Origin of the sequence: Rahnella inusitata (assembly GCF_003263515.1) — a bacterium.
Lineage (GTDB): Bacteria > Pseudomonadota > Gammaproteobacteria > Enterobacterales > Enterobacteriaceae > Rahnella > Rahnella inusitata.
The window spans coordinates 115,344-156,611 of the sequence record NZ_JYDE01000014.1; the positions used below are offsets into that span (position 1 = coordinate 115,344).

At 53.7% G+C, this 41,268-nt stretch carries 36 protein-coding genes and 5 pseudogenes (1 of these 41 cut by a window edge); 32 read left to right on the forward strand and 9 right to left on the reverse strand.

What is annotated here, in order from left to right; all coding sequences use genetic code 11:
- The 6 genes and pseudogenes from TU92_RS08495 to TU92_RS08520 form a co-directional block, all read left to right on the forward strand.
- Positions 1–203 (forward strand): annotated as a pseudogene (locus tag TU92_RS08495) (LacI family DNA-binding transcriptional regulator); it begins 747 nt to the left of the window's first position.
- A 367-nt stretch (positions 204–570) separates the two neighbouring features.
- The gene (locus tag TU92_RS08500; RefSeq protein ID WP_167457496.1) at positions 571–1,317 is read left to right on the forward strand and encodes an ATP-binding cassette domain-containing protein; all 747 of its coding nucleotides are present in this window, start codon (positions 571–573) and stop codon (positions 1,315–1,317) included.
- Positions 1,318–1,337: 20 nt separating this feature from the next.
- Complete coding sequence (locus TU92_RS08505) at positions 1,338–2,339, forward strand: ABC transporter permease (protein WP_167457495.1); 1,002 nt, start codon at positions 1,338–1,340, stop codon at positions 2,337–2,339.
- Positions 2,340–2,342: 3 nt separating this feature from the next.
- The gene (locus TU92_RS08510) at positions 2,343–3,425 is read left to right on the forward strand and encodes a phosphotriesterase family protein (protein ID WP_112166182.1); all 1,083 of its coding nucleotides are present in this window, start codon (positions 2,343–2,345) and stop codon (positions 3,423–3,425) included.
- A 10-nt stretch (positions 3,426–3,435) separates the two neighbouring features.
- Positions 3,436–4,191: a glutamine amidotransferase gene (locus TU92_RS08515; protein WP_112166185.1), complete on the forward strand. Its 756-nt coding sequence runs from the start codon at positions 3,436–3,438 to the stop codon at positions 4,189–4,191.
- A complete protein-coding gene (locus TU92_RS08520; RefSeq protein ID WP_112166187.1) occupies positions 4,191–5,309 on the forward strand; it encodes a M20 family metallopeptidase in 1,119 nt (372 codons plus the stop codon). Before TU92_RS08515 ends, TU92_RS08520 begins: the two co-directional genes overlap by 1 nt.
- Positions 5,310–5,374: 65 nt before the next feature.
- Here the strand turns inward: TU92_RS08520 and fhuE are convergent, their stop codons facing one another.
- The gene (fhuE, locus tag TU92_RS08525; RefSeq protein WP_112166189.1) at positions 5,375–7,591 is read right to left on the reverse strand and encodes a ferric-rhodotorulic acid/ferric-coprogen receptor FhuE; all 2,217 of its coding nucleotides are present in this window, start codon (positions 7,589–7,591) and stop codon (positions 5,375–5,377) included.
- 490 nt (positions 7,592–8,081) lie between these two features.
- On the opposite strand from fhuE, the gene TU92_RS08530 reads away from it, so the two are divergent.
- The 7 genes and pseudogenes from TU92_RS08530 (at position 8,082) to TU92_RS08560 (ending at position 16,592) form a co-directional block, all read left to right on the forward strand.
- Positions 8,082–8,984 carry a homocysteine S-methyltransferase family protein gene (locus TU92_RS08530; RefSeq protein ID WP_112166191.1) on the forward strand — a complete coding sequence of 301 codons (903 nt, stop codon included), beginning with the start codon at positions 8,082–8,084 and terminating at the stop codon, positions 8,982–8,984.
- 72 nt (positions 8,985–9,056) lie between these two features.
- Entirely contained in the window at positions 9,057–10,598 is a 1,542-nt protein-coding gene (locus TU92_RS08535) for an ABC transporter substrate-binding protein (protein ID WP_208640463.1), read from the forward strand.
- Positions 10,599–10,611: 13 nt separating this feature from the next.
- Positions 10,612–11,628 carry an ABC transporter permease gene (locus TU92_RS08540; protein ID WP_414060356.1) on the forward strand — a complete coding sequence of 339 codons (1,017 nt, stop codon included), beginning with the start codon at positions 10,612–10,614 and terminating at the stop codon, positions 11,626–11,628.
- Between the two features lie 18 nt (positions 11,629–11,646).
- Positions 11,647–12,462 (forward strand): ABC transporter permease, encoded by an 816-nt coding sequence (locus TU92_RS08545; RefSeq protein ID WP_112166195.1) that lies wholly within the window; start codon positions 11,647–11,649, stop codon positions 12,460–12,462.
- Positions 12,459–14,042, forward strand: coding sequence for an ABC transporter ATP-binding protein (locus TU92_RS08550; protein WP_112166197.1), 1,584 nt, complete (start codon positions 12,459–12,461; stop codon positions 14,040–14,042). Before TU92_RS08545 ends, TU92_RS08550 begins: the two co-directional genes overlap by 4 nt.
- Positions 14,043–14,057: 15 nt before the next feature.
- A pseudogene (locus TU92_RS08555) lies at positions 14,058–14,702 on the forward strand (hypothetical protein).
- A 219-nt stretch (positions 14,703–14,921) separates the two neighbouring features.
- A complete protein-coding gene (locus TU92_RS08560; RefSeq protein ID WP_112166199.1) occupies positions 14,922–16,592 on the forward strand; it encodes a methyl-accepting chemotaxis protein in 1,671 nt (556 codons plus the stop codon).
- A 72-nt stretch (positions 16,593–16,664) separates the two neighbouring features.
- Here the strand turns inward: TU92_RS08560 and TU92_RS08565 are convergent.
- Positions 16,665–17,115 (reverse strand): annotated as a pseudogene (locus tag TU92_RS08565) (GNAT family N-acetyltransferase).
- A 116-nt stretch (positions 17,116–17,231) separates the two neighbouring features.
- Between TU92_RS08565 and TU92_RS08570 the strand changes: the two are divergent.
- Positions 17,232–17,603 (forward strand): YebG family protein, encoded by a 372-nt coding sequence (locus TU92_RS08570; protein ID WP_112166203.1) that lies wholly within the window; start codon positions 17,232–17,234, stop codon positions 17,601–17,603.
- A gap of 66 nt (positions 17,604–17,669) precedes the next feature.
- On the opposite strand, the pseudogene TU92_RS08575 reads toward TU92_RS08570, so the two are convergent.
- Positions 17,670–19,525 (reverse strand): annotated as a pseudogene (locus TU92_RS08575) (M48 family metallopeptidase).
- Between the two features lie 279 nt (positions 19,526–19,804).
- On the reverse strand, positions 19,805–20,164 hold the full coding sequence (locus TU92_RS08580) for a hypothetical protein (protein ID WP_208640460.1): 360 nt from the start codon (positions 20,162–20,164) through the stop codon (positions 19,805–19,807).
- A gap of 87 nt (positions 20,165–20,251) precedes the next feature.
- Between TU92_RS08580 and TU92_RS08585 the strand changes: the two genes are divergently transcribed.
- Complete coding sequence (locus TU92_RS08585; RefSeq protein ID WP_112166205.1) at positions 20,252–20,593, forward strand: hypothetical protein; 342 nt, start codon at positions 20,252–20,254, stop codon at positions 20,591–20,593.
- Between the two features lie 82 nt (positions 20,594–20,675).
- A complete protein-coding gene (locus TU92_RS08590; RefSeq protein ID WP_112166207.1) occupies positions 20,676–21,230 on the forward strand; it encodes a hypothetical protein in 555 nt (184 codons plus the stop codon).
- Positions 21,231–21,303: 73 nt separating this feature from the next.
- Here the strand turns inward: TU92_RS08590 and TU92_RS22445 are convergent.
- Positions 21,304–21,464: pseudogene (locus TU92_RS22445) on the reverse strand (hypothetical protein); the annotation flags it as partial.
- A 39-nt stretch (positions 21,465–21,503) separates the two neighbouring features.
- On the opposite strand from TU92_RS22445, the gene TU92_RS08595 reads away from it, so the two are divergent.
- From TU92_RS08595 to TU92_RS08610, 4 genes are all read left to right on the forward strand, one after another.
- Positions 21,504–22,388 (forward strand): serine hydrolase domain-containing protein, encoded by an 885-nt coding sequence (locus TU92_RS08595; RefSeq protein WP_112166209.1) that lies wholly within the window; start codon positions 21,504–21,506, stop codon positions 22,386–22,388.
- 56 nt (positions 22,389–22,444) lie between these two features.
- The gene (locus TU92_RS08600) at positions 22,445–23,443 is read left to right on the forward strand and encodes an ROK family protein (RefSeq protein WP_112166211.1); all 999 of its coding nucleotides are present in this window, start codon (positions 22,445–22,447) and stop codon (positions 23,441–23,443) included.
- Positions 23,444–23,538: 95 nt separating this feature from the next.
- Positions 23,539–24,711, forward strand: coding sequence for an MFS transporter (locus TU92_RS08605; protein ID WP_112166213.1), 1,173 nt, complete (start codon positions 23,539–23,541; stop codon positions 24,709–24,711).
- Between the two features lie 102 nt (positions 24,712–24,813).
- Positions 24,814–25,632, forward strand: coding sequence for a Cof-type HAD-IIB family hydrolase (locus TU92_RS08610; RefSeq protein WP_112166215.1), 819 nt, complete (start codon positions 24,814–24,816; stop codon positions 25,630–25,632).
- A 141-nt stretch (positions 25,633–25,773) separates the two neighbouring features.
- Here the strand turns inward: TU92_RS08610 and TU92_RS08615 are convergent, their stop codons facing one another.
- Positions 25,774–26,739: a LysR family transcriptional regulator gene (locus TU92_RS08615; protein ID WP_112166217.1), complete on the reverse strand. Its 966-nt coding sequence runs from the start codon at positions 26,737–26,739 to the stop codon at positions 25,774–25,776.
- A gap of 421 nt (positions 26,740–27,160) precedes the next feature.
- Between TU92_RS08615 and TU92_RS08620 the strand changes: the two genes are divergently transcribed.
- From TU92_RS08620 to TU92_RS08645, 6 genes are all read left to right on the forward strand, one after another.
- Positions 27,161–27,826, forward strand: coding sequence for a helix-turn-helix domain-containing protein (locus TU92_RS08620; protein ID WP_112166219.1), 666 nt, complete (start codon positions 27,161–27,163; stop codon positions 27,824–27,826).
- Positions 27,827–28,055: 229 nt separating this feature from the next.
- Positions 28,056–28,730 (forward strand): helix-turn-helix domain-containing protein, encoded by a 675-nt coding sequence (locus TU92_RS08625; RefSeq protein WP_112166221.1) that lies wholly within the window; start codon positions 28,056–28,058, stop codon positions 28,728–28,730.
- A gap of 312 nt (positions 28,731–29,042) precedes the next feature.
- Entirely contained in the window at positions 29,043–29,681 is a 639-nt protein-coding gene (locus tag TU92_RS08630) for a response regulator transcription factor (protein ID WP_112166223.1), read from the forward strand.
- A 12-nt stretch (positions 29,682–29,693) separates the two neighbouring features.
- Entirely contained in the window at positions 29,694–33,359 is a 3,666-nt protein-coding gene (locus TU92_RS08635) for a transporter substrate-binding domain-containing protein (protein WP_167457492.1), read from the forward strand.
- A gap of 123 nt (positions 33,360–33,482) precedes the next feature.
- Entirely contained in the window at positions 33,483–33,878 is a 396-nt protein-coding gene (locus TU92_RS08640; protein ID WP_112166226.1) for a response regulator, read from the forward strand.
- Between the two features lie 23 nt (positions 33,879–33,901).
- Positions 33,902–34,567: a response regulator transcription factor gene (locus TU92_RS08645; protein ID WP_167457491.1), complete on the forward strand. Its 666-nt coding sequence runs from the start codon at positions 33,902–33,904 to the stop codon at positions 34,565–34,567.
- A 20-nt stretch (positions 34,568–34,587) separates the two neighbouring features.
- Here TU92_RS08645 and mntR read toward each other — a convergent pair whose 3' ends face one another.
- A complete protein-coding gene (mntR, locus tag TU92_RS08650; RefSeq protein ID WP_112166259.1) occupies positions 34,588–35,034 on the reverse strand; it encodes a manganese-binding transcriptional regulator MntR in 447 nt (148 codons plus the stop codon).
- 188 nt (positions 35,035–35,222) lie between these two features.
- Here mntR and TU92_RS08655 point away from each other — a divergent pair, with 188 nt between their 5' ends.
- Genes TU92_RS08655 through TU92_RS08675 form a run of 5 tightly spaced genes read left to right on the forward strand, consistent with a single transcriptional unit; the run spans position 35,223 to position 39,310 of the window.
- On the forward strand, positions 35,223–36,164 hold the full coding sequence (locus tag TU92_RS08655; RefSeq protein WP_112166230.1) for a metal ABC transporter substrate-binding protein: 942 nt from the start codon (positions 35,223–35,225) through the stop codon (positions 36,162–36,164).
- A complete protein-coding gene (locus tag TU92_RS08660) occupies positions 36,161–36,961 on the forward strand; it encodes a metal ABC transporter ATP-binding protein (protein ID WP_112166232.1) in 801 nt (266 codons plus the stop codon). The genes TU92_RS08655 and TU92_RS08660 overlap by 4 nt, the downstream gene beginning before the upstream one ends.
- A complete protein-coding gene (locus TU92_RS08665; protein WP_112166234.1) occupies positions 36,958–37,815 on the forward strand; it encodes a metal ABC transporter permease in 858 nt (285 codons plus the stop codon). Before TU92_RS08660 ends, TU92_RS08665 begins: the two co-directional genes overlap by 4 nt.
- Positions 37,812–38,666 (forward strand): metal ABC transporter permease, encoded by an 855-nt coding sequence (locus TU92_RS08670; RefSeq protein ID WP_208640459.1) that lies wholly within the window; start codon positions 37,812–37,814, stop codon positions 38,664–38,666. The genes TU92_RS08665 and TU92_RS08670 overlap by 4 nt, the downstream gene beginning before the upstream one ends.
- Positions 38,667–38,722: 56 nt before the next feature.
- Positions 38,723–39,310 (forward strand): flavin reductase family protein, encoded by a 588-nt coding sequence (locus TU92_RS08675; RefSeq protein WP_112166236.1) that lies wholly within the window; start codon positions 38,723–38,725, stop codon positions 39,308–39,310.
- Between the two features lie 195 nt (positions 39,311–39,505).
- Here the strand turns inward: TU92_RS08675 and TU92_RS08680 are convergent, their stop codons facing one another.
- Together TU92_RS08680 and TU92_RS08685 are read right to left on the reverse strand one after the other, a co-directional pair.
- Positions 39,506–40,300, reverse strand: coding sequence for a PhzF family phenazine biosynthesis protein (locus TU92_RS08680; protein ID WP_112166238.1), 795 nt, complete (start codon positions 40,298–40,300; stop codon positions 39,506–39,508).
- Positions 40,301–40,352: 52 nt separating this feature from the next.
- Entirely contained in the window at positions 40,353–41,039 is a 687-nt protein-coding gene (locus tag TU92_RS08685; protein WP_112166240.1) for a B3/B4 domain-containing protein, read from the reverse strand.
- 43 nt (positions 41,040–41,082) lie between these two features.
- On the opposite strand from TU92_RS08685, the gene TU92_RS08690 reads away from it, so the two are divergent.
- A partial coding sequence (locus TU92_RS08690) for a helix-turn-helix domain-containing protein (protein ID WP_136627584.1) occupies positions 41,083–41,268 on the forward strand: 186 nt, incomplete at its 3' end.

The following is a 41,268-nucleotide window of genomic DNA, read 5'->3' on the forward strand; positions in this document are numbered from 1 at the left end:
GGTTCGATGATGCCAGCTATGCCGATTTCACCCAGCCGCGCATCTCCACCATCCGCCAGCCCGCACGGGAACTGGGGCGGACGGCGGTCAGTCTGATGCTGCGCCTGCTCAACGGTGAGGAAAATGTTCCCGCAGAAACGCGCCTGCCGGTCAGCTGGGTAGGGCGAGATTCCATTCAAAACCTGTTACCTGATCCAAAATAGCGCAAAATGCGCACAGTTTTAGCGCAATCCTTGTTCTCCCCGCTTTAAAAACCTCTGAGTCAGTAAACCGGTTTACTGGCCTGATAAAAATTATTCAACGCAATTACAGCCAGTTAGAAAACCCGGATCCTCTTGCCCCTGCGCTCTGGCACGGAAGCTGCTTAGTCTACTTCGGCTGGTAAGTAGTAAAGCGTTTTGTCCCACGGGCACTGGAGACAGTTCTGCTATTCAGGTAAACCGGTTTACAAGGGTGTAAGCCGTGAACAGCAGAACTTTTTTTCTCCCCGCCTTCAAACCCCTTACAACCGAAATCGGGTGACAGGAGTTCCAGATGCAACAGGCTAAACCCGGCGTACCGCGGGTAGAAATGGTCAATATCACCAAGACCTACGGGTCAATTCGTTCACTGCGCGGCGTGAATCTCAAGCTGGAACCGGGCGAAGTGCTGGGGCTGGTGGGGGATAACGGTGCGGGGAAATCGACGCTGACCAAAGTGCTGTCCGGCGCGGTGGTGCCGACCAGCGGAGCCATCCGCGTGGACGGCGAAGAGATGCACTTTACCAATCCGGCGGATGCCCGCCGTTGCCATATCGAAATGGTGTATCAGGATCTCTCGCTGTGCGACACCGTCGATGTCGCGGGAAATCTGTTTATGGGACGTGAGCCAATGAAACATCTGCTCGGGATCCCCTTTTTGGATCAAACCAAAATGCACGCCGATGCGCGGGAAATGCTCAAAGGACTGGGGATTTCGATTCCTGACACTCATCTGCTGGTACGCAATCTCTCCGGCGGTCAGCGACAGGCGATTGCCATTGCCCGCGCGGCGGCGTTCGATCCGAAAGTGCTGATCATGGATGAACCCACGGCCGCACTGGCGGTGGCCGAAGTCGAAGCGGTGCTGGAATTGATCCGCCGGGTCAGCGCCCGTGGCGTTAGCGTCATTTTAATCACCCACCGTTTACAGGATTTATTCCTGGTTTGTGACCGCATCATGGTGATGTACGAAGGCACCAACGTCGCGGATCGCAAGGTGGCTGAAACCAGTCTGGGTGACATTGTGAATCTGATTGTCGGCGAGAAATTCACCGCACAATCTGCCGCCGCGCATTGAGGTAAAACAGGATGAGTATGATCAACTTAAGTGGTTCACGGGTTATCCGGCACTCGCTGCCGCGGCGCATATTGCATAACCACTCGGGCGTAGTGAGCATTGCGCTGTTTTTTATCTTCTGTTGCGTGGTCTTTTCGCTTATCACCAACAACTTTCTCAGCAGCACTAACTGGCTGAACATCGTCCGCCAGAGTGCGCCGCTGCTGATCGTCGCCACCGCCATGACACTGGTGATCACGACCGGTGGTATCGATCTCTCGGTCGGCTCCACGCTGGCGCTGGTCGGTGCGCTGTCGGCGATTGCGCTTAATTACTGGGGATTGCCGTGGCCGGTGGTGCTGGTTGGCGGGTTAGTGCTCGGCGGTCTGGTCGGTGCCATCAACGGATTCTTTATCGCCTACGAAGGCATTCCGGCGTTTATCGTCACCCTCGCCATGCTGGCGGTGGTACGCGGCGTTGCGCTACTGATTACCCAGGGATATTCGATTCCGATCCCGGAAGACAGCCTTTTTGCCTTTATGGGGCGCGCCTGGGTTATTGGCATTCCAATGCCTGCCCTGATCGCCATCATTGCGCTGGCCGTCGGACATATCGTGTTGAATCACATGCGCTTTGGCCGCTATGTGACCGCCATTGGTGCGAATGCTGAAGGCGCGCGCCGCAGCGGAATCAACACCAAAGCCGTCACGCTTCGTGTCTATGTCATCAGCGGCATGGCCGCCGCACTGGCGGGGATGATTATCACCGCGCGGCTCGGCAGCGGGTCGTCGAATCAGGGTGAAGGCTTTGAATTGCAGGTCATCGCCGCCGTGGTGCTCGGCAGCACCAGCCTGTTTGGCGGTTTCGGCACCATCATCGGCACGTTGCTGGGCGCGATGTCGATTGCGATTATTCAGAACGGCCTGATTCTCTCGCACATTTCCCCGTTCTACACCCAGATTGCTACCGGCACCATCATCCTGCTGGCCATCTGGCTGAACACCCGCATTCTCAATCCGGCGCGATCGCCGTCGAAAGGATAGCCGATGAAAGGATCAATTTTTCGTCACGCCGATCCGCTGCCGGTGGGCGTGGGCAGCGGTCAGGTGATGACCGTGCTTGGGCCGATGCCGTTAGCCGAAATGGGCGTAACGCTGATGCATGAACACATTCTGCTGGATGCCTCCGGTAAGTGGGTCGCGCCGTGCTGTTGCAGCGATCGTCACGTCGCCGAAATGCCGGTCTCAATCGAAAATCTGGGCGAGCTGTCACTCAATCCGCTGATGAGCCGCGACAACTGCCAGCTGTTCGATGTGGACGTGGCGATTGAGGAGCTGCTGAAGTACCGCGCGCTGGGCGGGCAAACAGTGGTCGATCCGACCAATATCGGTATTGGCCGCGATCCTAAAGCGTTGCAACGGATTTCACGCCTCACCGGCCTGAACATTGTGATGGGCACCGGTTTGTATCTCGAGCCGTCGCACCCGGAATGGGTGAAAAGTATCTCGCTGGAACAGCTGACCGAAAAGCTGATTTATGACGTCGGCGGTGCGGAGAATAAGCCGGAGGTGATTGCCGGGCTTATTGGCGAAATCGGTGTTTCCAGCCGTTTTACGCCGGATGAGGAAAAATCGCTGCGCGCGGCGGGCAGGGCGAGCGCCGCTACCGGCGTACCGATCGAGGTACATCTGCCGGGCTGGGAACGGCTTGGCCACAAAGTGCTGGATATCCTCGAACACGAAGGGGCAGATCTGCGCCACACCGTGTTGTGCCACATGAATCCAAGCTTTGCGGATAAACGCTATCAGCGCGAACTGGCGCAACGCGGCGCGTTCCTCGAATACGACATGATCGGCATGAGCTACTACTACGCCGATGAATCTGCTCAATCTCCGTCTGACGAAGAGAATGCGCGGGCGATTCGCGAGCTGATTGATGACGGTTTCATCGGGCAGATTCTGCTGTCGCAGGACGTATTTTTAAAAACCATGTTAACCCGCTACGGCGGGCACGGTTACGGCTACATCCTGAAGCATTTTGTTCCCCGTCTGCGTCGGCATGGCGTCAGCGGCGAGCAGTTGGAAAACCTCATGATTAAAAACCCGCAGCGCGTCTTTGGCGGGGAATAAGGAGAAAGTGATGAAGAAGAAAATCCTGCTGGTGGGCGAATCCTGGACCAGCACATCCACGCACATCAAAGGTTTTGATCAGTTTGCCACAGCGACCTGGCACAACGGCGCGACCGGTTTTCTTGCCGCGCTGGCGGACAGCGAGTATGAGATCACCCACATGACCGCCCACGACGCGCCGGTCAGTTTTCCACTCACACTCGCCCGGCTTCAGGAGTGGGACGCCATCATTCTTTCCGATATCGGCGCCAATACGCTGCTGCTGCACCCGGATACCTGGTTGAAAAGTCAGCGCACTGCCAACCGCCTGACGCTTATTCATGATTACGTGGCGGCAGGCGGCAGCCTGATGATGATCGGCGGGTATTACAGTTTTCAGGGGATCAACGGCGGCGCGCGTTATCGCAATACCGCCGTGGAAAAAGTGCTGCCGGTGCGCTGTCTGGCGTGGGATGACCGCATCGAAACCCCGGAAGGTATTTATCCTGACATCAAAGAGCCGCACGCCGTGTTTACCGATATCACCGGTGACTGGCCGTGGCTGCTCGGCTACAACGAAGTTGAGATGCATCCGGAAGGCAAACTGCTGGCAACGGTGGCCGGAACGCAGCATCCGCTGGTCGCGGTGCGGGAATATCAGCAGGGGCGATCGCTGGTGTGGACCAGTGATATGTCCGCGCACTGGCTGCCGGAAGAGTTCGCCGCATGGCCGGGCTACCGCCAGCTGTGGGTGAACTGTCTGGACTGGCTGACGGGTAAAGCCTGATGACCGGCCACACGTTAGCGCTGGCACAGCAACTGCTCGGCTTTGACACCATCAATCCGCCCGGCGACGAAGCGGCCTGCATGGCGTTTTTTGCCGGCTGGCTGGAGACGCAGGGTTTTGACGTCACGCTCAGCGGCTTTGGCGAAAAGCGTGTCAATCTGATCGCGAAAATGCCGGGCAGCCAGCCCGGCAAACCGCTGGCCTTCACCGGCCATCTGGACACCGTGCCGCTGGGGAATCAGACCTGGCAGCACGATCCCTTTGGGTCAGACGTCACTGCCGAAAAGTTGTACGGACGGGGGGCGAGCGATATGAAAGCGGCGGTCGCGGCGTTTGCCGTAGCCTGCGTGACGCATCAGACCGCCATTCGCGCCGGAAAGGGCGTCGTCATGATCATTACCGGTGGGGAAGAAACCGGCTGCGACGGGGCGAAAGCGCTGATCGACGAAGGGATGCTGCCACCGGTCGGGGCGCTGATCGTCGGTGAACCGACCGCTAACTATCCGGTTATTGGCCATAAAGGCGCGTTATGGCTGCGCTGCGAAACGCGCGGTAAAACCGCCCACGGCGCGATGCCGGAGCTGGGGGTTAACGCTATTTATCTCGCCACTGAAGCGCTGGGAAAAATTCAGCATTTCGAACCGGGCGCGTCGCACCCGCTGATGAAAAAGCCGACGCTGAACGTCGGACGTATTCATGGCGGGCTGAACATCAATTCGGTGCCCGATCATACCGAATTTGACGTGGATATCCGCACCGCGCCAAACCTGCAACATGCGACCATTCGCCAGAATCTCACCACTGCACTCGGTGACAACGTCACGATTTCCACGCTGGTCGATTTGCCTGCGGTGCTCAGTGCGCAAGATAACAGTTGGATAAGCAACGTCTACCGGCGATGTCAGTCGCTGCACGCCGCCACGCTTGAGGCGAAAATCATGCCGTATTTCACCGATGCGTCGTTGCTGTTACCGGCACTGAATCATCCGCCGTGCATTATTCTCGGGCCGGGTGAGCCGGGTATGGCGCATCAGACAGATGAATATTGTCTGCTGAGCCGTCTGGCGGAAGCGGAATATCTGTATGGCGAGCTGATTGTCGACTGGCAGGAACACTAGGGCGGGAAAAGCCGCGACCGGCAGAGTGATCATGCCGGTCGCGGTGTTTATATAAAGAAGAAAAATCAGAAGCTGTAGTTTGCCGTCACCGACACGTTACGCGGTTCGCCGTACACCACATACTGGTTCACGCTGGTGTCGTATTCCTTATCGAACAGGTTATTGATGTTCGCCTGCACGGAAAGCTGTCTGGTCACCTGGTAACGGCTGAACAGGTTAACCAGCGCGTAGCTGCCCTGTTCGGCATGACGGGTGCCATCGCCATCAGGACCGGCAACATCACTCCAGACGTGAGTCTGCCAGTTCACACCGCCGCCGATGGTCAGATCCTGCAACTGCGGTAAACGGTAACTGGTGAACAGGCGCAACTGAGTACGCGGTTGTTCCGGATTCACGGCATCGTCATTTTCATCTTCGGCCACGTAACGCGTGCCGCCGAAGGTCATCTGCCAGTTGTCCGTCACTGCGCCATTCACTTCAAACTCAACGCCACGGCTCACGGTGCCGTTTTTACCTTCATACGCATAATCCTGCGTGCCCGGAATAACGCGGCCGGTGGATTGCGCGACGTTATCTAGCTCTGCACGGAAGACCGACACCGAGGTGGTGAGACGGCTGTTAAACCAGTCGGATTTCACGCCCGCTTCGTAGTTTTTGCCGATGACCGGTGACAGGTAAGCACCGTTGATGTCGCGGTAGGTCTGTGGCTGGAACACCGAGGTATAGCTGGCGTACGTTGACCAGTTGTCGTTGATGTCGAACACCAGGCCGGCGTACGGCGTGATGTTGTTCTTCTCAATCTGATCCGTCAGCGTGTGTGAATTCCAGTTGGTATAACGCGCGCCCAAAATCATGTGCAGCGGATCTGCCAGAGAAAGACGGGTGGCGATATAGCCAGATTTCTGGCGGATCACGTCTTCCTGTGCCAGCGAGCGCGGGCCCCAGTCGGTTTCAGGGAACTGGCTGTTGTAATTGTTAAAGTTACCCAGCTCTTCGGAGGAGATATTGGCGAAGGCACTGTAGTAAGTGTTTTGTTGTTTGCTGTAGCTGACACCGGTCATCAGCTCATGCTCGCGGCCAAACAGTTCGAAGGGGCCGCTGGCGAAGGTATCGACGGAATCCACTTTGCGCTTGCCGGTGTTGTAGCCGGTGCCGCCGACAACCGGATAACCGGCGTAAGAAGAGACGCCCGCGCCGGTGTTTTTATCGAAGTAACCGTCGATGTACAGCATTTTACTGTCGATCATCGTTTCGTTATGCGTGCCGTTCAGGGTCAGCGTCCAGCCGTTATCGAATGACTGTTTGATCGTAGTGAAGAGTTTTTTAGTCTCTTTATTACTGTATGCCCAGTCCGGCGCAGAGTTGAAACCACGGCGATAACTGGTTTTGCTGCCGTCGATGTACCAGCGCGGCATTCCACCCCAGGTCGGGCTGTCGGTGTCGTTTTGCTGGAATTCATAACCGGCGGAGAGCAAGGTCGAATCGGTCAGATCCGCATCCACGGCGGCGTAGACGAATTTTTTTGTTGCGCCGTAGCGTTCGACGTAGCTGTTTTTGTCCTCATAGCCGGTGACCAGACGGCCACGCACGTTGCCGGATTCACTCAGCGGCGTAGAGAGATCGGCGACATAACGCTGTTTGTTCCAGCTGCCGTAGGTGGCGGATACATTGCCGGTAAACTCTTTGCTGTCGGCGTGTTTACGTACCATGTTCACCGACGCGGAAGGGTTACCAGGGCCGGTCATCAGGCCGGTCGCGCCGCGCACCACTTCAATACGTTCATACAACGCGGTATCTGATTCGGCGTCGCCCAGATTCCAACGCGGTTCGAAGACCGTCGGAATGCCGTCAGTCATATAGTTGTCGATCAGGAACCCGCGTGAGTAATAGGTCCGGCGATCCATATCGGCCACGCTTTGTGAAATGCCGGTGGTGTTATTGAGCACGTCACCGAGGGACAGCAGTTGCTGATCCTGCATACGCTGTTTGCTGATAATGGTGACCGACTGAGGAATATCACGCTGCGTCAGCAGCATCTTGGTGCCTGCGGTGGTAACCGGCACGCTGTAATCCTGCGCGGTGCTGCCGGTGTCGTTGCCGCCGGTCTGACCGGTCACAACCACCGTATCGTCGGCGGCTTTGGGTGCCGTGGTTTCTGCCGCATGAACGGAATGAAGGGAAGAAGAAACAAAGAGAGCAATCACGGAAAGTGAAAGTTTCCGGCCTGCATTATTTCTCTTCTGCGCTGACTGAACTGGATGGATCCCTGAAACGGACAACATTGTGATTCTCCAAACGATTATTTTATTTTTGGATACTGCTTTTACTTCGCCACTGTTTTTTAGTTTTTTATCGCGTGATTGCCCTGCTAAACACATCCGCCAGACCCGCAAAAACACAGGCCGGAAGGGGGATTCGAGCGTGCAGTCAATAAAACGAATGAGAATAATACGCATTGAGCTTTAAGGTGTAAATAAATATAACAAAGGTAAATTTCATGACGGAATTGGGAAAAAGTGCAGAAAAGACGAAGGGTTTATATTAGCGAGACTTAAGCGAAATAATTGTCACAAAAGCCCGTGGAATGTGTTTCGGGTATCGTGTTTATTTATATTTTCATTGCATCCAATAAACACAATGAATGAATTTCGCTTAGTTTAGCCATTAAGAAATCTAGACATCTAAACGTTCGTTTTGTAGAGTGGTGCCAACTTTCGGGAAACGCTGGGGCGGACGTTGATTCGCTTACGAAAAACACCAGGTGACGACACAATGATCAATAACATTCAAATCCTCGATGGCGGCATGGGTCGCGAACTGGCCCGCATGGGCGCGCCGTTTCGTCAGCCTGAGTGGTCGGCGCTGGCGCTCATTGAAGCCCCGCATTTTGTCCGCACCGCCCATGATGCTTTTATTGCCGCCGGTTCTCAGGTGATTACAACCAATAGCTACGCTGTGGTGCCTTTTCATATCAGCGACGCCGTATTTGCTGAGCAGGGTGCGGCGCTGATTGCGCTTTCCGGCAAGCTGGCGCGTGAAGCCGCCGATGCCGCGCAGACGCCGGTAAAAGTGGCCGGTTCTCTTCCTCCGGTGCTGGGCTCTTACCGCCCGGATCTGTTCGAGCCGGTAGCGGCGAAAAAATTACTCAAGGTGCTGGTGGAAAATCTGACCAGTACTGTGGATATCTGGCTGGCAGAAACCCAGAGTTCGGTGGCGGAAGTGGAAGCCGTGCGCGACGTGCTGGGCGATGACCCGCGTCCGCTGTGGTTTTCGTTTACCTTGCAGGATCAGCTGGATGAACAGGGCCGCGCGCATCTGCGCTCCGGTGAATCCATCGAAGAGGCGGTTGCGGCAGTATTGCGTTTATCCGCCAGCGCGATTTTATTCAACTGTAGCCGCCCGGAAGTGATGGCTGCCGCGGTGCAGGCCGCACGCGCTGCGCTTAACGCAGAAAATTCTGCACTGGATATCGGCGTGTACGCCAACGCCTTCGAGCCTTCAGATAACCAACGCGGTGCCAATGAAGGGCTGAGCAAAATGCGTCAGGATACGGATCCTGCTGGTTATCTGGATTTCGCCGAGGACTGGGTGGCGCAGGGCGCGACGCTGGTTGGCGGCTGCTGTGGTATCGGACCGGAACACATTGCCGCGCTGAAACAGGCGTTCAGTAAATAGCATCATTAAAAATAAAAATTATTGAATCAGAGCTTGAGGGCGAATGCCCTCAGTGACAGGGGATAAAACATGATCGATCGTCGTTCGTTTATTAAAAGCGCGGGGGCACTTTCCATCGCCGCCGCCACCAGTTCCACCTGGCTGGGCAAAGCCTTTGCCGCCGAAGCGGAAAAACCAAAGAAGGGCGGTCACCTGGTGGTGGGCGTCGATAACGCCTCCAGCACCGACCGTCTGGATCCGGCGTTCTGGTTCGAAACCTACATGTACTTTGTCGGCTCGCAGCTGTTCAACAATCTGGTCGAAATCGACGAGAGCGCCAAACTTGCGCCTTCGCTGGCCGAATCCTGGGCATCGACCGATGGCAGCAAAACCTGGGTGCTGAAAATCCGTCAGGGCGTGCAGTTCCACGATGGCCGCTCGCTTGGCGCAAAAGACGTGGTGTACTCCCTGAATCACCACCGTGGCGAGAAATCCACCTCACCGGTGAAAGGCTATCTGGAAACCGCCAGCTCGATTGAAGCGACCGGCGAATATGAAGTCACCATCAAACTGACCGCGCCGGACGTCGAATTCGTCTGGTTGCTGAGCGCCGTGCATTTTGCGATCACCGCCGAAAACGAAAGTTTCGATAAAGGCATCGGCACCGGGGCGTTCATTCTGGAGAAATTCCAGCCGGGCGTGACCACCCTGACCAAACGCAATCCGAACTACTGGAACAGCGAACGCGGCCACGTGGATTCGGTAGAAACGCTGGCGATGAACGATTCCACCGCACGCGTTGCGGCGCTGGTCAGCGGCTCCGCGCAGCTCATTAACCGCGTGAACCCGCGCATTGTCAGCCGTATCGAACGCATGCCAAATCTGAAACTGGTGCGCGCCAAAGACAGCATGATTTATACCTTCCCAGGGCTGTCGAATCTGGCGCCGTTCGATAATGTCGATGGCCGTCTGGCGCTGAAATACGCGATCGACCGCCAGCAAATTATTGATACTGTGCTTGGCGGTTACGCCAGCGTGGCCAACGACAATCCGATCTTCCCGTCGAACCGTTACTTCGCCAAAGATATTCCGCAGCGTCCGTATGACCCTGAAAAAGCGCAGTTCCACTGGAAGAAATCTGGCTTCAGCGGCCCGCTGACGCTTAACGTCGCCGACGCCGGTTTTCCGGGCGCGGTCGATGCCGGTCAGCTTTATCAGCAATCTGCCGCGAAAGCCGGGATCAATCTTAACGTGGTGCGCGTGCCGGACGATGCGTTCTGGAATGACATCTGGCAGAAGAAAGCCTTTGTGTCGTCAAACTGGGCGAACCGTCCGACCGCCGATGCGCTGCTTTCTTTAGTGTTCACCAGCCAGTCTTCGTGGAATGAGTCCGCCTGGCACGTTCCGGCCTTTGATGCGATGGTGAAAGCCGCGCGCGGTGAGCCGGACGAAGCCCGCCGTAAGCAGATTTACCATGATATTCAGGTGATGCTGGTCGACCAGGGCAGTGAAATCATTCCGCTGTATGCCGATGCGCTCGATGGCTGTTCAACAAAAATTAAAGGGTTCACCTCCGTTCCGGGAATGCCGCTCAGTGGCAACCGTGCGGCAGAGAAAGTCTGGATCGAAGGCTGAGCCGGGTAAAATAATGTCTGATTTGTCCTCACCAAATACAACTCAACGGCCTGCGGGCCGTTTTTCGCTCCTCCGTTCGTCGCTTTTCGGCATGGTGCTGGTGCGCCTGTTTTACGGCGTGCTGATCGTGCTGGCGGTCTCCGTGCTGATTTTCGCCGGGGTGCAACTGTTACCGGGTAATGCCGCGACGGCGATCCTCGGTCAGAGCGCCACGCCTGACGCTATCCGCGAACTGAACCTGCAACTCGGTCTGGATAAACCGGCGGTCAGCCGCTATCTGGGCTGGCTGTTTGGCATTCTGCACGGCGATTTCGGCACCAGTTTCTCTACCCGTGAAGCCATCAGCGGCCCGTTGTTTACCCGTCTGGGTAACACGCTGTTTCTGGCCGGATGCACCGCCGCCATCGCCGTTCCGCTGGCGCTTTTAATCGGCTTTATCTCCGTGCGCTATCACGGCAGCTGGGTCGATACGCTGCTCAACGCCGTCACCCGTGCCACCGTGGCGCTGCCGGAATTTTTCTCCGGCTATCTGCTGATCCTGATTTTTGCCATCACGCTGGCGTGGGCGCCGAGCAACAGCAGCATCACGGCAGACATGCCGCTGGGCGCTAAACTCTCGGCGATTTCACTGCCGTGTGCCACGCTGGTGCTGGCGATCCTCGGACACATGAGCAACATGACCCGCGCGGCGCTGATTGCCGCGCAAAGCTCAGCCTACGTAGACACCGCGCTGCTGAAAGGGCTTGCGCCGTCGCGCATTCTCTGGCGTCACGTGCTGCCGAACGCCATCGGTCCGATTATCAACGTGGTGGCCATCAATCTGGCCTATCTGATGGTCGGTGTGGTGATTGTCGAGAACGTCTTTGTGTATCCGGGGCTCGGGCAATACATGGTCGACAGCATCAGCAAACGTGACATTCCTGTGATGCAGGACTGTGCGCTGTTGCTGGCCGGGATTTATATCCTGCTGAATTTGCTGGCAGATGTGATGGCGCTGGTCGCCAATCCGCGTTTACGCCACAACCGCTGACTTTTAGGAATTGCTGCAATGCCTGCTTTAAAACCTTCCTCGATACTCGGCCTGCTGGTGCTGAGTCTCTTTATTCTTATCGCGATTTTCGCGCCGTGGCTGGCACCGCACGCGCCAGATCAGACGCTCGGCATGTCCTGGGATTTACCGGGGCTAAACGCTATTTTGGGCACCGATAATCTCGGTCGCGACCTGCTCTCAAGGCTGATCTGGGGCACGCGCGTCTCGCTCGGCGTCACCGCGCTTGCAGCGCTGGTGGCGTTTGCGGTCGGCTGTACGCTGGGCTTTATCGCGGGTCTGCGCGGCGGCTGGCTGGATCAGGTGATTTCTCGCTGTAACGACATTGTGATGGCGATCCCGACGCTGATTCTGGCGCTGATCGTCCTCGCCGTGCTGCCAAAAACGATTCCGGTGCTGACGCTGGTGCTGGGTCTGCTGGAATCCACCCGCGTCCTGCGCGTGGCAAGATCGCTGGCGGTGGATATCGGCGTGATGGAATTTGTGGATGTGGCGCGTCTGCGAGGCGAAAGCCTCGGCTGGATCCTCTGGCATGTCATTTTACCCAACGCGCTACAGACGCTGATCGCCGAATTCGGCCTGCGTTTTATCTTTATTCTGCTGTTCCTGTCGGCGCTGTCTTTCCTCGGATTAGGCATTCAGCCGCCGACCGCCGACTGGGGCGGGCTGGCGCGTGACAACAAAGACGGCATTCTGTTTGGCGTCTGGGCGGCGCTGGTGCCCGGCGGCGCGATTGCCGTGCTGGCGCTGGCGGTGAACGCCGTGGCGGACTGGCTGATGAGTGGTACCACCCGCGTGTGGGGGAGAAAAGGATGAGCCTGTTAACCGTAACAAAACTGTCTGTGGTTTCCGCCGGTAAAAACCCGCGCACGTTAGTCGATAATGTCTCTTTCACGGTCAAACGCGGCGAAGTGCTGGGGCTGATTGGTGAATCCGGTGCGGGGAAATCCACCATCGGGCTGGCGATCCTCGGGCATTGCCGTCAGGGGATGCGCATTGAAACCGGCAGTATTCTGTTCAACGGGCAGGAGCTGACCACGCTGTCCGACCGCCGCTTACGGCAGGTGCGCGGACGGCATATCGCCTATGTGGCGCAGTCCGCTGGCGCGGCCTTTAATCCGGCGATCACCTTGGGCGAACAGGTGATTGAAGCGTCGCTGAGGCATAAAGTGTATGACCGCCAGCAGGCGCAGGCGAAGGCCATTGAGTTGTTTGAACTGCTCGGTTTGCCGCAGCCTCAGCAGTTTTATCAGCGCTATCCGCATCAGGTTTCCGGTGGGCAGTTACAGCGCGCGATGATCGCTATGGCGCTGTGCGCAGGACCCGAACTGCTGATTTTCGATGAGCCGACTACCGCGCTGGATGTCACCACGCAGCTCGGCGTACTGAAAGCCATCAGTGATGTGATCCGCATTTTCGGCGTGGCGGCGATTTATATCAGTCACGATCTGGCGGTTGTCGCGCAAATCAGCGATCAGATTATGGTATTGCAGCAGGGCAAAACCGTGGAACAGGCACCGGTAGAACAGCTTCTGACCCAGCCGCAGCAGGATTACACCCGCCGCCTTCTGCATGCGCAGGGCGAGGTAAAAAAGCCACAAACCGGCGAGGCACCGGTCGCGCTGTTTATCGACAACATCAGTGCCCGCTACCATGCGCAGGCGGTTTTGCAGAATGTCTCACTGACCCTGCCTCGCGGTCGCACACTGGCGGTGATCGGTGAATCCGGCTCGGGGAAATCGACGCTCGGCAAAGTCATTTGCGGGCTGCTCAGCCCGGAAGCCGGAGAAGTGAGTCTGGAAAGGCAAACACTGCCCGCCAGTTTGCGGCAGCGCAGCCGTACGCAACTGCGCGACGTGCAGCTAATCCATCAGATCCCGGATACCGCCCTGAACCCGAAAGAACGCGTCGGCAGCCAGATCGCCCGCGTGCTGGCCTGTTTCTCCGATCTCAGCCGCAGCCAGCGCGACACACGCGTCAGTGAGTTGCTGGCGCAGGTCGGACTGCACGCTGAACTGGCGGAACGATTTCCTTCTGCGCTTTCCGGCGGCCAGAAGCAGCGCGTCTGTATTGCGCGGGCGCTGGCGGCGCAGCCGAAACTGATTGTGTGTGATGAACCGACGTCGGCACTCGATCCGCTGGTCGCCCGCGACGTGCTGGCGTTGCTGCGTAAAATCCAGCAGGACACCGGCATTTCCTATCTGTTTATCACCCATGATTTGCAGGTGGTGCGCGAAATTGCAGACGACGTTGCGGTACTGAAAGCAGGCAGGATTGTGCGTCAGGGGCCGGTTGCTTCTACACTGGTGGAACCGCTGGATGATTACACCCGCGAACTGCTGCGTTCGGTGCCAGAAATGCGCGTCGGCTGGCTGGAAGAAACCCTGACTGCCTGATCACAAGGAAGAATGATGTTACGCAAAGTGCACTTTTTCACCCTCCCGGCGCTGGTGGCGTCGGTATTTCTGCTCACCGGTTGCCCGCCACCTTATGAGAATGAGCAATGACAACGGCCTTCAACGACACAGGAAGGCGTACGGGCGGCGATGGTCAAATGTGGCTATCAGTTCAGAACCGTGACCTACGAACCGGATAATTTCACCGCACTGCGCTTTCAGTGTATGCATAAGCAGGGATTTACCTATAAAGGCGGTTTCGATTTTTGCGACGTCAGAACACAGCTTCCGGCCTGTGTAGCGCAAAAGCGCGGGCATGAACTCAGCCTGAAAGAACTTGAGGCGCTGCCGTTTGACGCTGACAGAGGTTTTTATGACATCAAACCTGAAAGCGGAATGAAGGAATACGATCAGGTCAGCTGGCGCAGAAAAGGCGCATCACAACATTTCTCGCATGTCAGTGAAAATCAACGAGAGGCAATACCCGTTATGTACGCCTGTGGTTATCCACATCCGCTGGGATCGAACCCGGTTTCACCTTCCATTGGTCGCGCTGCACAGGCGCAAAAATGTATGGATGAAAAGGGCTTTGAACCGGTCAACAAACTGCAATTAGTGTGTACTGCCTATCCGCAGGTGACTGGCTGCCCTAAAGCGTAATTTCCGTTTATAACGTTACTTTGTTCAGTAACGTTATAAATTCATTCACCTCTCTTTACACTTTCCCGTAAATATCCCGCCTAAAGTTCCCCTTATTCATACCGATAACTCATTTGAATTTAATAATCATTAGAAAGTAGTCCCGCTATGTAATCATCAATATTTTGAATTATTTTTCATTGTATTTGTTTTTATTGGCCCGGAAATAAGGGAAATAACATGTTTAAACTGATCAACAATATGCGCGTGGGCAGCCGCTTAGGTGCCGCATTCGGCCTCATCATCCTGCTTTTAATCATCGTCAGTGCCACCGCCGTCATAAAAATTAGCAGTATTAACAGCAGTATTGAGCAAATTGTAAACGACCGTTATGTGAAAGTCCGTCTGGCATTTGATGTTCGCGACGGGGTGAATGACCAGATAAAGTTTTTGCGCGGAATAGTCATTGATACTAAAAATCCGGAGCAAAATAAAAAACGTTATTTACAGCTCGACGACACCATCAAACAAACCAATCTCGCGATGGATAAAATTGCCGCTATTCAGTCCACCCCGACCGGTAAACAAAAAATTAAAGCACTGCAGGATGCCAGTGATGTCTTTGAAGCGGGTAAAGAAGAACTGATACGTTTAGCCCAGGCCGGTGATGTGGAGGGCGCGACAGAATATGTGCTGCGTAAACTCACCACTTCTCAGAATGCCTATCTGGGGCTGGCGACCGCCTTTGCTGATTCTCAGGATGCGCAGTTACAAGCCGAAGGTAAAAAAGCCGTCGCCGATGGACAAACCGCGATTGAGCTGACGCTGGTCTTCTCCCTGATTGCCGTGCTGCTGGCAATGATCATGGGGTATTTCCTGACCCGCTCGATCATCCGTCCGCTCGGTACCGCCGTGCAGGTGGCTGAAAGCGTGGCCGCCGGAGACCTGACCACAGAAATCCGCGTGACCTCCTCCGATGAAACCGGCCAGCTCATGCAGGGGCTGAAAAATATGAACGAAAATCTGCTGCGCATCGTGACTGAGGTCCGTTCAGGCACGCAGGCGATCAGCAGCGCGTCCAGCCAGATCGCCGCCGGTAATCTGGATTTGTCCTCGCGTACCGAAGAGCAGGCCAGTTCACTGGAAGAAACCGCCTCGGCGATGGAACAGATAACCGCCACCGTAAAACAGAATGCCGAAAACGCGCGTCAGGCTAATCAGCTGGCGGCACAGGCATCACGCGTGGCCGTCGAAGGGGGCGAAGTGGTCGGGCAGGTGGTCAGCACCATGGAGGGAATCAACGTTTCTTCACGCAAAATTGTCGATATCATTTCTGTGATTGACGGCATCGCCTTCCAGACCAACATTCTGGCGCTGAATGCCGCGGTAGAAGCTGCCCGTGCTGGTGAACAGGGGCGTGGTTTTGCGGTTGTGGCCTCTGAAGTCCGCAATCTGGCGCAACGTTCTGCTTCTGCGGCGAAAGAAATCAAAGTACTGATCGACGATTCGGTATCGAAAGTCGATAACGGCACGCAACTGGTCGCCAAAGCCGGTGCCACCATGGCAGAAGTGGTGTCCAGCGTGAAGAACGTGACGGATATCGTCGGCGAGATTTCTATCGCCAGCCATGAGCAAAGCACCGGAATCGAAGAGATCAACAAAGCCATTACACAAATGGATGAAGTGACGCAGCAGAACGCCGCGCTGGTGCAGGAAGCCTCGTCGGCAGCGTACTCGCTGAACGAGCAGGCCGAGCGTCTGGCGGAATCGATCAGCATCTTTAAAGTCAGCGCCGCGGCGGTAAATACTGCGCTACGCCAGCCGTCGCCGCTGAAAAGACCTGCACTGTTGTCTGGCCGCGCGCGTTTACCGGCTGATAAAACTGACGAAGGCTCCTGGGAGACGTTCTAAAATCCGGGAAATATTTTCAGGTAAAACGTGAAACTTCTGACGCCTGCGGTTCGGGCGTCAGAGGTGCAGCAACTAGTGTTTGTTGAGATAGATGTCCGGACGCGATCGCCCACGCGTAATCCGGCGTATTGACTGGCTCATAGCCAAACTTCTTGTAAAGCCACGGCGCCGTGGTGGTAAACAGCATCATGCGACGCAATCGCGCGGTAACCGGGTGTGACTGACAGCATTCCACTAACCATCCCCCCAGATTTTTGCCCTGATAATCCTCGAGAACATACACATCGCACAGGTAGGCAAAGGTGGCATAATCGGTGATAAATCTGGCAAAACCAATCTGTTTGTCTCCGTCGAACAACCCGAAATTCAGGCTATTGGCGATGGCATCGCGCACGGTCTGTTCATCAATACCTTCCGCCCAGGTCGAACGGGTCAGGTAATGCTGGATGGCTGAAATATCCATCTTTTCAATGTCTGTGGTGATGAGGTACCCGTCTTTCGTCCAGCATTGCACATCTTTCATTGATATCACCGTATAATGAGCCCGTTAAAATACTAACGTAAAAATTTAAATGTATGATGTCAACGTCATCCATTGTTGATATGCTGTATATAATTACAGTATAAGGAGTGAGAATCATGGCTGTTGAAACAAAATTTGTTGTCGTCAGAAAAGGTGAAGAAAAAATGACATTTGCCAATAAGAAAGAAGCGGACGCCTACGACAAAATGCTCGACATGGCAGATGCTTTTACTGACTGGCTGTTACAGAGCGAAATCGAGATCGACGAGGTTCTGGCGGAAAACATTGCGCTGCACCTTGCCGAGCAGAAAGATACCGTTCAGCATATCCTGCGCACCAGCAAACTGCCGGAAGCAGAAACGGCACCTGCCGACGTGAAAGCCGACGCTGAAACAGCAGAAGAGACACCTGTTGAAGACGCGGACGTGGCAGAATACACCGAAGACGCTGTAAAAACGAAAAAGGTTCGCGCGATTAAAGCGGCCTGATGAAAAAACAGAGCCCCGCTGAACACATCTCACAAGGTGTTCAGCGGGGCTTTTCGTTACCGGCTTTTAGCTTTGCGCAGCGGCAGCCTCTTCCTCTTGCTGCAACGCACGCACCGTCTGGTGACGATGCCAGTAATAACCCAGCGTATTTTTAAACCCTTCAATTTCCTTTTTCAGACCTGGCAGGCGGATCTCACTGCGTTTTTTCCCTTGCGCATTCGGCTGGACGTGTTGCAGATACAGCACCTCAGTGCCGAACTGGCGGATCACGTTGATGTTCTTCACGTTATCCCACTCCAGTAATTCCCCCGTTTTAGGCTTTACGACGCCCTGATAGGTGATCTCGATTTGAGAACCATCTTTCAGCGTAAAGGCCACCGGCGGGAAATGTTTTAGTACCAGCGCCGTCTCTTCTTCGCCCTCAGGCTGATAACGCCACGCCAGACTTTCTTCATGTACCGATGAGAAATCACGCTCGTACTTCTGCCACAGCTGCTGCTCAATCTGTTCGGCAACCGGCATCAGATCCACCCAGCTTTCAGCAGGGGGTTCAGCTGCAATCGCGGCATAGCCCAACTCTTCCACGTGGTAATCGACGTTGCGCATTCTTTCCGTCAGCGGCGGGTGGGAGTCAAACGGGTGCGGTACATCCTGCTCGCGCATCAGGCTGATAAAGTCTGGCGAGCTGACGTGTTGCGGCAGACCTGCGGCTATCGCTTTGCTGATCCCCAACTCGTTCTCATGCAGGGTTTTGTTATCGAACAGGGTACGTTCGACTTCGCTGCGATAGCTGGCATAGGCTGAGATTTTAATCAGTGATTCGATAATCGCGGCAGGCGTGGTGTGCGTCGCTGCGCTGCGATCGGCAATGAACTCACGTTCACGGCTGTTACGCTGCCATGCCAGTTCGAACAACATGCGGTACAGGCACAGAGGATAAAAGACGATAAGCGTCGCGACGTTCTGACCCATCAGGTGCGTATACATATCAAAACGGTGCAGCTTCGGCCCGAGCAGCGCGCCTGATGCGGTATCGCCTTCATGCAGATGTGTCAGCTCATGCACCATCACGCCGTCGGCCTGTGCGGTGGTCAGCTGGCGCAACAGGGGGATACTGACGTACAACTTGCGGCCACTCAGTGGATGCTCGTTGACGCTTAGCGGCGCTTCGGTCACATAGAAGTTAGTATCAATGCCGGCAATGATATGGTCAGGCGGTGTCGTTCCGACTTTGGCCGCCAGCGTATCAATACGTGCCCACAGCGCGGGCGCGGCGTCGCGCGTTACGACTTCACCTTCGATCCCGTCTTCACGCGGCAGCTTTTTAAAGATGCCTTTGATCATGTAGAACATCCCGGCCAGCACCAGCAGGCGACCGCCATCACCAGTTTTGGATAGTAGGTTTGCGTGAAGAATGCCGTGCCCCAGAACGAGAGCCAGACCAGCATCGCACCTTGCACTAATACTTCCAGCGCACTGGCCAGCATCAGGAAATGACGGGCCAGTGTCAGGCTCAGCAATTGTCCCTGGCGATTCCTGAAAGCGAGGGCGCTGAACAGCAACACCATCAGCAGCACAACAGCGCTGGCGATAAGCGTCCAGAATGCCACTTTGTCCATCATGTAGAATTGCCACAGTTCGGACTTCTCGGCGCACACCGCATTTTTATAATCGAGCAGATCTTCCGACACGGGGCCGCAGACGCTGGAGGGTGGATTTTGTTGCAGGAAATCCGTCAGTTTACCGACGTCCTGATTTTGCCCGCGGGCGTCATCAATAAAGATCTGAGTATATTGTTGGTTAAGCTGATTACTGCCGTATTCAGCAAATACCAGCGTGATGGCGGGGATCAAAAATAGCGTGACCAGAAGCCAGAAGAATACCTTTGCATAACCTTTTTTCAATGCCGTTAATTTATTCAAAATAGAAACTCGCTAACTGTCTGTTAGAGGGACAAGCTGCTTATATCAGGCAATACCGAAAGAAGGATTAACGGCATAAGGGGAAATGCGCGAGATCCTTCTCTGGCGTGCATCAGCTATATTAACTTTATGAATTGTGAAGCGTTGCTATAAGACGATATTTTATCCGTCGCGACAAGCTATTATTTGTTTTTCGGATTATTTACCTTGCGAATAGCGCGCATTGCAGTTGCAGTCTGCAATTGTTTCAGAAACGGCGAGGGTAATTTGAGTTAAGTTTTATTTCATCGGATTGATTCGATGCCGGAAATGAGGCGGATAAACCATCATGTCTGATGGCCATGAATATTCAATGTTTGATAAAACCAATAATGCCGCAAACCACCACCATAGCCAGGGAAGGCCACTGCATGGGAATATAAAAGAAGTGGTGTCGAACACCGTCATCATAATTTTTCTGTTGATTATCAATCCCATAACCGTATTGATAGCCGCGCCAATGCCCACGCCTAACAGGAACTGCATTAATGAGACATCACCCTTTTTCACACTCGGATCGGGCCATAACCACATTAACAATAGTACAGTAACAATCGGCATTAAAAGGGTCATAATACCGGCGCCGCGATATATCAGCATGCAAGAACTCCTCGCCATTATCGAAAAAATACGCTAATTTCGACAGAGATTATGCATTATTCGATTTGAAACTCAAGGATATCAGCCATGATAGTATGGAGCGGAGTAGGGTTTTTTATCGCCGTGTTGATTTCGATTACCTACGTATTTTTAAAATGGATTGTCGATATCATTTGGCAGGAAGGTTATTTTTCTGCGCATTTATGGGCAACAGGGGCTACATTTATACTGGCATCTATTCTGTGCTGCATTTTTGTCTACGCGATCAAACAGGAAAAGCTCCTGGCGTACGTGGCAAAGATGACCGACAGTCAGCCGATGTTTGAACCGGAAAGAACGCACAAATTCTTTTTTATCCCGGTACGGTATTGGCCACTTATTTTGTTTTTAGTCGGCTCGGGAATATGTATTCGCGATCTGATGAAATAACCCTCTCTATATTATGGGTACTCCGCGCACTGTCGCAGGGTAATTCATACAGAGAATTTTTACAGGAAGAAGGGAGTTCTACATGAAGTTAAGAAAATCAATCAATCTGATGGGATCATTGTGCCTGCTGACGGTACTCGGCGGCGCAGCCACACTGGCTAGCGCAGCGGAAGTGAAAGCACCGGCAGCCGCAGCCACCACCCAAACTGTGACGTTGCTCAACGGTAAACAGGTATTTAACCTGACGGGTTATGAAGTGCAGCCTGTGCCGGGCGGTGGTCCGGGTAAAATGTACGTCAGCAAGCAGGAAAAACGCGTTCTGCTGATTGGCGAAGATGACATCCCGCTGGTTGCCCGTGCCGCCAGCGATGCTGATTTCCTTGAAGGTATGAAAACGATCAAGGATAAACAGAAACAGGCTTCACCAAGCTACACTGTGACCAGCGAAAAGATGGAAAACGTCAAAGGGCTGGAAGTTGACCACATCGAAGCCACAGATAAAATGGACGGCAAAGATGTTCTGCAGGCTACCTTGCTGGCTGCCGGCGAGAAAAAGTTCACCGTGATTCAGGTGATCTCTGGCGCAAAAGACAAAGCAGGGCACACCGCTGCCGTGAACAACATTCTCGGTAAATAAGTTACTGTAATGTCGATGTCTTGAGAAAGCCCCTGTGGAGGTCAATGCCGCAGGGGCTTTTGCGTATACAGGCTTATCCGAAGATCCACTGTACGCTGATGACGAAAACAGACGGGATGCTGATCCCGCTTCCCCCCCAAAGTCGTCGGTGAAGTTGTACTGAATCGCGTGATAAATATAAGGTGAGAAACCATTACCGGTGACTTTCTTGAAATTGTTATACGATCCGTGATCAATGAATACATAAACTTTTCCGGTTAAGGAGATCCACTGATGACCACCTTTCACAGTTACTGTCTTTCGGCTTCTGGCGAAGAGTGGGGGCAGGGAAGTGAATCTGCACTTTTTCCCTACTGGAGTTTTACCAAAACGGCGATCGCGATCTGCGCACTCAAATTGAGTGAGAACGGCCTACTAAACCTGGACTCAACACTGGATGGCGAACCTTTCACGCTTCGCCAGCTGCTGGCGCATACCGCCGGATTACCGGATTACGGAATCCTGAAATCCTATCACGAGGCCGTCGCTGCGGGTGAGGCACCCTGGTCACGGGATGACCTGCTGAGCGCGGTGATGGCGAAGGGAACATTGTTCAATCCGGGGGAAGGCTGGGCATATTCCAATGTGGGTTACATGCTGGCGCGCGAGCACATTGAGGCCGCATCGGGTTTGAGTTTCTCACGTCTGACAGATGAGATAATTTGCCAGCCGCTGGGTCTGAAGAGTATCGCGCTGGCGACTACCCCTGAGCAATTCTCACGGCTTCATTGCGAGGCCGCCGGACATTATCATCCGGGCTGGGTGTATCACGGATGTCTGACGGGTAACGTGCCGGACGCTGCAAAACTCTTGCAGGGCCTGTTCTCGGGAAGGCTTATCGGTGCGGAAACACTTGCCCAAATGCAGGTGCGCTATCCGCTTGGCGGCGCGATTGAAGGGCGGCCCTGGACAGAATGCGGCTATGGCATCGGGTTGATGATGGGCGCAATGGCGCAGGCGGGTCGCGCGGTTGGCCATTCGGGCGGCGGGCCCTCCTGCGTCAACGCGGTCTATCATTTTCCTGATGTGAAAGACCCGCTGACCGTGGCATGCTTCACCGCCGGTTCACATGAAGGCGTTCCTGAAGCTGAAGCCGTCAGGCTCGCCGGGGAAAGATGAATTCCGCCGCTTTATGCTAAATTAGCCACCCTTATTTACGTTCCGTCCGAGGCACCATGATCACTCCGTTAAACCGTACAACCCGTGAAATGAAAATCAACAATGTGGTGCTGGTCACCCATGCTTTGAAATCACTGGGATCGGCGACAAAAGCGGAGCTCGCAGTCGCGACCGGGCTTAGTATTGCCACCTGCGGCACGGTGCTGAATGAACTCAGCAGGAATAGCGAAGTACTGGCGCTGGAGCGCGAAGTCTCACGTGGCGGACGGCCAGCGCAGCGGTATGCCTACAATCCGGATTACTTCTCGGTGCTGAGCATTTACGCGCAGGGCAGTGATGCTGCGGCGCAGATCATCTGGACGGTAAACTCGGCGACCGGAGGCTGTCTGGCGCAGGGCGAAGAGCGATTTTTACCGCTCCAGCTGGAAACGTTTTATCAGCTTATTCAACGTATTTTGACGGAGTTTCCGAACATTAAAGCGGCAGGGGTCGGGCTGCCGGGTGTGATCGTAAAAGGCACCGTCGCGACCTGTGATATCAGCGTTTTCGCCGGTGTGCCGGTGGAGCAACAGATGCGGGAACGGTTCGGGATTTATGTGCAGGCGGATAACGACATGAACTATACCGCGTACGGGTTTTATCGCAGCAGCTGCATGGACGTCACCGCGCCAGTGGCGTATATCTTCAAGCCGGAAGTGCCCTGTCTCGGTTGCGGAATGGTGATAAACGGGCAGGTTTTGCAGGGTGCGAGCCAGTTTGCCGGGGAGGTCTCTCATCTGCCGTTTACTGATATGGATAAGCTGCCGGTGGCGGACGAAATGGCCAAAGTGATCGTCTCGCTCGCCGCGATTGTTAACCCGGTCACCATCGCGCTTTCAGGACCGAAAATCAGCGAAGCGTTGATCCCCGACCTGCTCGAACGTTGTCATCTTCATATCCCTGCGCAGCATATGCCTGAACTGGTTTACCGGCCATCAATGCGTCAGGATTACCTGCAAGGCATCACCGAACTCACATTGAACAACTACAATCGTCACGTCGCTTTCAGTATCTGACCGGCGCACGCATTGACTTTCTTTCTTTGCCGCCAATATACTCAGTACTTATTAAAAGACTTTTAATAACTCATCAGGCCAGCGGAGAAACACTATTGTCACTGTCATCTGAACTACCTCATACCACAGCGCACGTCGGCAGCCCGGTTAAACGGGTTGCCACGCGGGCAATCTTTTTTGTTACCGGCATGGCGATGGGATTGTGGGCGGCGCTCGTACCTTATGCGCAACTGCGCACGCATTCAGAAGCAGGCGATCTCGGCCTGCTATTACTGTGTCTCGGGGCGGGTTCGCTGCTTTCCATGCTGGGTTCCGGCAAGTTAATCGGCCGGTTCGGTTGCCGCGGGGTGATCATCGCCTCTGTCGTGCTGTATTGCCTGATGATGCCGCTGCTGGCGACGTTCAGCGATATCTGGCTGCTGGCGCTGAGCCTGTTTATCTTTGGCATGGGCATCGGTCTGGCGGATGTGGCGGTGAATGTGCAGGGGACGCTGGTGGAGCAGGCGGCGGACAAACCGCTGATGTCCGGTTTCCACTGCTTGTGGAGCGTGGGCTGTATCGCCGGTGCGGGCGGCGGTTCGTTGCTGCTCAGTGCAGGTGTAACGCCGCTCGGCAGTACATTTTGCGCCATCGCGCTGGTGATCCTTGTCACCGCCTGGTCTTTCCGTGGGCTATTGCCGTTTGGTGCGCATGAAGAAGAGCATGTGGAAGGGAAAGCGAAACCACGGCCAAACTTCCGTCTGGTGTTGATGGCAGTCATGGCAATGATCTGCTTTATGGCCGAAGGCGCGGTGCTCGACTGGGGCGGTGTATTCCTGACGCGCGAACGGGGTCTGGCGCTGGAACATGCTGGCTGGGGCTTTGCTGTGTTCGCCATCGCAATGTCGCTGATGCGCATGACCGGCGATGCAATTGTCAGTGCGCTGGGGCGCAAACGCGTGCTGGTGGTCGGCGGTCTTCTCGGTATCGTGGGTTATCTGATGGTAGTGCTGCTGCCAGGCTGGATCCTGCCGCTGTGCGGATTTGCACTGGTGGGGATTGGCGCGGCGAACATTGTACCGGTTCTGATCACGCTGGCCGGGCAGGAAAAAGTGATGCCCGTGAATATGTCGGTAGCCATGGTCGCGACGCTGGGTTATCTCGGCGTACTTGGCGGCCCGGCGCTGATCGGTTTTATCGCCCATCTTTCCAGCCTGTATGTAGCTTTCTCAGGCGTCGCCGCAGCTTTCCTCATCATCACGTTCGGTGCCTGGAAATTAAAATATTAATGGTTTTCGATTAACTGAGTCACACTGAAGCGCTGGCGTGAGGAAAACCGCCAGCCTTTTCCGATGATCACTTCTTAAAATCTGACCTCTGTAGGAGCTGCAATGGCCGTAAAACTTATCGCCGTCGACATGGATGGCACGTTCCTGAATGAATATAGTGAATATAATCAGGCACGTTTCAGCGAGCAGTATCAGGAATTACTGCGCCGCCGCATCAAATTTGTTGTCGCCAGCGGCAACCAGTATTACCAGCTGAAATCTTTTTTCGATGAACTCGACGATCAGATTGCCTACGTTGCCGAAGGCGGCGCGTACGTGGTCGATAAAAAACAGGAACTGTACTGCGCTAAACTGGAGCGGGAACAGGTCACCGGCGTGTTGCAGTGGATTGGTCGCACGCCCGGCATCAACACGGTGGTGTGTGGCAGAAAAGGGGCGTATGTGCTTGAGGGCACCGATGAAGAGTTCATCAAGCGCATGAGCCACTATTATCACCGCCTGAATAAAATCCCCACCTACGCCCACATTGATGACACCATCTTTAAATTCGCACTGAGCTATGTCGAAGACGATGTGTATCCGCTGATGGGTGAAATCACCGCGCAGCTGGGTAACATCGTTGCGCCGGTCACCAGCGGCCACGGTTCAATCGATCTCATTATTACCGGTAATCACAAAGCAAACGGCCTGAAGAAGATCCAGCAGCGTTATGACATCCGCGATGAAGAAGTCATGACCTTCGGCGACAGCGGCAACGATCTGGAAATGCTGAGCTATGCCGGTTACGGTTTCGCGATGGAGAATGCGTCAGAGCCTGCGAAAGCAGCCGCGAAGTACCGCGCGCCGTCCAACCGTGAAGAAGGAGTGATGAAAGTGATTGATGACTGGTTAAATGGACGTGCGCCATTCGATCAGGCCTGACACCTGACGCTGTTAAAATGAAAAGGCTGCCACGTTGGGCAGCTTTTTTTTATTGAAGAAGTATGAAAAAGTAAATCCCGCAGAGCCATGCCAATTTTTCATCGCAATGCCTCGGGGACGTAAATAGTCAATGAAGTCCCTTTATTCACAGGTGCAAACATCCCCGGCCCACTGGCTGATAATATCCCCAACAACCGGCGTTTTGATTGCTGTGCTTGAATAAATCATATAAACCGTTAACGGGTTGAGCTGTATTTCTGTCGCAAGCGTTTTTAGATGAAAGGTGGCGTTGAATTTTTCAAATAACCAAACCGGAATCACGCCAATTTTATCGGAGGAACCTATTACTGAAAGCAGTGCAAATAATGAATCGCTCTTCATCGAAGATATACGTTCCGGAGCCAAAGTGTCTGGCTTCGCTCTGTTTTGCAGAAACGTATTACAGAGTCTTTCAAAGGTGACAAAAGTCTCATGCTTACCATTTTCGTTGGTCAGTTCATGTGTTAAACGTGGGTGGTCTTCAGAACAAACAAAGCACAGCGGTTCGCTCATCAGTTTCTGGCTGTTCATCTGAGGGTTTGTACTGCGGGCGAACCCGAAAGTGATATCGGGCATAACATCCGTCGCCCATGTTTCTTTAGAATCATTTGCCGGGGTGGTTGATTTGTGCAAAATTTCACACCCATTTTGCATTAACCAGATGAATTCGGATAAAGAGGGCAGCAGCCGCATCGAAAGATACGGGGATGCATGAATAATGATTTTACTTTTTACTTTATCTTCGGCCACCTTAGCAACTTCACGATGAACGCTGCCAAAACTCACACTAATGGAGGCATAAAATTGAGCGGCTGCCTGCGTCGGCGTAAAGTGCTGACCTTCACGAAAAAACAACGGGTCATCAAAGTAATCGCGTAATTTTCCCAATGCCAGAGAGACGGATGATTGCGTCATATTTAGTATCAGCGCCGCTTTGCTCACGCTTTTATGCTGATATATTTCAATAAATATTGGCAGCAGATTTAGATCGAATTTTTTTCTTGCATGGGAAGCGGGCTGTTCCAAACCGAGAATACTTCGTAAAGAATCATTTTTATCAACACGCATACTGATTACACCTTTTTTGCATAGGTTCTGGTTTTTTATTTTAGCGAAGAGAGTGTTTCACTATTGTCAATCAAATGATTCCCGCTGATTTATTGATTTCAATCATATCGCTGTGGTCATGTTTCTGATGAATACATGATAAACGCCCGGTAACACATTGATAAGATTTATAACCATCTATCTTTGGATGAATCTTCGCGAGGCAGCGTAAATACAAGAATAACACTCCATTATTGGATAGTTTTTAAATTCTCAATTTTGGTATCATTGAATAAATGACAAGTCACCATTTTTGGATGGTACATCTCATTATATTCACAAGGTTTATATATTCTTGCATAATCTCCCGGACGCTGATGAGTAAATGGCGTTGAGCCAGTGGCTATGCGACTTTTATCTTCAATGTTAACGGCTTAATACAATGAATACTCATTCTGCTCACAGTCAGCCCGGCCTTATAGAAAAACCGCTGGCAGAAATCCAGCGTCTTATTGATTGCCTGCTACCGGTTGCAACACAGGTAGACACCCGTAAAGGGGGGGCGATAAACCTGGTGAAACAGAGTAAAAACAACACTGAGTTTTTTGTTATCCTGCTCATTTCTGGCGAGATTGAGTTGTACAGAACCGCATCCAATAACCTGTTATTTGCCACTGCCAGCGGACATAATGTCTTTGGCTTGCTGGGCTCATCATTACGTTTTAATACTTACAAGTTTGTTCCTTCAAAAGACAGTGAGATTTATATTCTTCCCAGAGAGCAGGCTATCGACTTAATTATCAAACACACGCTTATTCGAGAGTTGTTGACCATTCATTCTTTTATGTCTGATATTCAGGCGAAGGGCGGTAATCTTTTGATAAACAGTACTGCTTATGAAATTGTGTCCACGCTGTTAATGGAGCTGGCCGATGTGCCGGAAGAAAAAAGGCTAAAGATAAGCGTGGCGAATTATATTATTGATCGCAGTAATCTGGCGCGTAGTGGGGTGATGAAAATATTATCTGAGTTGCGCATTGGTGGCTATATCGATATTAATTATGGAAAGCTAATCTGCGTCAATAAACGTTTCCCTACCGTGTATTGATTTATCATCCTGATTTCTACTCGATTACATTGCAGTGTAAAAGGGTGTCTGCAATGGGCACCTCAACGCTGGTGAACATCGGCAATGGGATCTCAGTAGGGTTTCAGGGATGAACTGATTGTTTGCCGCAGGATTTTAATACTAATCTGATTTAATCTCTCACGCCAAAAAACAGGTCTGCTATCCTTTTAGCTATATCAGTATGGCTAAAACATAGTGGAGGTTTTTAATGAATGCTGACAATGAAATTATTCAAATATATCAACCGGATACATCCATCGCTAAACCTGTTCAGGCCGTAGAAAATCTCATTGCGCTTTTTCTTCCTCATGCGAATAAAGTTGATACACAGCTGGACGTCAACGATCTGATGAATCCCGCAAAGTATGACGATAAGCTTCCTGTCGTATTATTGCTCAGTGGTGAAATCGTGGTGTATCGCAAGGCAGGAGATTTGCTTTTTGCCTGGCCAAACGCCCCCTATTTATTCGGTCTTGAAGGTTCTCACTTCCGTTATGAAACATACCGGCTTAAAGCGACGAAGGGCAGCGAGGTGTTTATTCTCGGGCGTGAGGAGGCCATTGATCTGGTACAACATCATGATGGTGCTTTGCGGGATTTACTTGAACACCAGACCTGGCTTTATGACATTATGTCCAGCCGCGATAATCTCCTTATTAATAAGAACTCGTACCAAATAGTCTGCGGCTTACTACTGGAGCTGTATCAATATCCGCTCGAGAAACGCCTTAAAATGAGCGTCGCTAATTATATTCTGGATCGCAGTAATCTGGCCCGCAGCGGGGTGATGAAGATACTCGCCGCACTGCGGGTAGGGGAGTTTGTTGATATTCAACGAGGCAAGCTCATCAAAGTGCTAAAGAAATTCCCAAGCGATTACTAGCACAAACAATGATAAAAATAGTGTTATACCCTTTTAGTTTTGACGCTCGCACCGGACACAGCCTGCTGTCAGTGAAGTACCTGAGACCTTAGCCTGTGGGTCCCTGCAGAATAAATATCCGAAGCCGTCACCCTTAAAAATTCTTCTTAGGTGTGAAAATTTCTTTTAAGCCTAATCTTCAGACGCGTCCTACATCTTTGCAGGACGCAACTGTCTGTTCATCCGGACAAAACCCCCGCAAAATCAGCCCATCAGTACTATTCTTTAGAAAAATCTTTTTCTTAAAATCCAACTTCAAAAGTAAGGAATCGGATGTACAGAGCAATCGTGGTGGACGATCATCCGGTAGTGCGGCTGGCGGTGGGCATGTTGCTGCAACGCGGCGAAATCGAGGTGGTCGGCGAAACCGGCAACGGGCTGGAAGCTGTGCAGCTGGCGAAAAGCCTGCAACCGGATATCGTGATCCTCGATATCTCGATCCCGAAACTGGACGGCCTCGAAGTTATTGGCCGCTTACGCTTGCTGGATGTGCCGGTGAAAGTGCTGGTGCTGACGTCTCAGTCCGCCTCTTCCTTCTCCGCGCGCTGCCGTCAGGCGGGGGCGGCGGGCTTTATTACCAAAACTGAAGAACTCAGCGATTTGCTTGATGCTATTAAGGCCATTCGGGCCGGTTACAGCTATTTTCCGCACGATTCGCTGCCCTCTGGCGCTACACCTAATTCTCACAATCGCCAGCAGAATGAAGCATCGCAACTGGCTTCGCTGTCAGACCGCGAAATGATGGTGTTGATCTACCTGGCAAAAGGCTGGAGCAATATGCAGATCGCCGAAGAGCTGATGCTCAGTAACAAAACCATCAGTACCTACAAAACCCGTCTCTTGCACAAGCTTCAGGCCACCACGCTGGTGGATCTGATTGACGTCGCCAGGCGTCATGGGCTGGTCGAATAGCGGATGTCATGGATGAAACGCATTCTGAATAAAGGCGTGATGCTGCTGTGTGCGCTGGCGCTGATGCTGGTATTTGATGAAACGCCGGTGCCGGCTGCGGAAAATGCCCAGCCGCTGCAACTGCTGAGCCGTTCACCGCAGCACGACGTCGTTCCTTCTTCCATCATTACGCCGGAACAGCTGGCCTGGCTGGCGCAGAAAAAAGTCCTGACGCTGGGGATTTCTAATCCGCAATTACCGCCATTTGATATCACCAATAACCGCGCCGAATTTGAGGGGATCACCGCCGATTACATCGGACTGATTGAGGAAATGCTGCACGTCAAAGTGGACGTAAAAATCTTCGGCAGCCGCCGTGCTGCGCTAAAAGCGTTGCAGAACGGTGAGATTGATTTACTCGGCAGCGCCACTCAGTTTGATCAGCACGACGCCAATATTTTGCTCTCCGAGCCTTACGCCAGCGAGCAATCGGTGCTGGTTACGCGCGCCAATGAAAAGCGGGCAATGGGGCATTATCTCGCCGGACGCACACTGGCTATGGCCGAAGGATTTTTACCCGCGGACTGGGTGCGTGATCAATACCCGCAAGCCAGCCTGCGCATATTCCCCAGCTACCGTGAAGCGGTTGCCGCCGTGGCGTTTGGCAATGCGGATGTCTATCTCGGCGATTTATACCCGATCAGCAAAAACTTCCTCAATAATATGCGCGTGCTGAAATTCGCTGATTTCCCGCCGAAAACCTTCTCCTTCGCCACCCGTGATAACAATCAGCAACTGCTGAGCATCATTAACAACACGCTGGCAGCGGTAAGCACTGAGGAGCAACTGAGTATTTTGCAGCGCTGGCACATCGGGCGGAGTTCGATGTTGCTGAGTCAGCAAATATTCCAGCTCAGCGACGACGAAAAAGCCTGGATCGAGCGGCATCCGCTGGTGCGGGTGGCGGTGATCAACGGATTTGCGCCAATGACCTTTATGGATGACGACGGCAACTATCGCGGGATCACTATCGACGTGCTGGCGCAGATCCGTTTGCGCACCGGCATCAATTTTGAAATTCGCGAGGCGAACAGCGTCAGCGAACTCAGGCAGATGGTCAGTGAGGGCAAAGCGGACATGATCGGTGCACTGACGCCGAGTAACGATCGCAAACAAAAGCTGCTGTTTACCCGCCCCTATATGACTAACGCGTTCGTCATGGTCGCCCGACAGGTGCCCGGCAGCCCGGCCAGTCTCAGCGAAATGACCGGCAAAAAACTGGCAGTGATTCAGGGCACCGGCATGATTGATAAAATCCGCCAGCAGTATCCTCAGATCCAACTGGTGGAAGCGGAGAACGCCAGCGACGTGCTGGCAATGCTGGATAAAGGGCAGGCCGACGCCGCGCTGAACACGCTGGTGAATTCCGAATACCAGATTGCCCGCTACTATCGCAACAGGCTGCGCATCGTCTCCACAGTAGGCGCATCACCGGCTTATTTCTCCTTTGCCGTGCCGGATATGTCCCCGGCGCTGCTGTCGATCCTCGACAAAGTTATGCTGAGCATTTCGCCGGACGAACTGGACGTGATCGGCAATCTGTGGCGGCCCAATAACATGGTCGCCAGCGACAATTTCTGGCGTGAAAATCGCACGTCGATTTACGCCGCCATCGGTTTTTCCCTCGGTCTGCTGCTGGTTTCCCTCTTCTGGGCGACGTGGCTGCGGCGTCAGGTTGCGCTGAAACAGCGCGCGCAAAACGCCCTTAACGATCAGCTCGAATTAATGCGGGAGATGATCAACGGTACGCCGCACGCTATTTATATCCGCGACCGCGACGGCAAACTCAGCCAGTTTAACGACAGTTACTTGCAGGATATCGGCGTCAGCCGCGATGAAGTGCTCGGCAAGCATATCGCCGACGACAATCTTTTCGGCGACCGCGTGCAGTCGGACAAGTATTACCGCGATTTTCTGGCTGTGATGGAAAGCGGCCAGCCTGATTTTCAGGATCGCAGTTTTACCCATCCGGTGACCGGCCAAATCAAGACGCTGTTCCACTGGATCCTGCCGTACCGCGATGCAAGCGGCACGGTGCGCGGGGTGATTGGCGGCTGGCTGGATATCAGTGACCGAAAAAAATTGCTGGAGGAGCTGAGCCAGGCCAAAGAACAGGCCGAGGAGGCCAACCGCGCGAAAACTACCTTCTTATCCACCATGAGTCACGAGATCCGCACGCCGCTTAACGCCATTATCGGTATGCTGGAAATGTCGATCAAAGCCGCCGAAGAAGACCGCGTTGATTTGCAGGCCATGGAGGTGGCATTCAATTCGGCCAACGGGCTGGTAGAACTGGTGGGCGATATTCTGGATATCGCACGCATCGAATCCGGCAAGCTGGAGTTGAATAATGAACCAGCTAACGTGCGCGCCATGACCGAATCGGTGATCCGCGTCTTCACAGGGCTGGCGATGCAGAAAGGGCTGGCGCTGACGCTTAACCTCGGCGATGACTGCGACTGCGAGGTGAAAATCGATCCGCTGCGCTATAAACAGATTCTTTCAAACCTGATCGGCAACGCCATTAAGTTCACAGCATCCGGCAGCATTACCGTCAGTGTATCCCTACGCGCCACGGACACAGATTTGCAGCGCGAAATCGTTATGGAGGTGCGCGATACCGGCGTTGGTATCAGCGAAACCGATCTGAAAAAACTGTTTGCGCCGTTTACGCAGGTAGGGAATTACGCGCAACAGGTACGTCATGGCACTGGCCTTGGGCTGGTTATCTGCAAAACTCTGTGCGAGAAAATGGGCGGCAGCATCAGCATCAAAAGCCAGCCCGATTTCGGCACCCGCGTAGAAGCACGCGTGATGGCCCAGTGGGTCGCGCAGGGCAATCGCATCAACCCCCAAACGGCTGCGCCGGTCAGCGAACCGCGTGCTGCGACGTCGCCGCTGCGCATTCTGGTCATCGATGATTACCGCGCGAACCGCCTGTTGCTGACCAAACAGCTCGGCTACCTCGGTCATCAGGTCAGCGAAGCCGCCGATGGGTTTGAAGGGATGGAATGCTGGCAGCGTGAACCGCGTTTTGACGTGGTGATCACTGACTGCAACATGCCGCGCATGAACGGCTATCAGGTCGCGAAAGCCATCCGTGAAGCCGAGCAGCAGAGCGGCGCTGCGCGTTGCCTGATCCTCGGTTTTACCGCCAACGCCCAGGTGGAAGAAACCGCCCGTTGCCTGAATGCCGGAATGGACGGCTGTTTGTTTAAACCGAGTACGTTGCAAGATCTGGCGGACTGGCTGGATCAGGTATCGCCGCCATCCGCAAAACCCGGTGACGCCGCCGGTGATTTTGTCACTTCGCTGGCTGCACTGACCGGCGGTGATTCCGCGCTGATGGTGCAGCTGACGCAGGAATTGCAGCGCAGCAATCGGGAAGATCGTGCGCTGCTGCAACAAGCCTTGCAGCATTTGGACGTCGATGAACTGGCCGAACTGGCGCATAAAATCAGCGGTGGTGCGCGCATTGTCGCGGCCACCTCGCTGGTCACCGCCTGCCAGACGCTGGAATCAGCCTGCAAAACATTGCCGCCGAAAAGGGTGGAGGTTCAGCAGGCGGCAAATGCGTTATTACAGGCAATCGATATTTTCCTGAACGTGTTAGAGGAAACGCTGGCCTCACAGAAATAACCCCTGTATTTCCTACGCGGTTGTAGGACAGGGATTATTTGCCCGATTACACCCCAAGGAGTCGGGCAAATTATAATTTACTGACGTAGTATTTATACATCTTCCCCGCAACAAGGTGTTGCAATGAAAAAAATAGTCGTTGTTGATAAAGGCGAACATTCATTATCGCGAATTTACTTTATTGCTGATGTCAGAAAATATCAGGTCATTACCTTAAGTGATTTTTCTGATGCCGGTGAAATCCTGAACCATCAACTGCCGGATATCCTGCTGGTCAATTGCGATTTATATAAAGGCGACTTCTCGCGCTTTATCGCTAAGGTGAGGGGTATCTCTGATAAGATTAAGATTATTGGTTTCTCCTGGCGCACGGAGGAGATGTTCAGGCATCACGGTTCACCGTTGTCACTGGATGCATTCATCAAAATGCCGATGGACGTCAGGCAGCTTTCGCTGGCTCTGGAAGCCATCGAATACAATTACACACTATTTCCCATGAATATTTTCAGCGCATCCTGAATATAAAAAATAAGGAGTTTATGATGAGTAAAAGGATATTACTGGCCGACTCACATCCTATTGTCAGGCTGGGTGTGAAAACATTTCTTGAAAGTGAAGGATATGATGTCATCACTGAAGCCACGAATGGCGAAGAAGCGTTATTCATGGCAGAAAAATACCGTCCTTCGGTGATTATTCTCGATATTGATATTCCGCGCGTGAACGGTATCGAAGTGATTTATCATCTGATGGCCGCGCCTGAACATCCACAAATTATTGTTTTCAGCGCACAGGAACATCATCACTTTGCCTATACCTGTTTACAGGCCGGTGCGGCAGGATATGTGCACAAAACCGCGTCGCTGGAACTGCTGGTGAGTGCCATTGAAGCCGTCTCGCTCGGCCACGCGTGGTTTCCCGAGTCTGTCCGTCAGGGCGCAGAAGGTAAAAAATTCAAAAATGAAAGCCGGGTGGAAAAGATCAGCCGCTGCGAACGCCGGGTCATGAGCCTGCTGTTACAGGGGAAAAGCAATAATGAGATCAGCCAGATGCTGAACCGCAGCCCGAAGACTATCAGCGCGCAGAAAAAAACGCTGTTTTCAAAGCTCAATATTACGAGTCTGGCAGAACTGATGTCACTGACGTCGGCAATGTTGCTGAACACCCCAACGCAGCCGGACCGTTTCGGCGACGCTGGGGTTGTGTAACAAATTGATAAGGCGGGGGATTATTGGGACTGTTTTTGCGCGGTAAAGCGGCGGAAGGCTTCAAGCGTTTCATCGCTGACGTGATGTTCGACGCCCTCGGCGTCAAGACGGGCGGTTTCCGCACTGATGCCCAGTGCGATGAAGAACGCTTCGACCACGTTATGACGCTCGCGGTTTTCTGCCGCCAGTTTCTCGCCTTCCGGCGTCAGAAACGTGCCGCGGTAAGGCAACTGGTGTACCAGCCCGGCGTTCGCCAGCCTTTTCAGCGTTTTCGCCACGGTCGGCTGCGAAACGCCTAAGCGCGCAGCCAAATCGACCTGACGGGCCTCACCGAATTCGTGGATCAGATCTGAAATCAGCTCCACGTAATCATCCATTAATTCCCGGCGATGCGCCTCGCGCACCTGTAAAAAACCCTGAGCGTGTTCTTCAACATCCAGCAACGGATTTAATTTTTTCTCTTTCACAACGCCTGCCTCTTTCTTGCTCAACGGTTTCTTACCGTCGCCGCTAAGCCGCGACAACGAACCGCATTGTAAACCAACTCCACATATCTACCAATTTCTGCAAACTTTGCCTTGGCTATGGAGTATAGCCTATGCTATACCTGAATAATAAACCGCCGATTGACGCACAGAGTGACAGGAGAAAATTCATGGGAAATGGACACAGCATCGCGAAACACCTCGGCCACTCGCCGTTTCGTTTGCGCCTCATGCTGATTGGCATGATCGTCGCGCTGATTACGGGTAGCGCAACGGCGGCGGAAAAAGACAAAAAAAAGTTCAAAGTGGTGACGACCTTCACGGTGATTCAGGACATCGCGCAGAACGTCGCCGGTGATGCTGCCACGGTAGAGTCGATCACCAAGCCCGGCGCTGAAATCCACGATTACCAGCCTACGCCACGCGACATCGTCAAAACCCAGTCTGCCGATCTGATCCTGTGGAACGGCTTTAACCTCGAACGCTGGTTCGGTCGCTTCTTTGCCAATATCAAAAACGTACCGTCCGTGACGGTGACCGATGGCATCGCACCGTTGCCAATCCAGGAAGGACCGTATCTCGGCAACCCGAATCCGCACGCGTGGATGTCAGCGAAAAATGCGCTGGTGTACGTCGAGAATATCCGTGCCGCGCTCGTGAAATACGATCCTGACAACGCTGCGATCTACGACCGTAACGCCAAAAGCTACGCCGAAAAAATAACCCTGCTGGATGCGCCGCTGCGCGAACGCCTCTCTAAAATTCCGGCACAGCAACGCTGGTTGGTGACCAGCGAAGGGGCGTTTAGCTATCTGGCGAAAGATTATGATTTGAAAGAAGCCTATCTGTGGCCGATCAACGCTGAAGAACAGGGCACGCCACAGCAGGTGAAAAAGCTCATCGATCTGGTGCGTCAGAAAAATATCCCGGTGGTGTTCAGTGAAAGCACCATTTCGGATAAACCGGCGAAACAGGTCAGTAAGGAAACCGGCGCGAAATACGGCGGCGTACTGTACGTCGATTCGCTGTCCACCGCCGATGGCCCGGTGCCGACCTACATTGATTTGCTGAAAGTGACGGTCGGTACCATTGCAGAAGGGTTTGGCCAATGAGTGATACCGCGCTGCAACTCGACGTTGACAACATTTCGGTGACTTACAACAACGGTCACACCGCCATTGAAGAGGCATCATTCCGCCTTCGTGGCGGCTCGATTTGCGCGCTGCTCGGCGTCAATGGCAGCGGTAAATCCACCCTGTTCAAAACCATCATGGGAATTATCCGCCCGACGCACGGCAGCGTGACTCTCGATGGCCTCAACGTCGCCAAAGCGCTGAAGCAGAACCTGATCGCTTACGTGCCGCAGTCCGAGGAAGTGGACTGGAATTTCCCGGTACTGGTGCGGGATGTGGTGATGATGGGGCGCTACGGCAAAATGTCGTTTTTGCGCATTCCTTCGCAGGAAGATAAAAAACAGGTGGCATCGGCGCTGGCGCGTGTCGGCCTGACTGAACTGGCGCAGCGTCAGATTGGCGAGCTTTCCGGCGGCCAGAAAAAACGCGTGTTTCTGGCGCGTGCGCTGGCCCAACAGGGGCGCGTTATGCTGCTCGACGAGCCGTTCACCGGCGTCGATATCAAAACTGAAAACGCCATTATCGAGTTGTTGCGCCAGTTGCGCGAAGAAGGCCACCTGATTCTGGTCTCCACGCATAACATCGCCAGCGTGCCGGATTTTTGCGACCGGGTGGTGCTGATCAACCGGACAGTGATCGCCGCCGGTCCCCTCGAGACCACGTTCACCCATCATAATCTTGAAAATACTTTCGGCGGCGCGCTGCGCAATATCAGCTATCTGGTCGGCAAGGAGATGATGGCTGAAACCGTTTCACCGGTAAGGCGGGTGAAATGATTGATCTGCTGCTGGAGCCGTTTCACTACAATTATATGGTGAAAGCTATCTGGGTCAGCGCGGGCGTGGGCGCGGTGTGTGCGTTTTTATCGGCGTATCTGATGCTCAAAGGCTGGTCGCTGATGGGCGATGCGCTGTCGCATTCTGTTGTTCCGGGCGTGGCGGGCGCATATGCGCTGGGTTTCCCGTACGCCATCGGCGCATTCGGCACCGGCATTCTGGCGGCGCTTTCCATGACGCTGCTGCGCCATTTCACTAAGTTGCGCGAAGACGCGATCATCGGCTTCGTGTTCTCCACTTTCTTCGCCCTTGGTTTACTGCTGGTGTCGCTCAATCCGACGTCGGTAAACGTCCAGTCGATTCTGTTCGGCAACATTTTGGGCATCGACGACGCCGATATTTTGCAGGTGCAAATCATCGTCGGCGTTTCCCTGCTGGTGCTGTGCGTCATCTGGCGCGACCTGCTGGCGGTATTTTTTGATGAAGCGCACGCGCGCTCGGTGGGCCTGTCGCCGCTGTGGTTGAAAGTTATCTTCTTCACTATCTTCAGCGCATGCAGCGTGGCGGCCTTACAGACCGTCGGCGCGATTTTGGTTATCGCGATGGTGATCACCCCCGGTGCGACCGCCTATCTGCTCTCGGACCGTTTCTCACATCTGCTGATTATTTCGGTCATTATCGGTGCGGTAACCAGCGCGGTCGGCGCCTGGCTGAGTTATTACCTTGATGGCGCAACCGGCGGTGTGATCGTCTGTCTGCAAACCACCGTCTTCCTGCTGGCGTTTCTGTTTGCGCCGAAACACGGCTGGCTGGTGAATCATTTCCGCATTAAACGGGCAGGGAGCCGCGCATGATGAGCTGGATGGATGTCCTGATGGAGCCGATGAGCTTCGATTTCATGCAGCGCGCTCTGCTGACCGCCGCCGCGACCAGCATCGTCTGCGCGATCTTCTCCTGTTTTCTGGTGCTCAAAGGCTGGTCGCTGATGGGCGATGCCATCTCTCATGCGGTGTTGCCGGGAGTGGTGCTGGCGTATCTGGCGGGCATCCCTCTGGTCATCGGCGCATTTGGCTCTGGTCTGTTCTGCGCGGTCGCCACCGGTTTTATCAAAGAGCATTGTCGGGTAAAAGAAGATTCGGTCATGGGCATCGTATTCTCCGGCATGTTCGCCGCCGGGCTGGTGCTGTTCTCGCGGGTGAATACCGAGCAGCATCTGAGCCATATTCTGTTCGGCAATGTGCTGGGTGTGACTGACAGCGAAATGCTGCAAACCCTGATCATTGCCGTTGTCGTGACGCTGGCTATCGTCATTAAATTCAAAGATCTGATGCTGTTTTGTTTCGACCCTGTGCAGGCCAAGGTCATCGGCCTGCCGGTGCGTTTCTACCACTACGCGCTGTTGTGTCTGCTGGCACTGACCATCGTCGCCGCACTTCAGGCGGTCGGCGTGGTGCTGGTGGTGGCGATGCTGATCACACCCGGTATCACAGCCTTTCTGTTGTGCAAAACCCTGCCGAAGATGATCGCGGTATCCGTGACCGCGTCACTGATCGCCGCCGTTACCGGCACCTTTATCAGCTTTTATATTGATGCCGCAACCGGCCCGACGATTGTGCTGATTCAGGCGGCGATTTTCCTGTTGGCGCTCACCGTTCATCTGCTGCGCAAATCCGTTAAACCGCGTCAGTCCGCACCGAATGCTTAGTGTTGCGGGCAGAGTTTTGCGATTCTGTACGCCGGACTACTTTCTGAGAGACGCCAATGACCCAACAATTTGCTCCTGTCGAACTGGCAAAAGCCTATCGTCTGATTAACCACGGCGCCACCGCGCTGGTTTCTGCGCATCATGCGGGCGTGGACAACGTGATGTCCGCCTCATGGGTATGCGGACTGGATTTCAAACCGGCAAAACTGACCGTGGTGCTGGATAAAATCGCCAGAACCCGTGAGCTTATCGAGCAGAGCGGATACTTCGTGATTCAGGTGCCTACCGTGGCACAGCTGCAAATGACCTATGATCTCGGCAACCGTACATTGCGTGACGATGCCGATAAACTGGCGAAGTGCGGTACAGAGTTGTTTCGCATGGAAGGTCAGGGCGATTTACCGTTCGTTGCCGGTTGCACCGCGTGGCTGGCCTGTAAGCTGATCCCCGAGCCGCACAACCAGCAGGCGCATGATTTGTTTATCGGCGAGATTGTCGGCGCATGGGCAGATACGCGCGTTTTCAAAGACGGACACTGGCATTTCGAAGAAGCCGATCCGTCCTTACGCAGCCTGCACTACATCGCGGGCGGCCAGTTTTACGCCACCGGTGAACCGCTCAACGCCAATACAGACCTGGTGTGATCCTTCTATTGCGGCGTGATTAACGCCGCTCTCCCGGCACAGGCCGGTGTCCATATGCTACTGACAGGAAAGAAGCTGGGCATGGCTTTGCAATCAACAGTCTTGTGTGTGGCTATGAGACCGAGATTCATGGTGGGTACAAACTATGACAGGCAGCTTTGAGCGACCAGCGGACATTGTGGCCTGTAATCAAAATCAATCAGGCACGCAAATCCCCGCCTTCATAAACGTAACGGCCTTACCTTCAATAACGACCCTGTTTTCTTTTAACGCACAAATCAGGTGTCCCCCTCGCAGGGAAGCCTGCCATGCAGAAAGGTTTTTTTTTCCCAGTCTTTCAGCCCAGTAGGGCACCAGCGTTGCATGAATCGAACCGGTCACAGGATCTTCTGGAATGCCCGCACCCGGCGCAAAGTAACGGGAAACAAAATCGTACTGGCTTCCCGACCCCTGACCTGTAATCACCACGCCAACCGGTCCGAGTCTGGCAAGCAGGTGCAAATCAGGCTGATATGACCTGACCGCGTCTTCTCCGTCAAGAACCACAAAAATATTTTCGAAATTTCTGAACCAGTGCTTTGCCCTACCGCTGAAAACAGGCTGGATGATCTCCGGAAGCCGTGTCATTTCTTCCGGGGGAATGCAGGGCAGATCGAGTAGGTAGCCGTCCTCTTTCACCTCAACATTCAGTTGCCCGACGCGGGCTGAAAATGAGAGCGGACCCGTTACTTCATATTCCGTGACCAGCACGTGTGCGGTTGCAAGCGTGGCATGCCCGCAGAAATCGACTTCCACCGTGGGTGTAAACCACCGCAGATCCCAGCCTTCACCGTTGCGTTTGACGAAAGCCGTCTCAGCCAGGTTATTTTCGGCAGCAATAGACTGCATCAGGCTGTCCGGTAGCCAGTTTTCAAGCACCAGAACGGCGGCGGGATTTCCGCCAAAGACATGGTCAGTAAAAGCGTCCACCTGGTACATCTTAAGAAACATGGAAAGTACCCTCTCGTTGTTTTTTATCCGAATCAGTTCTGACGATTCAAAGCTACTCGCTGATGAGAACAGTATGACAGCGCGCACCCGGCATCATTTTTTCCAGACCGTCTGTCAGCATTTTTCCGGCAGAATGCAGCTCTTCCAGCGGCATTTGAGGCAGGCTCTCAAGGATAAACCACATTCTGCTATCTGCCACGCTCAGCCGGGTCCGGATGCCCTGTCGCCAGTTCCACCGACGGCAGGTTACGCCGGTATCATCGCGCCAGATAACTTCACCCACCTCCGGTAACTCGCTTCCAGGCTGGCCGTCCTTCATCGTGTCAAAGATTTCGGTACCGTCTGCCAGAATCAGTCGTGGCCTTCCTGTGTAAGCCGCAAAGTTTTCTCCGCCAACCGGAACGGCATATTGGATGCTAACGGCGTTATACAGATCGACCACCGGATCGAGAGAGGCCATTGTGCCATCTTTAAGAACCCGCTTGCGCAAAGCTTCCGCTGAACAGGGTGTTCGTTTAGGTTTTGCCCCAAAGGCGCGAAATACCTCCGCCCATGCGTTCAGGTGCGCCTCTGCCCAGGCAGGATGTCCTGCCAGAACTGCCTCGCAGGCTTCCCGCAGCGCGACTTCTCCAACCTGTTCATCAGCCACGGTTGTCGCTTCCACGCTGATACTAAGTGCCCGAAATCCTGGTGCGATGCGGTAAATTTCGGGGCTGATTGACGGTGACACGGTTGGCATACGATAATCCTGTAATGACTGATTTATTACATGATAATGACCGATGACCAAAAAAGTCAACATAACGACCGACGCCGGTGCAGCCAGGGTAAACGAGGCCGTTTCCGCGCACGTAAAGCTTTACCGCAGCCAGAAAAAAATGTCGCTTGATGAGCTTTCCCGCCGTTCAGGCGTTAGTAAGGGAATGCTGGTAGAGATTGAAGGATGCAGGGCCAACCCCAGCATTGCA

Bases quoted from the DNA above. Each gene is read 5' to 3' on its own strand.
- TU92_RS08645 (WP_167457491.1), top strand. From the start codon at position 33,902: ATGAGTAAAAGGATATTACTGGCCGACTCACATCCTATTGTCAGGCTG.
- TU92_RS08660 (WP_112166232.1), top strand. From the start codon at position 36,161: ATGAGTGATACCGCGCTGCAACTCGACGTTGACAACATTTCGGTGACT.
- TU92_RS08630 (WP_112166223.1), top strand. From the start codon at position 29,043: ATGTACAGAGCAATCGTGGTGGACGATCATCCGGTAGTGCGGCTGGCG.
- TU92_RS08520 (WP_112166187.1), top strand. From the start codon at position 4,191: ATGACCGGCCACACGTTAGCGCTGGCACAGCAACTGCTCGGCTTTGAC.
- TU92_RS08560 (WP_112166199.1), top strand. From the start codon at position 14,922: ATGTTTAAACTGATCAACAATATGCGCGTGGGCAGCCGCTTAGGTGCC.
- TU92_RS08610 (WP_112166215.1), top strand. From the start codon at position 24,814: ATGGCCGTAAAACTTATCGCCGTCGACATGGATGGCACGTTCCTGAAT.
- TU92_RS08685 (WP_112166240.1), bottom strand. From the start codon at position 41,039: ATGCCAACCGTGTCACCGTCAATCAGCCCCGAAATTTACCGCATCGCA.
- TU92_RS08595 (WP_112166209.1), top strand. From the start codon at position 21,504: ATGACCACCTTTCACAGTTACTGTCTTTCGGCTTCTGGCGAAGAGTGG.
- TU92_RS08550 (WP_112166197.1), top strand. From the start codon at position 12,459: ATGAGCCTGTTAACCGTAACAAAACTGTCTGTGGTTTCCGCCGGTAAA.
- TU92_RS08580 (WP_208640460.1), bottom strand. From the start codon at position 20,164: ATGCTGATATATCGCGGCGCCGGTATTATGACCCTTTTAATGCCGATT.
- TU92_RS08640 (WP_112166226.1), top strand. From the start codon at position 33,483: ATGAAAAAAATAGTCGTTGTTGATAAAGGCGAACATTCATTATCGCGA.
- TU92_RS08655 (WP_112166230.1), top strand. From the start codon at position 35,223: ATGGGAAATGGACACAGCATCGCGAAACACCTCGGCCACTCGCCGTTT.
- TU92_RS08625 (WP_112166221.1), top strand. From the start codon at position 28,056: ATGAATGCTGACAATGAAATTATTCAAATATATCAACCGGATACATCC.
- TU92_RS08570 (WP_112166203.1), top strand. From the start codon at position 17,232: ATGGCTGTTGAAACAAAATTTGTTGTCGTCAGAAAAGGTGAAGAAAAA.
- TU92_RS08515 (WP_112166185.1), top strand. From the start codon at position 3,436: ATGAAGAAGAAAATCCTGCTGGTGGGCGAATCCTGGACCAGCACATCC.
- TU92_RS08670 (WP_208640459.1), top strand. From the start codon at position 37,812: ATGATGAGCTGGATGGATGTCCTGATGGAGCCGATGAGCTTCGATTTC.
- TU92_RS08615 (WP_112166217.1), bottom strand. From the start codon at position 26,739: ATGCGTGTTGATAAAAATGATTCTTTACGAAGTATTCTCGGTTTGGAA.
- TU92_RS08620 (WP_112166219.1), top strand. From the start codon at position 27,161: ATGAATACTCATTCTGCTCACAGTCAGCCCGGCCTTATAGAAAAACCG.
- TU92_RS08545 (WP_112166195.1), top strand. From the start codon at position 11,647: ATGCCTGCTTTAAAACCTTCCTCGATACTCGGCCTGCTGGTGCTGAGT.
- TU92_RS08530 (WP_112166191.1), top strand. From the start codon at position 8,082: ATGATCAATAACATTCAAATCCTCGATGGCGGCATGGGTCGCGAACTG.
- TU92_RS08680 (WP_112166238.1), bottom strand. From the start codon at position 40,300: ATGTTTCTTAAGATGTACCAGGTGGACGCTTTTACTGACCATGTCTTT.
- TU92_RS08665 (WP_112166234.1), top strand. From the start codon at position 36,958: ATGATTGATCTGCTGCTGGAGCCGTTTCACTACAATTATATGGTGAAA.
- TU92_RS08590 (WP_112166207.1), top strand. From the start codon at position 20,676: ATGAAGTTAAGAAAATCAATCAATCTGATGGGATCATTGTGCCTGCTG.
- TU92_RS08500 (WP_167457496.1), top strand. From the start codon at position 571: ATGGTCAATATCACCAAGACCTACGGGTCAATTCGTTCACTGCGCGGC.
- TU92_RS08600 (WP_112166211.1), top strand. From the start codon at position 22,445: ATGATCACTCCGTTAAACCGTACAACCCGTGAAATGAAAATCAACAAT.
- TU92_RS08540 (WP_414060356.1), top strand. From the start codon at position 10,612: ATGTCTGATTTGTCCTCACCAAATACAACTCAACGGCCTGCGGGCCGT.
- fhuE (WP_112166189.1), bottom strand. From the start codon at position 7,591: ATGTTGTCCGTTTCAGGGATCCATCCAGTTCAGTCAGCGCAGAAGAGA.
- TU92_RS08510 (WP_112166182.1), top strand. From the start codon at position 2,343: ATGAAAGGATCAATTTTTCGTCACGCCGATCCGCTGCCGGTGGGCGTG.
- TU92_RS08635 (WP_167457492.1), top strand. From the start codon at position 29,694: ATGAAACGCATTCTGAATAAAGGCGTGATGCTGCTGTGTGCGCTGGCG.
- TU92_RS08675 (WP_112166236.1), top strand. From the start codon at position 38,723: ATGACCCAACAATTTGCTCCTGTCGAACTGGCAAAAGCCTATCGTCTG.
- TU92_RS08585 (WP_112166205.1), top strand. From the start codon at position 20,252: ATGATAGTATGGAGCGGAGTAGGGTTTTTTATCGCCGTGTTGATTTCG.